This window comes from Streptomyces sp. NPDC002809 (genome assembly GCF_040295435.1).
In the GTDB taxonomy this organism is placed as follows: domain Bacteria; phylum Actinomycetota; class Actinomycetes; order Streptomycetales; family Streptomycetaceae; genus Streptomyces.
The window spans coordinates 57,672-115,342 of record NZ_JBEOVJ010000002.1; the positions used below are offsets into that span (position 1 = coordinate 57,672).

Sequence of the window (57,671 nt, forward strand, 5' to 3'; positions counted from 1 at the left end):
CCGTCCTCGTCAGGGTCGACCAGACGGGTGCCGCCTGCCACACGGGCGACCGCACCTGTTTCGACGCCGACGTCCTCCCGCTCGGACAGTAGGGTCTGCCGCCATGGATCTCGACACGTTCCGCAAGCTGGCCGTCGACCGGCGCGTCATCCCCGTCACCCGCCGGCTCCTCGCGGACGGGGACACCCCCGTCGGTCTCTACCGCAAGCTCGCGGGGGAGCGCACCGGCACCTTCCTCCTGGAATCCGCGGAGAACGGCCGCACCTGGTCGCGCTACTCCTTCATCGGTGTACGCAGCGCCGCCACGCTCACCACCCGCGACGGCGAGGCCCACTGGGTGGGCTCCCCGCCCGTAGGCGTCCCCGTCGACGGCGACCCGCTGCAGGCACTGCGCGCCACCATCGAGACCCTGCACACCCCGCACGACCAGGAATCCGGACTGCCGCCCTTCACCGGCGGCATGGTCGGCTACCTCGGCTACGACATCGTGCGCCGGCTGGAGAAGATCGGTGAGAGCGGCGGCGACGACCTGAAGCTCCCCGAGCTGACGATGCTGCTCACCTCCGACCTCGCCGTTCTCGACCACTGGGACGGCAGCGTCCTGCTGATCGCCAACGCGATCAACCACAACGACCTGGCCACCGGTGTCGACGAGGCGTACACCGACGCCGTCGCCCGGCTCGACGCCATGGAGCAGGACCTGCGCCGCCCCGTCGAGAACGCCCCGGCCGCCCTGCCGCCCTCCGAACTCCCGCCGTACACCGCACTGTGGGGAGGCAAGGCCTACCAGGACGCGGTCGAGGACGTGAAGGAGCGCATCCGGGCCGGCGAGGCCTTCCAGGTCGTGCCCTCCCAGCGCTTCGAAACCCCGTGCACGGCAAGCGCGTTGGACGTCTACCGGGTGCTGCGCGCCACCAACCCCTCGCCGTACATGTACCTCTTCCGCTTCGACGGCTTCGACGTCGCGGGCTCCAGCCCCGAGGCCCTCGTCAAGGTCGAGGACGGCCGCGCGATGGTCCACCCGATCGCCGGAACCCGGCACCGCGGCGCCACGCCGCAGGAGGACCAGGCGCTCGCCGACGAACTCCTCGCCGACCCGAAGGAACGCGCCGAGCACCTGATGCTCGTCGACCTCGGCCGCAACGACCTGGGACGGGTCTGCGAGCCCGGCAGCGTCGAGGTCGTCGACTTCATGTCGGTCGAGCGGTACTCCCACGTGATGCACATCGTGTCCACCGTCACCGGCCGCGTCGCCGAGGGCCGCACCGCCTTCGACGTCCTCACCGCGTGCTTCCCGGCGGGCACCCTCTCCGGCGCTCCCAAGCCGCGCGCCATGCAGATCATCGAGGAGCTCGAACCCACCCGCCGCGGACTGTACGGCGGCTGCGTCGGGTACCTCGACTTCGCCGGGGACTCCGACACCGCCATCGCGATCCGCACCGCGCTGCTGCGCGACGGCACGGCATACGTGCAGGCCGGTGCCGGTGTCGTCGCCGACTCCGACCCCGTCGCCGAGGACACCGAGTGCCGCAACAAGGCCGCGGCGGTGCTGCGCGCCGTGCACACCGCGAACCGGCTCGGCGGCAACTGACGGCCTCACCCGCGACCGGCAGCGGGAGAGGACGTGGGACGACCGGCACAAGGGGCCCTTACGGCCACCCCGGGGCCGTAGGGGATAGTGGAGTACGTGAGTGCTGTCCCCGTACCCCAGCCCCGTGCCGAAGCCGCCGCCGCGCCCGACAGCGCGGGAAGCCGCCGAAGCCTGGCAGCCGGCCTGCTCCTCGGGGCCGCCGGCGCCACCGTCGTCCTGCTCGCCTCCGGGCAGACCTGGGCCGGGGGCAAGGCCTCCGTCGGCGGCGGCACCCTGGCACTGAACGCCGACGGGCAGGACGTCACCGGCCTCCCCGCGGCCCTCGCCATAGTCGGCCTGGCCGCCCTCGTCGCCGTCTTCGCCGTCCGCGGCTCGGGCCGGCTGGCCGTGGCGGGACTGCTGGCCCTCAGCGGGCTCGGCGCCGCACTGAGCGCCTACCTCGGCGCGTCGGACAGCGCCGCACTCGACGAGAAGGCCGCGCAGTCCACCGGCGACAGCTCCGCCACCATCGAGGCCCTCAGCCACACCGCCTGGCCCTACGTCACCGCGGCCGGCGGCCTGCTGATCCTGCTCGCCGGGCTCCTCGCCCTGCGCTTCGGCCGCCGCTGGCCCACGATGTCCGGCCGGTACGAGCGCGACGGCACCCCGCGCCCCCGCAAGGCCCCTCGCACCACCCCGGACCCGGACCGGCCCGAGGACCTGTGGAAGGCCCTGGACCGCGGCGAGGACCCGACGCGCGAGGCGTGACCCCCAGCTCACGTCGCCCCCGCGCGTACGGGACAATGGCCGTGAGCTCGCAGCACAGCGGCACCCACAGCGGCACGGGTGCGGCGCCCCCGAGCGATACCAACAGCGCAACACCAACGAGGAGCAACTCATGGCGGGCAGCAGCCACGGACACACCCCGGCCGCCTGGACCGGTGTCATCATCGCCTTCATCGGCTTCTGCATCGCGGGCGTCTTCATGGTCGCGGCCAACCCCCTCGGCTTCTGGGCCGGAATCGTCGTCGTCTTCGTCGGCGGGATCGTCGGCCTCGCGATGAAGGCCGCCGGCCTCGGCATGCCGAAGGAGTCCGCAGAGCTGGCGGAGGCCAGGGCCCGCGCCGGACAGGCGCAGACCTCCTGACCCGTCCTGAGGACGTACGCGCACAAGGCGCAGCCCACGCCCGGGCTGCGCCTTTCCGCGTCAGCGGCGACAATCACCGAGTGGACGCATCGTCTTTCCCCGCCGCGCCTTCTCCGGCCGCCGCCCCGCCGACACCGGGCCCCCGGCCGGTGACGGGCCCGCCACCGACGCCCGGCGCCGGGCCGGCGCAGGGCTTCCCGCCCGCTCCCGCCCCCACCAGTGCTCCCGCCCCCACCCGTGCTCCCGTCCCCGCCTCACGGCTCCGGCGGATCGCCACCCCGGCCGCTGTTCTGGCCGGCGTCGTCGGGGCCTTCGCCTACGTCGGTACGGTCGACCCCAACGAACCGGGGCACTACCCGGTCTGCCCGCTGCTCCGGCTCACCGGCATCTACTGCCCCGGCTGCGGCGGACTGCGCAGCGCCCACGCCTTCGCGCACGGTGACATCGCGGCGGCGCTCGGTTCCAACGCCGTCGCCGTCGTCGGCTACGCGGCCTTCGCCGCGTTCTGGGCCCTCTGGATGGTCCGCGCGGTCACCGGGAGGCCGCTGCGGATCGACCTGAAGCCGGTCCACTGGTGGGGGATCGGAGCCGCACTGCTGATCTTCGGTGTGGTCCGGAACCTGCCGTTCGGATCGGCGCTGGCGCCGTGAATGCCCAGGTAGTGGGACATCAACCGGCCGGATGCGAGCCCATCGGCCTCCTGCGGATACCATCGGCAGGGCCAATCCTGTTCCCTTGTCAACGTCCCGGAAGGGGGCCTCTCGCGTGAGTGTGCTCGACGAGATCATCGACGGCGTTCGCGCCGACCTCGCGGAGCGGCAGGCGCGCGTCAGCCTCGACGAGCTCAAGGAACGCGCGGCACGCGCTCCCCAGGCCAAGGACGGAGTCGCCGCCCTGCGCGGCGAGGGCGTGACCGTCATCTGCGAGGTCAAGCGCTCCAGCCCCTCCAAGGGTGCCCTGGCCGCCATCGCCGACCCTGCCGCGCTCGCCGCGGACTACGAGGCCGGCGGCGCGTCCGTCATCTCGGTCCTCACCGAGGAGCGCCGCTTCGGCGGATCGCTGGCCGACCTGGAGGCCGTCCGCGCCAAGGTCGACATCCCGATCCTGCGCAAGGACTTCATCGTCACCTCGTACCAGCTGTGGGAGGCGCGTGCCTACGGCGCCGACCTCGCCCTGCTGATCGTCGCAGCCCTCGACCAGGAAGCCCTCGTCTCCCTGATCGAGCGCGCCGAGTCCATCGGCCTGACGCCGCTGGTCGAGGCGCACGACGAAGAGGAGGCGGAGCGCGCGGTGGACGCCGGCGCGAAGATCATCGGCGTCAACGCCCGCAACCTGAAGGACCTCAAGGTCGACCGCTCCACCTTCGAGCGCGTCGCACCCGAGATCCCGGACCACATCGTCAAGATCGCCGAGTCCGGCGTCCGCGGCCCGCACGACCTGATCGCGTACGCCAACGCCGGCGCGGACGGTGTGCTGGTCGGCGAGTCCCTGGTCACCGGCCGTGACCCGCGGTCGGCCGTCGCCGACCTGGTCGCCGCCGGCGCCCACCCGGCACTCAGGCACGGACGGAGCTGACCGCACCCGTGTCCGCCGACTGTTCCGCGTTCCGTCCCCGGCCGGGCCTGCGCCCCGCCGGGGCGCGGCCGCTGCGGGACCCGCACGCGCCGCTGGCGCGCGGCTGCCGCCCCCGCGGCTGCCGCGCCCCCGCACGCCGCGTGCACGGCCGGCGGGTGCGGTACGTGATCGGTGACGAGCCCGGTCAGGTCAACGGCATGCGATGGCGCACGGGGTCCGCGCAGTAGAGCGAGCCCCGGCCGTCGCCCCCGCCCCACCGGCGGATCCGCACGACCGCACCGCCCGGCCGCCCACGGCCGCGGCGGCGCTCCGCTCACGGCGCATACGGTGAACCCATTCACTGCCATGCCGAGGAGCACGTCGAGATGTCGTCCGACTTCTTCATTCCGGACCCGGAGGGTCTGATCCCCAGCGCCGAGGGGTACTTCGGTGCGTACGGCGGAAAGTTCATCCCGGAGGCGCTCGTCGCCGCTGTGGACGAGGTGGCCGTCGAGTACGACAAGGCGAAGGCCGACCCGGCCTTCGCCGCCGAGCTCAACGAGCTCATGGTGAACTACACCGGCCGCCCCAGCGCCCTCACCGAGGTCGCCCGCTTCGCCGAGCACGCCGGCGGCGCGCGGATCTTCCTCAAGCGCGAGGACCTCAACCACACCGGCTCGCACAAGATCAACAACGTGCTGGGCCAGGCGCTGCTCACCAGGCGCATGGGCAAGACCCGCGTCATCGCCGAGACCGGAGCCGGCCAGCACGGCGTCGCCACCGCGACCGCCTGCGCCCTCTTCGGCCTCGAATGCACCATCTACATGGGCGAGATCGACACCGAGCGCCAAGCGCTGAACGTGGCGCGCATGCGGATGCTCGGCGCCGAGGTCATCGCCGTGAAGTCCGGCTCCCGCACGCTCAAGGACGCGATCAACGAGGCGTTCCGCGACTGGGTCGCCAACGTGGACCGCACCCACTACCTCTTCGGCACGGTCGCGGGCCCGCACCCCTTCCCGGCGATGGTCCGCGACTTCCACCGTGTGATCGGCGTCGAGGCCAGGCGGCAGATCCTGGAAAGGGCCGGCCGGCTGCCGGACGCGGCGATCGCCTGCGTCGGCGGCGGCTCCAACGCCATCGGGCTCTTCCACGCCCTCATCCCGGACGCCGGCGTCCGCCTCATCGGCTGCGAGCCCGCAGGCCACGGTGTGGAGACCGGAGAGCACGCGGCGACCCTGACCGCGGGCGAGCCCGGCATCCTGCACGGCTCGCGCAGTTACGTCCTCCAGGACGACGAGGGCCAGATCACCGAGCCGTACTCCATCTCGGCCGGTCTGGACTACCCGGGCATCGGCCCGGAGCACGCCTACCTGAAGGACATCGGCCGCGGCGAGTACCGTGCCGTCACCGATGACGCGGCCATGCAGGCGCTGCGCCTGCTCTCCCGCACCGAGGGCATCATCCCGGCCATCGAGAGCGCGCACGCGCTGGCCGGCGCCCTGGAGGTCGGCAAGGAGCTCGGCAAGGACGGACTGATCCTGGTCAACCTGTCCGGCCGCGGCGACAAGGACATGGACACGGCCGCGCGCTACTTCGGGCTGTACGAGACGGACGCGGCCGTCGAGGCCGACGCGGACAGCATCGGCGCGGAGATCGAGGGGGACGCCAAGTGAGCGGCAACATCGAGCTGCTGAGCACCACGATCGCCGCCGCCAGGGCGGAGGACAGGGCCGCGCTGATCGCGTATCTGCCCGCAGGCTTCCCGACCGTGGACGGTGCCATCGAGGCCGTCAAGGCCGTGGTCGCGGGCGGCGCCGACGTCGTCGAGGTGGGGCTGCCCCACAGCGACCCGGTGCTCGACGGTCCGGTCATCCAGACCGCCGACGACATCGCGCTGCGCGGCGGCGTGCGGATCGCCGACGTGATGCGTACGGTCCGCGAGGCGTACGACGCGACGGGCATCCCGATCCTCGTCATGACGTACTGGAACCCGATCGACCGGTACGGCGTCGAGCGCTTCACCACCGAGCTCGCCGAGGCCGGCGGCGCCGGGTGCATCCTGCCCGACCTTCCGGTCCAGGAGTCCGCGCTGTGGCGCGAGCACGCCGGCAAGCACGGTCTCGCGACCGTGTTCGTCGTCGCGCCCAGCAGCAAGGACGAGCGCCTCGCCACCATCACGGAGGCCGGCTCCGGCTTCGTCTACGCGGCGTCGCTGATGGGTGTCACCGGCACCCGTGTCTCGGTCGGCGAGCAGGCCCAGGACCTGGTGAGGCGCACCCGCGCCACCACCGACCTCCCGGTCTGCGTCGGCCTCGGCGTGTCCGACGCCGACCAGGCCGCCGAGGTCGCCGGCTTCGCCGACGGCGTCATCGTCGGCTCGGCCTTCGTCAAGCGGATGCTGGACGCTCCCGACGAGGCGGCAGGGCTGGAGGCCGTCCGCTCACTGGCGGCCGATCTGGCCGAAGGTGTTCGAAAGCGCTGACAGCTGGCGTAACCCGAATGGGTGGACATGGGACCGGGGAGGCACGCGAGTGCCTCCCCGGTTCGTTGCTGCGGGTGTGAGCGAGAAGAACCAAGAGGGAAAAAGGGCCGCGCGAGACCGGCTGATCCAGCAGCGCGAGCAGGCGAGGGCGCAGGAGCGCCGCCGCCGCACGCTGATCGTCTCCGCGGCCGTGGTGGGGGTCCTGGGACTGGCCGCCGTCGTCGGCGTGATCGCGGCGAACACCGGCGGCAAGGGAGACAAGGACAAGGCTTCGGGCCCGGCGGTGGCGCCGTCCGGTGCCACCGGCAAGGACAGCCTGGCCATTCCGGTGGGAGCTGACGACGCCCCGTCCACGCTCACGGTCTGGGAGGACTTCCGCTGCCCGGTCTGCGCCCAGTTCGAGACCGCGTTCCGCGACACCATCCATCAGATGGAGCAGAGCGGGCAGATCAGGGTCGACTACCACTTCGCCACGCTGATCGACGGCAATCTCGGCGGCAGTGGCTCGCTCAAGGCGGCCAACGCGGCAGCATGCGCCCAGGACGCCGGCAAGTTCCCCGCGTACCACGACGTCCTGTACAGCAACCAGCCGCAGGAGTCCGACGACGCCTTCGGCGACAACAGCAAGCTGATCGAGCTGTCCAAGAAGGTCGAGGGCCTAGACACGCCGACGTTCCGCAGCTGTGTGGAGGACGGCACGCACGATGCCTGGGTGGAGAAGTCCAACACCGCGTTCGAGAAGGGCGGATTCCAGGGCACACCGACGGCGCTGCTCAACGGCGAGTCGATCTTCCCCAAGAAGGGTGACGAGCCCATCACCGTGGCCAACCTGAAGAAGTGGGTCGCCGAGGCCAACAAGGGCAAGAAGCCGGGCACCGTCACACCCGCTCCGTCGGGGTCCTGAAACGCTGTCGGACGGCCTCGGACCGGGCGGGACATCCACCGCCACCCGTGCTCCGAGCGGCGCGCAACCGGGGGAATCGATGACCGGCTCGTTACCCAGACGTTGTCGGGCGGGTTGCCGTACGTCCCGCCCGGCAGGGTAGCGTCGACGATGCCATGAATCTTGCCTACATCCCCAGCCCGTCGACCGGCGTGATCGATCTCGGACCGATCCCGCTTCGCGGCTACGCGTTCTGCATCATCATCGGTGTCTTCGTCGCCGTCTGGTTCGGCAACAAGCGCTGGGTCGCCCGAGGCGGCAGAGCCGGCACTGTTGCCGACATCGCCGTCTGGGCCGTGCCCTTCGGCCTTGTCGGAGGCAGGCTCTACCACGTCATCACCGACTACCAGCTGTACTTCAGCGACGGTGAGAACTGGGTCGACGCCTTCAAGATCTGGCAGGGCGGCCTAGGGATCTGGGGTGCGATCGCGCTCGGCGCGGTCGGTGCCTGGATCGGCTGCCGCCGCCGCGGGATCCCGCTGCCCGCCTGGGCCGACGCGCTCGCACCCGGTATCGCCCTGGCCCAGGCCTGCGGCCGCTGGGGCAACTGGTTCAACCAGGAGCTGTACGGCCGGGCCACCGACGTCCCGTGGGCGCTGAAGATCAGCGAGGGCCCCAACCGGGTCGCCGGCACCTACCACCCGACGTTCCTGTACGAGTCGCTGTGGTGCATCGGTGTGGCGCTCCTGGTGATCTGGGCGGACCGCCGCTTCAAGCTCGGCCACGGGCGGGCGTTCGCGCTTTATGTCGCCGCGTACTGCGCGGGCCGCGCCTGGATCGAGTACATGCGCGTCGACGAGGCCCACCACATCCTGGGCCTGCGTCTGAACGTGTGGACCGCGCTGATCGTGTTCGTGCTGGCGGTGGTGTACATCGTGGTCTCGGCGAAGGTACGGCCGGGACGCGAGGAGATCGTCGAGCCGGGGGCGCACGAGGCGCCCGAGGCCACGGAAGGGGCTGACGGCGAAGGCGCCGAGGACGCGGAGTCCGAGTCCGGTGAGGCGAAGCCTTCCGCCGACGCGACGTCGGCCGATGCCGCTGCCGATGCCGAGCCCGCTGTCGACGCCGGGCCCGAGGTGGGCGAGTCGAAGACGAACGGCGCGGCGGAGACGGCCAAGGGCTGACGCGCCGCAACAACGACCACGAGGGGCCCGCCGAACGATTGGGCGGGCCCCTCGTCGTTGTGCGCCACACCCACCGTCGGCAGGTGTCCTCGATCGCCGGACGGGCTTGATCTCGCGGCCCGCGCGGGATCTCCGCAGGCCGTGGTGGACGCGGTCGCCCGGCGGTTCGGCCGGGCCCGGTCCGCCGGGCAGGGCGGCAGACCGGGCCGAGCCCGTCCGGCGGCCGAGGACGACGCGGTCATCGGGGCCGGGCGCGCTCACCGTCGCCCCGCCACCGCACCCCGCTCACCGCCCCCGCCCGGCGAGGGCCAGCGTCCGGTGGGCCTGGGCCACTACCGCCGCGTCGACGAAGCGGCCGTCCGGCAGGGCCAGTGCACCCGCCTGCTCCCGGGCCGCCTCGACGATCTCCTGAGCCGCCTCGACCTCCTGCGGCGTCGGCCGGAACGCCCGCTCGATCACGGGCAGCTGCCGGGGATGGATCGCTGCCCGGCCGAGGAAACCGAGCGCCCGCCCATGGGCGCAGGACGCCCACAGCCCGTCCAGGTCGAGGACGTCGGGGAACACCGACTGGGTGGGCGGGGCCAGCCCGGCCGCCCGGGCGGCGACCACCACCCGGCTGCGCGACCAGTCGAGCCCCGCATCGTCCCGTACCCCCAGATCCGCCCGCAGGTCCGCCTCGCCCAGGCCGATGGAGCGCACCTGGGGATGGGCGGACGCCACCGTGTACGCGTGCTCGATGCCGAGCGCCGACTCCAGCAGCGGGCAGAGGGGCACCCCGGGGGCCAGGGCCGCGATGTGGTGGACGGACGCCGCGTGGGTGATCTTCGGCAGCCTCAGTTCGGCGAGGCCCGGCAGCCCGGCCAGGGCCAGGACGTCCGCTTCCGTGTGGACACGGACATGGACCGGCGCCGTGGTGGGGGAGGCCGGTTCGCAGAGCAGCTCGACGGCGGCCGACCGCGCGTACTCCTTGCGGTCGGGGGCGACCGCGTCCTCCAGGTCGACGATCACCACGTCCGCCCCGGAACCACGTGCCTTGCGCACCACGTCCGGCCGGTCGCCGGGGACGTACAGCCAGGTCAGCGGTGTCTCGGCGGTCACAGGACACGCTCCGCCCGCAGGGCCTCGATCTCCGCGACGCTCAGCCCGAGCCCGGTGAGGATCTCCTCGGTGTCCGCCCCGTGCGGCCGCCCCGCCCAGCGGATCCCTCCGGGCGTTCCGGAGAGCCGGAAGAGGACGTTCTGCATCCGCAGCGGGCCCAGCTCCGGGTCGTCGACCTCCGTGATGGAGTCCAGGGCCCGGTACTGCGGGTCCTCCATCACGTCCCGGATGTCGTGGATCGGCGCGATGGCGGCCTCCGCCTTCTCGAACGCGGAGATCGCGTCGTCCCGGGTGTGCCGCGCGACCCAGTTGCCGACCGCCTCGTCGAGCTCGTCACTGTGCTCGGCCCGGGTGGTCCCGGACGCGAACCACGGCTCGTCGATCAGCTCCGCCCGGCCCACCAGGCGCATCACGCGCTCCGCGATGGACTGCGCCGAGGTGGAGACGGCCACCCACTGCCCGTCGGAGGTGCGGTACGTGTTGCGCGGGGCGTTGTTGCGCGAACGGTTGCCGGTGCGCGGCTGGACGTAGCCGAGCTGGTCGTACCAGAGCGGCTGCGGGCCGAGCACCGTCAGGATCGGCTCGATGATCGCCATGTCGACGACCTGGCCCACGCCAGTGCGGTCCCGGCCGGCCAGCGCCGCCATCACGGCGAACGACGTGGCGAGCGCCGCGATCGAGTCGGCGAGACCGAACGGCGGCAGCGTCGGAGGGCCGTCCGGCTCCCCGGTGATCGCCGCGAACCCGCTCATCGCCTCCGCGAGCGTCCCGAAGCCCGGCCGGTGGGCGTAGGGGCCGGACTGGCCGAAGCCCGTTACCCGGACCAGCACCAGCCGCGGGTTGACGGCGTGCAACTCCGCGGGCCCGAGCCCCCACCGTTCCAGCGTGCCCGGCCGGAAGTTCTCGATGATCACGTCGGTGTCGGCGGCGAGCCGCAGCAACAGATCGCGGCCGCCCGGGCAGGACAGGTCGAGCGTGAGGTTGCGCTTGTTGCGGCCGAGCAGCTTCCACCACAGCCCGATGCCGTCCTTCGTGGGCCCGTGCCCCCGGGACGGATCGGGCTTGGCCGGATGCTCGACCTTGATCACGTCGGCGCCGAAATCACCCAGCACGGTGGCGCAGAGGGGGCCTGCGAACAGCGTGGCGAGATCGATGACGCGCAGCCCGGTCAGGGGCGGTGCTCCCGGCGCGCTCATGCGGCGTCGATTTCGCTGCGGTACGGCATGGAGACCGAGGCGCCGGGCTTCTGCACACAGAGCGCGGCGGCCGACGAGGCCCAGGCGAGGGCCTGCGGCACCGGCCGCCCCTCGCCGAGCGCCACGGCGAGCGTTCCGACGAAGGTGTCCCCGGCGCCGGTGGTGTCGACGGCGGTCACGTCGGGGGCGGGGAAGTGAACGGTCCGGCTGCCCCGTGCCGCGTACAGGCAGCCCTTCGAGCCGAGCGTGATGACGACCGCGGGCACCTGGCTGAGCAGGATCTCGGCCGCAGCGTGCGGTTCGGCGTGCCCCGACAGCTCGGCCGCCTCGTGCTCGTTGGCGATCAGCAGATCGACACTGTCGAGGAGCTCGGCGGGCAGATCCTGCACGGGGGACGGGGTGAGGACCGTCCGCACCCCCTGGGCATGACCGGCCCGGGCCCCCTCGATCACGGCGGACATCGGCAGTTCCAGCTGGAGCAGCAGCAGATCGGCACCGGCGATCGCGGCGATCTCGCCCGGGCCGAGCGAGGTGACGGTGCCGTTGGCACCGGGGATCACGACGATCGCGTTGGAGCCCTTGGCGTCGACCACGATGTGCGCGGTGCCGCTGGGGCCTTCAGCGGTGTGCAGGAGATCGGTGTCGACGCCCGACTGTTCCAGGTTCTCCCGCATCCGGAGGCCGTACTCGTCGTCGCCCACCGCGCCGATCATCATCACGTCACCGCCCGCGCGGGCGGCCGCGACGGCCTGGTTGGCGCCCTTGCCGCCGGGAATGGTGCGGAACTCCCGCCCGGTGACGGTCTCCCCGCGCTCCGGGGCCCGGTCGACGTAGGCCACAAGATCCATATTGGTGCTGCCGAGCACCGCGACTCTGGTCATGGGCGGAGTGCCTCCTCGTGGGTGAGCCGGTGGGTCAGGTCGGCGAGGGTGTCGAAGCCGACCGAGTCGAAACCGGGGACGGACGTGGCGAGCCGGTTCTTCAGCGGGGTGGTCCACCGGTCGGGCAGCGCGTCCGGCCGCCCGGCCAGCAGACCGGCGAGGGAACCGGCGGTCGCCCCGTTGGAGTCGGTGTCCCAGCCGCCCGACACCGCACGGCAGATCGAGCCGGTGAAGTCGCCGTCGGCGTGGGTGAGGGCGGCGGCGAGCAGAGCCGCGTTGGGCAGCACATGCACCCAGTGATACCTGCCGTACCTCGCGTGCAACCGGTCGACGACCGTATCGAAACGTTCCTCCTCGCGGGCCGACGCGATGCCGTCCCGTACGGCCCGCGCGAACCGCGAGCCCGGGGGCACCACCCGCAGACCGGCGCCGAGGCACCCGTGCACATCGGCCTCGCCCCCGGCCGCCTCGGCCAGCGCCGCCGCGGTGAACATCGCGCCGTACACCCCGTTCCCGGTGTGGGTGAGGACCGCGTCGCGGTGGGCCTGTTCCGCTGCCGCCGCGGGGTCGCCGGGATGGGTCCAGCCGTGCACATCGGCGCGGATCTGCGCCCCGATCCACTCCCGGAACGGATTGCGGTGTCCGGCGGTGTCAGGCGGTTCGATGCCGTCGAGCAGATTGCGGTACGCGACCCGCTCGGCGGTGAACGTCCGGCCGGCCGGAAGCTCCTCCAGCCAGAGCCCGGCCAGGTCGGCGGTGGTGAAGGAGTTGCCGTACCGCTGGAGCAACAACACGGTGAGCAGGGGGTAGTTGAGGTCGTCGTCCTCGGGCATGCCGTCGATGTTCTCGGCCAGGGACGTCGCCCTGGAACGGCGGTTCCAGGGATAGGTGGCGGCCAGGGCCGGGGGCAGGCCGCGGGCGGTGAACCAGGTGCTCAGCGGCCAGTTGCCGGTGGCGCGGGCCAGGGCGCGGATGCCCTCCAGCGGCAGCTTCTCGACCGGTTTGCCCAGCAGACACCCGGCGGCGCGGCCCAGCCACGCCGCGTGCAGCCGCTCGCGGTCCACGGCTGACGGCTCCGTGCGCGGGTGCGGCCACTGGGGGCAGGCGGCCCGGATCGCGTCGAGGCCGGTCGGCTCGTCGTCGGCCAGCGGCGACTCCAGCAGGGCGAGTTCGTCCAGCAGATGCCCGGCGACCGCGCGCAGTCCGGGAGACGCCGGGGGCTCCGAGGCACCCGCGCGGTCCGGGGCGGGCGAGCCGCCGGCCTCGTACCACCGGCGCTCGATGTCCCGGGCGTCCCGCCCGTCCTCTGCCGCCTGCCGCAGCTCGTGCCCGACGAGGTCCTCGGGCTGGACCCAGGTGGCCCGCACCGTCGCGGTCATGGCCGGCCCGCCAGTGTGGCGAAGGCGGCCTCGTGGGCGCGGCGGCGGGCCGTGTCGTGCGCGAACACCTCGCGGGCGACCTCGGCCAGGGTGCGGGCGGGGGCGTGCAGATCGAGCCGGCTGGCCTCACCGACCGTCCGCACCCAGTCCGCCGGGATCGCCCGTTCGCCGTACAGAGCTCCCGCGATCGCGCCGCTCATCGTGGCGATCGAGTCGCAGTCCCGCCCGTAGTTGACCGAACCGAGCACCGTCTGCCGGTAGTCCCCGTCCGCGACCAGCAGCATCCCGAGGGCGACCGGAAGTTCCTCGATGGCGTGCAGCCGGGACGGGCGGCGGGCGCCGAGCGACGGTGCACGGTAGTCGGGGCCGACCGTGTCGAACGGGGCGACGGCCTCCCGCAGCGGGGCGATCGCCGACTCGAAGTCCCGATGCCGGACGGCGGTCTCGCAGACCGCCTCGATCGCGGCCCCGGTCCCGTCCTTGGCCAGTGACAGACACGTCTCGACGACGCTCGCGGGCGTCGCCCCGGGCGTGCAGGCCGCGGCGACCGCGGCAGCGAACACGCCTGCGGCCTCCCTGCCGTAACTGGACTGATGGGCCCCCGCGACATCCAGCGCCTCGGCGTACGCGGCCTGCGGATGGGCCGCGTTCACCAGGCCCACCGGCGCCATGTACATCGCCGCCCCGCAGTTGACGATGTTTCCGGTGCCCGCCTCGCGCGGGTCGACGTGGCCGTAGTGCAGCCGGGCGACGATCCACTTCTCGGCGAGGAAGATCCGCTGGAGCGGCAGCGCCTCGGCCTCCAGCTCCGGGATCCAACGGGGATTCGAGATCAGTTCCGGTACGAGGTGCTCGGCGACGGCGTACGCGTCGAGACGGCCGCGGACCTTGTCGTACACCCGCACCAGCGCATGGGTCATCAAGGTGTCGTCGGTGACGTGCCCGTCGCCCTTGTGGTACGGCGCGATGGGGCGTGCGGTGCGCCAGTCGTCGCCGTCCCAGGGGCCGACGACGCCGGTGATCCGCCCGCCGTGGCGGGCCACGATCTGCTCGGGGGACCGGCCCTCGACCGGACCGCCGAGGGCGTCGCCGACGGCTGCGCCGACGAGCGCGCCCGCGATCCGTTCATCGAGGGTGGGCGCCGCGGGCGTCGTGGGGGGTGCGGACCTCGTGGGCGCCGTGGGCGCTGTGGATGTCATGCCCGAATTGTCCACCCGGGGGGACCGGTTCCGTGTCTGCCAGCAGCCCGGCGAGTTCGATCAGATCCGTGCCCGCGAAACGGGGCAGCGCGCACCCCGCCAGGGTGCGGCACGCCTCGCGCCAGCCGTCGGGCACGGAGGCGATCGAGCCCAGCGCCCCGGTGAGCGCCCCGGCCAGTGCGGGCGCCGAGTCGGCGACCCGGGACAGGCAGGCCGCCGACGGCACCGCCTGCGCGATGTCGCCGCGGGCCGCGGTGGCCAGGGCGAGGGCGACGGGGACGGTTTCGGCGGCGGCGATCCCGTAGCTGTAGACGTGGTCGACGATCTGATGCTCCAGCACCGGTACGAGGGCGAACGCCCCGGCCCGCTCACCGGCGAAGTCGCGGGCGATGCGGACCGCGTGGGCGGCGTTGCGGGCGATCTCGGTGCCCTCGGGGAGCTGGGCGAGCGCGGCGTTCACGGCGGTGTCCACGTCCGCGCCGCCGAGTGCCTCGGCGATCGCGGCGGCCATCGCCCGAGCCCCGTGCACCCCGTCACCGTCCTGGGTGTAGCGCGCGTCGAACTCCGCGAGGTCGGCCGCGGCCTCGGGGTCGCCGGGGTGCACGACGGCCAGCACGGCGGCCCGCACGCACGCCGCGTCGTCGAAGTAGTGCGGGTTGTCGTGCCCGGTGGCGGGCGGGCGGAGCCCGGCGGCGAGGTTGCCGAGCCCGGCCCGGACCGAGATCCGGGCCCGCAGGGGCAGGACCGCCGACTCGACCTCGGGCGCCCGCGCGGCCGCCGCGGCGACCTCGGCGGCGAGCGCGTTCCAGGCGGCGTCCACGGCGGCGCGCATCCGGCGTCCGGGGGAGAGGCCCTGCAGCGCGCCCGCCGCCGAGGTGAGCACGGTTCCGGCGGCGAAGGCCGCCCATTCGGCGTCGTCGGACGGGCCGAGCCGCAGGGGTTCGGGCGGCTGGTTGAGCGCGATGGGGACGGGCAGCGTGGTGGTCGCGTTCTGCTCGGCGAAGGTGTCGAGCTCGCGGGTCAGGCGCCGGGTCCACTCCGGCATCCGGGCCGCCCGGTGCCGCGCGGCCGGCCATCCGGCGGCGTCCCCGGAGGCCAGCCCGAGCAGCAGCCCCTCGATCCGGGCCCGGCGCGGTGCGGCCGGCCGGCCGACGGGGGAGAGGTCCGGGGCCGCGTGGCCGGCGCCCCGGCCGGTCTCGCCGCGCGCCACCTCCCGCAGCCGCTCGCCGCCGGAGTGTTCGCGCGCGTCGTCCGGATGCGTGGTGCCGCCGGGGTGCGCGGTACGGGAGGCATCCCTTGCCGTGGTCATCGCAGCACCGCCGTTCCGGGGGCGTGGGCGGGTGCGTCGCCCGTAGGGAACCCCGGTTCGGGCGGACCACTCCGTGCTTGCCGGTCGCGGGATTGCTCGTCGCGTGCCTGCTGGTCCCGTGCGTGGCGGTCCTGTGCCTGCTCGTCCCGGGCCTGCTCGTTCCCGCGCTGCTCGTCCCTGTCCTGTTCGTCGCCGCCGCGCTCGTCCGGCTCGTCCGGAGTGAGTAGTTCCGCGATGTCCAGGACGTGATAGCCGCGCATCGACGGGAGACAGCTGCCGCGGACCGGGCCGATCGCGTCCGCCCAGTTGCGCGGGATGGCCGACGCGCCCTGCAGCGCTCCGGCCAGGGCGCCCGCCACCGCGGCGGTCGTGTCGGCGTCGCGGCCCATGTTGACCGCGGTCAGCACTGCCGTACGGAAGTCCCCGCGCGCCGCCGCGAACGCGCCGAAGGCCAGGCCGACCGCCTCCGGCGCCAGGTCCGTCCACGGGTATCCGCCGATGACGACGGCCGAGCGCACCGCCCTCTCCCTCGTGAGGCGGTCGGGATACGGGTGCTGCGCGGCCGTCACCGCCCGGCGCAGCGAGCGTGCCGTCCACGAGTCCATCGGTACGACGGAGAGCGCGGCGGCGATCACGGAGGTGACCCCGGCCCCCGTCATCGCGGCCGCCACCCCGGCCGCCACCGCCTGGCCGCCGTAGATGCCCTCGCCGTCATGGCTGACCCGCCCGTCCACCGCCACCAGCCGCGCCGCCTCCGCGGGCCGGCCCGCCGCGAAGACGCCGAAGGGGGCCGCCCGCATCGCCAGGCCGTCGCTCCAGGCGTGCCGGTGCTGGGCGGAGATCGGAGCGGCCAGGCCCCGGCGCAGGTTCTCCAGCGTGCCCCGCTCGCTGAAACCGGCGCCGCGGAACGGCCCCTCGTCCAGATCGGCGATCCACAGGTGCCAGGCCCGCTCGACATGGGTGACGGTCAGCGCCGAACCGTGCCGGGCCAGCAGCAGCCCGGAGAAGATCGCGTACTCCGTGTCGTCCGTGCCCGCAGGGTCGTCGCTGACGAAGCCCTCGATCCGGCCCCAGCGGCGGCGGATCTCGGAGGGCCGCATGTTCTCCGCGGGCGCGCCCAGCGCGTCGCCGACCGCGAGCCCCAGCAGCGCACCTCTGGCCCGGTCGCCGAGGCTGCCCCGGGCCGGTCCGGCCGGGTCCGGAGCCCCGCGTACCGCCGCCGCCCGCGCACCGTTCGTCCGCGGCTCTGCCGGATTTCCTGCGGTCAGCTCCATCGCGTCGACCCTTCGCTCGTACCGAGCCAGTTCTCGTCCCTGTGGGATCTGTGCCACGCGGAGCCGCGACAGAGGCCGATTATCACCACAAAAGGGCCACTCGGATGACGGCCTTCGGACAGCAAGGCAAGGCGTACCTATGCGATTACGCAGGGTGGTAAGTACGGCCTGCCTTGCTGGCGGGAGCCATTTTTCGTGCGTACTTTCGATGGTGTCGAGCGGGGCGGAGCGCACGAATTCCGCTGCCGGAGAAGAGGAGAGCTGTGTCCATCATCGAGACCGACGCCGTACTGCACGAGGCGCACCGGGACAACCACACCCACCGTGATGTGAACGGCGGCTGGCTGCGTCCGGCGGTGTTCGGTGCAATGGACGGGCTCGTCTCGAACCTCGCCCTGATGACCGGCGTCGCGGGCGGCGCGGTCTCGCACCGCACGATCGTGATCACCGGCCTGGCCGGTCTGGCCGCGGGAGCGTTCTCGATGGCGGCCGGTGAGTACACCTCCGTGGCCTCGCAGCGCGAGCTCGTCGAGGCCGAGCTCGACGTCGAGCGGCGGGAGCTGCGCAAGCACCCCAAGGACGAGGAGCGGGAGCTGGCCGCGCTCTACGAGTCCCGCGGAGTCGAGACCGGGCTGGCCCGTGAGGTCGCCCGGCAGCTGTCGCGCGACCCCGAGCAGGCCCTGGAGATCCACGCCCGTGAGGAGCTCGGCATCGACCCGGGCGACCTGCCGTCGCCCCTCGTCGCCGCCGTGTCCTCGTTCGGCGCCTTCGCGCTGGGTGCGCTCCTGCCCGTACTGCCGTTCCTGCTCGGTGCGGACGCGATGTGGCCCGCCGTGCTGCTCGCCCTGGCCGGGCTCTTCGGCTGCGGCGCGGTCGTGGCCCGGGTCACCGCCCGCAGCTGGTGGTTCAGCGGGCTGCGGCAGCTGGTGCTCGGTGGCGCGGCGGCCGCGATCACCTACGGCCTGGGCGCCCTGTTCGGCGTCGCCGTCGGGGGCTGAGCCTCCGGACCGTGCGTTCCGGGGCCACGTGCACCAGCCGGTGTGCGTGGCCCCGCTGTCCCGCCCGCGGCCGTAACGTGTGCGTCATCTGTGTGACGTACGTCCTGATCGCCGCCACTGGGCGGATCGGCTGTACACGACGTAAAATGAGACTCTATGCAGGACTACACATAAGTAGTCGTTACCCGGCGGTTTCGTTTCCTTTGCCGCCGGGCATGAGCCGTAGACACCGCAGGCAACGACGCCTGCTCTCTGCGGTCTCCCGGGCGCCGATCCTCCGACTGCGACCCACTCCACCGTCACGGCGGTGTCCGTATGTTGGAACGAGCTATCCGCTTTTTGAGAAGCGTCCCATCATGTAATCTGCACGAAATTTCGCAGAGGGCCAACGTCGTCCCTCGGCACTCAAAATGCCACGACGACGACGGGAGAGCCGATGCGCACCGACGCCTGGTCGCCCATGGACGGTCGCCCCGCCCAGCAGGGGATGTACGACCCCCGCAACGAGCACGACGCCTGCGGTGTCGGGTTCGTAGCCACTCTGACCGGCGTGGCCGGCCACGAGCTGGTCGAGCAGGCGCTGACCGTACTGCGCAACCTCGAACACCGAGGCGCCACCGGATCCGAGCCCGACTCCGGTGACGGTGCCGGCATCCTGCTCCAGGTCCCCGACACCTTCCTCCGCGAAGAGGTCCCCTTCGACCTCCCCGAGGCCGGTGCCTACGCCGTCGGCATCGCTTTCCTGCCCGCGGACGACTCCACCGAGGCCGTCCGCAACCTCGAGAAGATCGCCGCCGAAGAAGGCCTCAAGGTCCTCGGCTGGCGCGAGGTCCCGGTCACCCCCGACATCCTCGGCAACGGCGCCCGCGCCACCATGCCCGAGTTCCGCCAGCTCTTCGTCGCGGACGGCGAGAGCACCGGCATCGTCCTGGACCGCAAGGCCTTCGTGCTGCGCAAGCGCGCCGAGCGTGAGACCGGGGTCTACTTCCCGTCGCTTTCCGCCCGGACGATCGTCTACAAGGGCATGCTCACCACCGGGCAGCTGGAGCCGTTCTTCCCGGACCTCTCCGACCGCCGTTTCGCCACCACGGTCGCGCTCGTCCACTCCCGCTTCTCCACCAACACCTTCCCGAGCTGGCCGCTCGCCCACCCGTACCGCTTCGTCGCGCACAACGGCGAGATCAACACGGTCAAGGGCAACCGCAACTGGATGAAGGCCCGCGAGTCCCAGCTCGCCTCCAGCCTCTTCGGCGAGGCGCAGCTCGACCGGATCTTCCCCGTCTGCACCCCGGACGCCTCCGACTCCGCCTCCTTCGACGAGGTCCTGGAGCTGCTCCACCTCGGCGGCCGCTCCTTGCCGCACTCGGTCCTGATGATGGTCCCCGAGGCGTGGGAGAACCACGACTCCATGGACCCGGCCCGGCGCGCCTTCTACCAGTACCACTCCACGATGATGGAGCCCTGGGACGGCCCGGCCTGCGTCACCTTCACCGACGGCGTCCAGGTCGGCGCGGTCCTCGACCGCAACGGTCTGCGCCCCGGCCGCTACTGGGTCACCGACGACGGCCTCGTCGTGCTCTCCTCCGAGGTCGGCGTCCTGGACATCGACCCCGCGAAGGTCGTCCGCAAGGGCCGCCTCCAGCCCGGCAAGATGTTCCTCGTCGACACCGCCGAGCACCGCATCATCGAGGACGACGAGATCAAGGCGTCCCTCGCCGCCGAGAAGCCGTACCAGGAATGGCTGGAGACCGGCGAGATCGAGCTGGAGGACCTCCCCGAGCGGGAGCACATCGTCCACACGCACGCCTCCGTCACCCGCCGCCAGCAGACCTTCGGCTACACCGAGGAGGAGCTCCGCGTCCTCCTCGCCCCGATGGCCCGCACCGCCGGCGAGCCGCTGGGCTCCATGGGGACGGACTCGCCGATCGCCGCGCTCTCCGCGCGCCCCCGGCTGCTCTTCGACTACTTCACCCAGCTGTTCGCCCAGGTCACCAACCCGCCGCTGGACGCCATCCGCGAGGAGCTCGTCACCTCGCTGCGCTCCGTGCTGGGCCCCGCGGGCAACCTCCTGGAGCCGACCGCCGCGGCGTGTCGCAGCGTCACGCTGCCCTTCCCGGTGATCGACAACGACGAGCTGGCCAAGCTCATACACATCAACGCCGACGGCGACATGCCGGGCATGAAGGCCGCCACGCTCTCCGGCCTCTACCGGGTGAGCGGCGGCGGTGACGCGCTGGCCGCGCGGATCGAGGAGATCTGCACCGAGGTCGACGCGGCCATCGAGGACGGCGCCCGCCTGATCGTCCTGTCCGACCGGCACTCCGACGCCGAGCACGCGCCGATCCCGTCGCTCCTGCTCACCTCGGCCGTCCACCACCACCTCATCCGCACCAAGCAGCGCACCCAGGTGGGCCTGCTGGTCGAGGCCGGTGACGTCCGCGAGGTCCACCACGTCGCCCTGCTGATCGGCTACGGCGCCGCCGCCGTCAACCCGTACCTGGCCATGGAGTCCGTCGAGGACCTCGTCCGCGCCGGCACCTTCATCGAGGGCATCGAGGCCGAACAGGCCATCCGCAACCTCATCTACGCCCTGGGCAAGGGCGTCCTGAAGGTCATGTCCAAGATGGGCATCTCCACCGTCGCCTCCTACCGGGGCGCCCAGGTCTTCGAGGCCGTCGGCCTCGACGAGGACTTCGTCGCGCAGTACTTCAACGGCACCGCCACCAAGATCGGCGGCGCCGGACTCGACGTCGTCGCCAAGGAGGTCGCCGCCCGGCACGCCAAGGGCTACCCCGCCTCCGGCATCTCCGCCTCGCACCGCGCGCTGGAGATCGGCGGCGAGTACCAGTGGCGCCGCGAGGGCGAGCCGCACCTGTTCGACCCGGAGACGGTCTTCCGCCTCCAGCACGCCACCCGCAACCGCCGGTACGACATCTTCAAGAAGTACACGGACCGGGTGAACGAGCAGTCCGAGCGCCTCATGACGCTCCGCGGCCTGTTCGGGTTCAACCCGGACCGCGAGTCGATCGACATCGACGAGGTCGAGTCCGTCTCCGACATCGTCAAGCGCTTCTCCACCGGCGCCATGTCGTACGGATCGATCTCCCGCGAGGCGCACGAGACCCTCGCCATCGCCATGAACCAGCTGGGCGGCAAGTCCAACACCGGCGAGGGCGGCGAGGACGCCGACCGGCTCTACGACCCGGCACGCCGCTCCTCCATCAAGCAGGTCGCCTCCGGCCGCTTCGGTGTGACCAGCGAGTACCTGGTCAACGCGGACGACATCCAGATCAAGATGGCGCAGGGCGCCAAGCCCGGCGAGGGCGGCCAGTTGCCCGGCCACAAGGTCTACCCGTGGGTCGCCAAGACCCGGCACTCCACCCCGGGTGTCGGTCTGATCTCCCCGCCGCCGCACCACGACATCTACTCCATCGAGGACCTGGCTCAGCTGATCCACGACCTCAAGAACGCCAACCCGGCGGCCCGCATCCACGTGAAGCTGGTCTCCGAGGTCGGTGTCGGCACGGTCGCCGCCGGTGTCTCCAAGGCACACGCGGACGTCGTCCTCATCTCCGGCCACGACGGCGGAACGGGCGCCTCCCCGCTCACCTCCCTGAAGCACGCGGGCGGCCCCTGGGAGCTCGGCCTCGCCGAGACCCAGCAGACCCTGCTGCTCAACGGCCTGCGCGACCGCATCGTCGTACAGACCGACGGCCAGCTCAAGACCGGCCGCGACGTCGTCATCGCCGCGCTGCTGGGCGCCGAGGAGTTCGGTTTCGCGACCGCGCCGCTCGTCGTCTCCGGCTGCGTCATGATGCGCGTCTGCCACCTCGACACCTGCCCGGTCGGCATCGCCACCCAGAACCCGGTCCTGCGCGACCGCTTCTCCGGCAAGGCCGAGTACATCGTCAACTTCTTCGAGTTCATCGCCCAGGAAGTCCGCGAGATCCTCGCCGAGCTCGGCTTCCGTACGATCGAAGAGGCCGTCGGCCACGCCGAGCTCCTGGACACCGACCGTGCGATCACGCACTGGAAGGCCCAGGGCCTCGACCTCGCCCCGCTGTTCTACGTCCCCGAACTGGCCGACGGCGCCGTCCGTCACCAGATCGCCGAGCAGGACCACGGTCTGGCCAAGGCCCTCGACAACGAGCTCATCAAGCTCGCCGCCGACGCCCTGAACGCCGACAGCGCCGAAGCCGCCCAGCCGGTCCGCGCGCAGATCGCGATCCGCAACATCAACCGCACCGTCGGCACGATGCTCGGTCACGAGGTCACGAAGAAGTTCGGCGGTGCGGGCCTGCCCCAGGACACTATCGACATCACCTTCACCGGCTCCGCGGGCCAGTCCTTCGGCGCCTTCCTTCCCAGCGGTGTGACGCTGCGCCTGGAGGGCGACGCCAACGACTACGTCGGCAAGGGCCTCTCCGGCGGCCGCGTCGTCGTCCGCCCGGACCGCGGCGCCGACCACCTCGCCGAGTACTCCACCATCGCGGGCAACACCATCGCCTACGGCGCCACCGGCGGCGAACTGTTCCTGCGCGGCCGCACCGGTGAACGGTTCTGCGTCCGCAACTCCGGCGCCACGGTCGTCTCGGAAGGCGTGGGCGACCACGGCTGCGAGTACATGACCGGCGGACACGCCGTCGTCCTCGGCGAGACCGGACGCAACTTCGCGGCCGGCATGTCGGGCGGCGTCGCCTACGTCATCGACCTGAACCGCGACAACGTCAACGTCGGCAACCTCGGCGCGGTCGAGGAACTCTCCGACACCGACAAGCAGTGGCTGCACGACGTGGTGCGCCGCCACCAGGAGGAGACCGGATCCACGGTCGCCGAGAAGCTGCTGGCCGACTGGGACACCGCGGTGGCCCGGTTCAGCAAGATCATCCCGTCCACCTACAAGGCAGTGCTCGCCGCCAAGGACGCCGCTGAGCTCGCCGGTCTCTCCGAGCAGGAGACCACCGAGAAGATGATGGAGGCGGCGACCAATGGCTGACCCCAAGGGCTTCCTGACCACCGGCCGCGAGGTCGCCAAGACCCGCCCCGCCGGCGAGCGCGTCAAGGACTGGAACGAGGTCTACGTTCCGGGCTCGCTGCTCCCGATCATCAGCAAGCAGGCCGGCCGCTGCATGGACTGCGGCATCCCGTTCTGCCACAACGGCTGTCCGCTCGGAAACCTCATCCCCGAGTGGAACGACTACGCCTACCGCGAGGACTGGACCGCCGCGTCCGAGCGCCTGCACGCCACGAACAACTTCCCGGAGTTCACCGGGCGGCTCTGCCCGGCCCCGTGCGAGTCGGCGTGTGTGCTCGGCATCAACCAGCCGGCCGTCACCATCAAGAACGTCGAAGTCTCCATCATCGACCAGGCATGGGACCGCGGCGACGTCACCCCGCAGCCGCCCGAGCGCCTCTCCGGCAAGACCGTCGCCGTCATCGGCTCCGGCCCGGCCGGACTCGCCGCCGCCCAGCAGCTGACCCGGGCCGGCCACACGGTCGCCGTCTACGAGCGCGCGGACCGCATCGGGGGACTCCTCCGGTACGGCATCCCCGAGTTCAAGATGGAGAAGTCGCACATCAACCGCCGCATCGAGCAGATGCGCGCGGAGGGCACCAAGTTCCGCACCGAGGTCGAGGTCGGCAAGGACGTCGACGCCGCGAAGCTGCGGCGCCGGTACGACGCCGTCGTCATCGCCGCAGGCGCCACCGTCTCCCGCGACCTGCCCGTCCCGGGCCGCGAGCTGAACGGCGTGCACTTCGCGATGGAGTACCTGCCGCTCGCCAACAAGGTGCAGGAGGGCGACCTGACGGTCTCCCCGATCACCGCCGAGGGCAAGCACGTCGTCGTCATCGGCGGCGGCGACACCGGCGCCGACTGCGTCGGCACCGCCCACCGGCAGGGCGCGGCCTCCGTCACCCAGCTGGAGATCATGCCGCAGCCGGGCGAGGAGCGGAACGCCAACCAGCCCTGGCCGACCTTCCCCATGCTCTACAAGGTCACCTCCGCGCACGAGGAGGGCGGCGAGCGGGTCTACTCCGTCTCCACCACCCACTTCGAGGGCGACGAGGACGGCAACGTGGCTGCCCTCCACCTCGTCGAGGTGGAGTTCAAGGACGGTAAGCTGGAGCAGAAGCCCGGCACCGAGCGGAAGATCCCCGCACAGCTGGTCACCCTCGCAATGGGCTTCACCGGCACCGACCAGGCCAACGGTCTGGTCCAGCAGTTCGGCCTGGAGCTCGACGCGCGGGGCAACGTCGCCCGTGACGACGACTACGCCACCAACGTCGGCGGCGTGTTCGTCGCCGGTGACGCGGGCCGCGGCCAGTCCCTCATCGTGTGGGCCATCGCCGAGGGCCGCTCCGCGGCACGCGGCGTGGACCGCTTCCTGACCGGAGCCAGCGCACTGCCGGCCCCGATCCGCCCGACGGACCGTTCCCTGACGGTCTGATCACGGCACACCAGACGTCCCGTACAACGGCGTACGGAACTGAACGCGGCGCCTGCCCGTCCCCGACCGGACGATTCGGCAGGCGCCGTGGCGCATCCCGGGACGGTTCCGGGCCCTCCTGCGCAGTGCCTCCCGCAGTTCCTCCGCGGCACCTCAGGTGACCAGGGCGAGCGCGCACGTGGCTGCGGACACCGCCGTCACCGACAGCACCAGACCGGTCAGCACGAAACGCCGCACGGAGATCCGTGTCCCCTGCCAGCGGCACCTCTCGAACCACAGCAGGGTCGCCAGCGAACCCCACGGGGTGACGACGGACCCCACGTTGACCCCGATCAGCAGGGCGAGCAGCTGGTTGTGGTTGTCGGCGGGAATGACCGCCTCGCCCGCCACGTACGCCGGCAGGTTGTTCAGCACGTTGGACAGCCCCGCACCCACCCCGGCCGACCGCAGCATGCCCACGAAGCCGTTGTCCGAGCCGAGCGCCCGCACCAGCAACTCGTGCAGACCGTGCGCGCCGACCGTCTCCACGACCAGGAACATCCCGGGGACCAGCACCAGCAGCCGCCACGGGACCAGCGACACCCGCAGCTCCTCCCGGCTCCGCACCGCATACGCCGCCACCACGATCACCATCGCCACCAGCGAGGCCGACCACAGCGGTACGTCCGCCACCAGGATCGCGAGCAGGAAACCGCCGCACGCCACCGAACAGATCCGCAACAGCACCGGATCACCGGGCACCGGCACGGCGGGCGGGACGTACCGGTCCGCCCCGCGCCGGCCGCGGCGCCAGTAGAACACCCACAGGCACAGGGCCGTCACCCCGATCGCGGCCAGCTGCGGCAGCCACATCACCGCGGCCAGACCGGCCGGGGACAGCGCCACCCGGTCCGCCGCCAGCAGATTCGTCAGGTTCGACACCGGCAGCAGCAGACTCGCCGTGTTGGCCAGCCACACCGTCGTCATCGCCAACGGCAGGGCCGCGATGCCCACCCGGGTACCGAGCGCCAGCATCACCGGTGTGAGCAGCACCGCGGTGGTGTCCAGATTCAGCGTGATCGTGGTGAGCGAGGCGAACACCACGCAGAGCCCGAAGAGCAGGGGATAGCGGCCCCGGCCCGCGCGCGCCACCCACGCCGCCACCACGTCGAAGACCTGCGCCCGGCCCGCCAGCTCCGCCAGCACGATCACCGTGGCCAGGAACACCAGAAGGGGCCCGATGCGCCGCATCTGATCCGCCGCCGGATCAGCCGGCAACAGCCCGGTCACCACCGCCGTCACGCCCAGAACGAGCAGCCCGCCCGCCAGCCAGTCCAGTGGATGCAGCCGCCGCACCAGGGAGACCGCACCGGAACGAGCGGCTCCCGGCGCAGAGTGATCATTCCGCATGCGGTCATCGTGTCAGACCGGGCACCGGGTGCCGCTCAGCCCGTCAGCGCCGAGCTCTTGAGGACCACCAGCAGCACCAGCACAGCGAGCAGCACCACACACCCGGCCGCCTGTACGGGCGCACGCCGCTGCGCCGGGGCGTACGCGTACACGACGGTGACGACCGCACCGGTCAGCAGCCCGCCCAGGTGCCCCTGCCACGACGTGAAGCCCGCCGAGATCACCATCCAGATCAGGAACCCGGCCAGGAACCGGTTCACCGCGTGCATGTCCCGGCCCAGACGCCGGTTGATGACGTAGAACGACGCCGCGAGACCGAAGACCGCTCCCGAGGCGCCCACCGCGGAGTCGAGCGGCGCGATCAGGTAGACCAGAACGGAACCGCCCAGCGCGGACAGCAGATACAGCGCGAGATACCGGACCCGCCCCAACTGCTCCTCGACGACCCGGCCCAGATTCCACAGCGCGTACATGTTGAAGGCGATGTGCAGGACGCCGAACGGCAGCGAGCCGAAGGAGGATTCGCCCGGTGGCAGGTGCAGGAAGGCCCCGGTCAGCAGCCGGTACCACTCGCCGTCCACCACGCCGATCACGTCGAGGCCGGGGAAACCCCCGGTCACGTAGACGTACTGGCTGCCGTCCGGGCCGGTCAGCCCGGCACCCGTCATCGCGAACCGGTCGACGATCCCCGGACGGACCAGCTCACCCAGGTACACCAGGATGTTGAGGCCCATCAGCACATACGTGACGAGCGGCACGGCACTGCGGGGCACCGCACCGCCGAACACCGTCCGCGCCTGCCGGATCGAACGCTGCCCTTCCCTCACGCACTCCACGCACTGATGGCCGACGGCCGCCTCGCGCATGCAGTCCGGGCAGATGAAGCGCTCGCAACGGGTGCAGCTCACGTACGTCTCGTACGAGGGATGGCGATAGCACGTGGTGACGGCGGCCTCCATGGCCGGCTCCTTCGTCGGTGAATGGACCAGAAGCCGGTGGGGGCGGCGGCGATCAAGATAGCGAACCCGCAGGAGCGTGCCGCACCCGGGTTTAGGCTCGGGGTTCCTCACCCCCGACGATCGGAGCCCCCTGATGACCGCCGAGGCGTTCCGGATCCTTCGTGCCGCCGGCCGCACACCGGTGGCATGGAGGAACGGCGGGGGCACCACCCGGGAGATCGTCGCGTCCCCCGGCGCCACGGCGGACGGATTCGACTGGCGGGTCAGCCTGGCGGACGTGGCGGCTGACGGACCGTTCTCCGTGTTCCCGGGCGTCGACCGCACCCTGACCGTGGTGGAGGGGGCCGGGATGGACCTGATGGTGGGCGGTGAGCACCACATCGTCGACGAGCCGTACTGGCCGCACGACTTCCCGGGCGACCTGGAGACCGACGGGCGGCTGCTGGCGGGTCCGGTCGTGAACCTCAACGTGATGTACCGCAGGGACCGCGCACGGGCCGAGACCGCGGTGGTACGCGGCACCCTCCGGCTGATGGCTCCGGAGGGCGGGGCGGTGCTGGCCGTGGTGCTTGAGGACGGTGCGGCCATCGACGGTACGGACAGCCGGCTCGGCTGCTACGACGCGGTGTTGGTGCGCGGCGGGGCGCCGGTCGTCCTGCGGACGCAGGGATACGCGGCGCTGGTCACCCTGTCGGGCTACGAGCCCGGAATCCAGTAGCGGTGCACCTGCGAGACCTTCGGGCGCTCGCCCGAGGCGGGCAGCCCCTGCTTCTCGGCGACGGGCATCATCACCGCGCCGAACTTGTCCATGGCCTCCTCGGACTCCCAGAGGTCGTACACCTCGATGCCCGAACCGGTCGGGACGCAGACGTGCGACAGGCAACCCGCGAAGGTGTCGCCGGGCAGTGCCTGGAGTTCCGCGTTGAGCGCGTCGTACTGGTCCGTCGTCATGCCGGGCAGCGACGCCTTCATGAAGATCGCCATCTGAACTCACCTCGGAGGCGGGAGCGGCCCTCCCCGCCGCCGGGACGGCGGCCTCTACCTCTTCCAGCACACCACGCCGGGGCCCGCGCGGCATCCGTCCGGGTGGTACGCGACAGTCCTTGGGTAATCCGGACAGAGGATGTCGGGTTTCCCGGGTTCGATGGAGTCATGACCTCATCCTCCTGGGCAGACTTCCGGTCGGCGGAACCCGTCTTCGCCGACACCGTCCGACAGCGCTTCGAGCAGTACAAGCACCACGTCCTGGCGACCCTCCGCAAGGACGGCTCGCCACGGGTGACCGGCATCGAAGTGGAATTCCGGCTCGGCGAGCCGTTCCTCGGCATGATGCCGAACTCGCGCAAGGCACTCGACCTGTTCCGCGACCCCCGCTTCGCGGTGCAGGCCAACCCCGGTCCCGACGCCGAGATGGCCGACGGCGACGTACGGATCTCCGGACGCGCCGTGGAGGTGACCGACCCCGAGGTACTGGCCCGCTTCATCGGCGAGGTGAAGCCGCCGGAACCCTTCCACCTCTTCCGGGTGGAGCTGACCGAGGTGGTGCGCATCGGCCTGGAAGGCGGCGACACCCTGCTCATCCAGTCCTGGTGGCCCGGCCACCCCCTGCGCACGATCCGCAGGGGCAACGACGACGGACAGGCGGTCACGGAGCCCTGACGGCCCGCCGGGCCGGGGGAGCGGCCCCCGGGCCGGGGGAGCGGGCGGCGGGGCCGTCCGCGGCCGTTGCCGCGGGGCGGAGAATGGGCGGGTGCCTACCAAGAAGAAGCCCCAGGTGACCCCCTCGCCCGAGCGCCGTGGCGAACTGCTCGCCACCGCCGCCGAGGTGTTCGCCGCCCAGGGATACAACGCCACGACCGTGCGCAGGATCGCGGACGCGGCCGGCATGCTCGCGGGCAGCCTCTACTACCACTTCGATTCCAAGGAATCGATGCTGGACGAGATCCTCTCCACCTTCCTGGGCGAGCTCTGGGAGGGGTACGACGCAGTCCTCGACGCCGGGCTCGGCCCCAGGGAGACCATCGAGGCGCTCGTCACCGAATCCTTCCGTGAGATCGACCGGCACCGCGCCGCCGTCGCCATCTACCAGAAGGAGGCCCGGCACCTGGCCGCCCAGCCCCGGTTCCAGTACCTCGTCGACTCCCAGGAGAAGTTCGAGAAGGCCTGGCTCGGCACCCTGGAGCGCGGTGTCGCCGACCGGACCTTCCGCGCCGATCTCGACATCCGCCTCACCTACCGGTTCGTCCGCGACACCGTCTGGGTCGCCGCGTCCTGGTACCGGCCGGGCGGGCAGCACAGCCCGGAGGAGATCGCCCGCCAGTACCTCTCGATGGTCCTGGACGGCATCGCCCTGCGTCCTTGAACCGGCCGGCGGGAACGGGTTCGAACAGTTTCGGTACGGCTCGGAACGGCTCCAGGCCGGACGCCCCAAGGGTTCGCGCAAAAATCCGTCGGCCGGCGGCGCGGCGTGTCCCACCGCTGGTCGGCAGATCGTGCTACGGTGATCCGGTTGCAGTTTTGGTACCCATGAACTTTATGTGCGCCTGACGGGAATGCTTCCTCAGGCGCTTTAATGTTTTCCGGCTTTCTCCGGGTGGGGCTCAATGCGGCGACTTGGAATTCGTAAAGTGCGGATTTCCGGCACTGCACCTGTTTTAGGAGAATGACATGGCTACTGGAACCGTGAAGTGGTTCAACTCGGAAAAGGGCTTCGGCTTCATCGAGCAGGACGGCGGCGGCGCTGACGTCTTCGCCCACTACTCCAACATTGCCACCCAGGGCTTCCGTGAGCTCCAGGAGGGCCAGAAGGTCTCCTTCGACGTCACGCAGGGCCAGAAGGGCCCGCAGGCGGAGAACATCGTCCCGGCCTAATTGCCGGACGCGTACCTCGCAGCCGGGGCCCGCACCGTGAAGGTGCGGGTCCCGGCTTGTGCTGTCCCTGGGAAGTAACGCAAAGACCGGGCGCCGTCCAGCGCCCAGCACCGGGTGCGACGAAGCACCCCGAGTGTCCCGAGAGCTCCGCGCGCCGCGTACAGCGGTCCGTCCGCATGTCCACGCAAACCCCCGGAGCTCTCCCGCAGTCCCAGTCAGTCCCAAAAGTCCCACGTAGTTCCCCAGGAATCCCCAGGAGGGCAATTCCGTATGACCCGCTCCGAACGTCAGGACCGTCCCGCCCGCAATCGCCCGTCGAGGGGGCGTGGCACGGCCCAGGCACAGGCAACCGCACAGGGTTCCGGCAAGGGATCCGGCAAGGCGTCGCCCCGTCGCAGGGCCACGCCGCCGCAGGGTGAGTTCGCCCTGCCCGAAACCATGACCCCCGCGCTGCCCGCCGTCGAGGCGTTCGCCGAGCTGGACATGCCCGCCGCCCTGCTGAAAACCCTTGCCGCGCAGGGCGTCACCGACCCGTTCCCGATCCAGGGCGCCACCCTGCCGAACTCGCTCGCAGGCCGGGACATCCTCGGCCGCGGCCGTACCGGCTCGGGCAAGACCCTCGCCTTCGGCCTCGCGCTGCTGGCCCGTACCGCCGGACGCCGCTCCGAGCCGAAGGCGCCGCTGGCACTCGTTCTCGTCCCGACCCGCGAGCTCGCCCAGCAGGTCACCGACGCGCTGACGCCGTACGCCACCGCCGTCAACCTGCGGATGGCCACCGTCGTCGGCGGTATGTCGATCAGCAAGCAGTCCGGCACGCTGCGCCGAGGCGCCGAGGTGCTCGTCGCCACGCCGGGCCGTCTCAAGGACCTCATCGAGCGCGGCGACTGCCGCCTGGACGACGTCGCCATCACGGTCCTCGACGAGGCCGACCAGATGGCCGACATGGGGTTCATGCCGCAGGTCGTCGCCCTGCTCAAGCAGGTCGAGGACGACGGCCAGCGGATGCTGTTCTCCGCGACCCTGGACAAGAACATCGACCGGCTGGTCAAGATGTTCCTGACCGACCCCGTCGTGCACTCGGTCGACCCGTCCGCCGGTGCCGTCACCACCATGGAGCACCACGTGCTCCATGTGCTCGACGAGACCGACAAGAAGGCCGTCGCCACGAAGATCGCCGCCCGCGAGGGCCGGGTGATCATGTTCGTCGACACCAAGCGCGCCGCCGACCGCTTCGCCAAGCGGCTGCTCGCCAGCGGTGTACGGGCCTCCGCGCTGCACGGCGGGCGTTCCCAGCCGCAGCGCAACCGGACCCTGGACCAGTTCAAGACCGGTGAGGTCACCGTGCTCGTCGCGACGAACGTGGCGGCCCGCGGCATCCACGTCGACGACCTCGACCTGGTCGTCAACGTGGACCCGCCCACCGACCACAAGGACTACCTCCACCGCGGCGGACGCACGGCGCGCGCCGGGGAGTCCGGCAGCGTCGTCACGCTGGTGCTGCCCGAGGAGAAGCGGGAGATGACCCGCCTCATGCAGGACGCGGGCATCGCGCCCCGCACCACCCGGATCAAGTCCAGCGACGAGGAGCTCACCCGGATCACCGGAGCGCGCGAACCGTCCGGCATCGCGATCGTGGTCGAGGTCCCGCAGCCGACTCCGCCGAAGCCGCGCACGCGGTCCGGCGGGGGCACGGGCACCGGTGCCGCGGGCGGCTTCCGTTCCGGCAGCCGGGGCCGGGGCAGGCGCGGCGGCGCCGGTGGCGCCGGCGCTGCCGGCGGCAGCGGCGCGCAGGGTGCGGGCGGCGCGTCCCGTGGTTCGGCCGCCGGTGGCGCTTCGCGCGGTAACGGTGGCGGTGGCGCTTCGCGCGGTACCGGCACGGGTGGCGCTTCGCGCGGTACCGGTGGCGGCGGCGCGGGTCGCTCCGGCGGTTCCGGCCGCGGCGGCGCCCCGGCGCGCGGCCGCCGCGCGGCGTAGCTGGCCGATGTCCGGCCCGCCCGGATGCCGGGCGGGCCGGTGTGCCTTTCCCGCCCGTCCGGCGTTCTCCGGGCGGGCGGGTCTGTTCGTTAAGCCCGCCCGGCGTTTTCCGGATGGGCGGTGTGTCTGTTGAGCCCGTCCGGCGTTTTCGGGGCGGGCAGTGTGTCTGTTGAGCTTGTTCGGCGTTTTCGGGGCGGGCCGGTGTGCTTCTCAAGCCCGTCCGGCGTTGTGAGGGCGGAGCGTCAGCCGGGTCGCCCCGGGCGCCGCTTCCGTCCTCGGACGCCGGACGGGCTTGATGCGTCAGCCCCCGACCGCATCAGCCCCCGACCGGATCAGCCCCCGACCGGATCAGCCCCCAACCGCGCCAGCACCTCCGCGCCGAACGCCCGCCGCAAGGGATCAGCCGCCGCGCACCACGCGGCCGCCACCTGGCGGGTCTCCTCCCCGCCACGCTGGCTCAGCGCTTCGGCCGACGTCCGCCAGTTCTCCAGCTCCGGGCCCCCGGACCGCAGAGCCCGCCGTGCCAGTTCCTCGAAGGGGGCGGAAAGGCCCAGCTCCGTCTCCAGCACCGTGGCGATCGCGCCGTGCCCCGTCTGCTGGTCCCGGCCCGCAGTAGGCCGCCCGTCGCGGACCAGCTCGACGGTCAGCGTCTCGCCGCCGTCGACGACGCTCCGGTCCACCACGACCTCGTACGACTCCGTGTCCCCGTACAACTCCCGCAGGCCCACCCGCATCTCCTGCTCCAGGTCGGTGTCCAGCAGACGCCGCGCCTCGCCGAGCGCCTCCTCGGCCGCGCCCTCCACCGCCCCCGCACCGTGCCGCAACAGCGCGCGCACCGTCGGCAGGGAGCCCCGGCGGGCGGCGCGCAGCAGAGGCGATTCGCCCTCCGGACCCGGCAGGCACGGGTCGGCGCCGTACGCCAGCAGAACTTCGGCGGTACGCGCGTGACCGAGCCCCACCGCCCACCGCAGCGCCGTGAACCCGAACTGCTCGCGCAGATCCGGCCGCGCCCCGGCTGCCAGCAACGCCTCGACCACCTCCGTGTGCCCGCCGCACGCCGCCCCGCACAGCGGCAGATCACCCGACTCGGGGCCGCATGCCAGGTCGGGGTCGGCGCCCGCGGCGAGGAGCAGCCGCACCACCCCCGGACGGTCCGACACCGCCGCGAGATAGAGCGCGCTCGCACCGTCCTCGTCCACCGACTCGGCGGGCACACCGGCGCGGAGCAGCCGTACGACGGCGTCCTCACCCTCGTACAGCGCATCGAACAGGCTTGGCCCGCCCCCTGCCGGCGCCATCGGATCTTCTGTCATATTTCGACTGTAATACGCCGCACGCCAGGGCCTCTTGCCCGTGGCGGGCCCTCTCAGGTGGTGCAGTCCAGCACCGTCCGGCACAGTGCGCACCGCGCCCGCACCCGGCCGCGGACCGGAACCCGGTTGCGCTGATGGCAGGTCGGACACGGGAACGCGACCCGCAGCCCGTCGCCGCCGGCCTCGAAGGCGTACGGAACATCCGGACCCGGGACCGGAACCGAACCGGGATGGTCCTGTGCGTACCGCCGGTCCCTGGCGTACCGGCGCCGGCCCGACCAGCCCGCCGCCGTCAGCGGCGGCTGCACGCTCTCGCGCAGGGCCTGAGCCCGGCCCTTGGTGTACGCGGTGTACGCCTGCGGGCTGGTGAACCACGGCGAGGGATCCTCGTCGAAGGCCAGCGCCCGCTTGGCCAGCACGTACCCGAACTCCTCCGGGGTGAGGTAGCCGAGCTTCTGGCTGGACGTGGCGTCCTGACGGAACGCGTCCAGCAGCAGCCAGCCCGCCCCCAGATAGGCCGCCGCGGTGTCGGTGAGGATCTCGTTGTCACGCGTCCCCGGGAACTCCAGGCCGAGCCGGTGCAGCAGCACATGCATGACCTCGTGCGACAACGCGGCACCGATGTCCCTGCGATGGGTCCGGAAGCGGTCGTTCAGTTCGATGAAGTACTCCGGCCCCGCCGCGAGTTCGACACTTCCCGCATGCTCCATCGCACGGAACGCCACGATCATCCGGGCGTCCGGCAGCCGCAGATGCTGCACCATCGCCCGGGCCACCCGCTGCGCACCGAGATGCAGGTCGTCCGCGTCGGCGAACGCCGCGTCGGCGGGGGCGAGGCTCGGGGCGAAGCGGTGGACGCCGTCGTACGACAGGCGGCGGTAGAGCGCGGTGATCGCCGAGCGGATGGTGGCCAGATGCGGGAAGCCGTGCACCACCGGGCCGCCGTGGGGGCTGTCCGTCACGTCCCCACCCCCACTTCGCGACGCTCAACTCCTCACCACTGTAGACCGGGGCAGAAGGGTGCGCCCCGGGCAGACGGGTGCGGCCCGGGGCAGTCGGGGTCCGTCAGGCGTCCGTGTCGGCCGGGCCGTCCGTGTCGGCCGGGCCGTCCGTCCGTACGGGCACCCCCGGCCCCAGCTCCGCACACGGTGACCCCGCGCTCTCCACCTCCAGCACCCACACCTCGTTCACGCCGTCCCGCAGCACCGGACCCGGCACGTACAGCGTCCGCTGCGGGCCCACCGACCAGTAGCGCCCGAGGCAGAAGCCGTTCACCCAGACGAACCCACGCGTCCAGCCGGGCAGTTCGAGCCCCGCGTGCCCCGTTCCGGACACGTCGGCGACCTCGAACGTGCCCCGGTACAGACCGGCGCCCCCCGACCCGTCGACCGGCACGAACGGGACGCCCGCCACCGCGGCCGGCTCGTCGAACGCGTCGAGCCGCAGCGCCCGGGCCCGTACCCCGTGCAGGAACTGACGCTCGTGCAGCACGCCCCCGGTGATCCCCTTCGGCTCGCCCAGCCGGGGCCCGTAGTTGACCCGGCCCAGCGACTCCACCCACAGCTCCACCTCGGCGGGCCCGCCCACCGGCTCCGCCAGAGTTCCGTCCTCCTCGCTCAGGACGCCCCTGCGGACCCCGTCCACATAGACCACCGCCCGGTCCCGCAGGCCCGAAACGCCCAGGGTGTACGGGCCGCGCGGACCCGGCACCGCGACCCGGTAGCGCACCAGGCCGCGGTCGACCCCCAGCTCCTCGAACGTGGGCGGCACCCCGGACTCCGCCGCCTCCTCCTCGCCCAGCGCCTCCATGACATCCGGCAGCGGCGCCCACTCCGTCAGTCCGGCCCGCACCGGAGCCAGGCCGACGGGCTCCGGCGGCAGCGGGGGCAGCGGCCCGTCCGCGTACGGCGCGAGGAGCTCCCGGAAGAGCCGGAACTTCTCCGTGGGCCGCCCGTACTCGTCGATCGGGGCGTCGTAGTCGTACGACGTCACCGTCGGCAGCAGGTCCTGGTCCTGGAGCGGCCCGGAGCGGTTGGCGCCCGCCCAGCCGGCGAAGTTCGTCCCCCCGTGCGCCATGTAGATGTTCACCGAAGCCCCGCACTCCAGGATCTCCCGCAGCGCGTCGGCGGCCTGCGCCGGATCCCGTACGACGGGCGGCGCGCCCCAGTGCTCGAACCAGCCGCACCAGAACTCCATGCACATCAACGGACCGGCGCTCTGATGACGACGCAGCACCCGGAAGGCATCGCGCGCCCCCGAACCGAAGTTCGCCGTGGCGAGCAGGCCGGGCACCGAACCGCCGGTGAGCATGTGATCCTCCGGCCCGTCGGAGGTGAACAGCGGAACGCTCACGCCGAACGCGACGAGCATCTCGGCCACTCGGCGCAGATACACCGCATCGGTGCCGTAGCTGCCGTACTCGTTCTCCGCCTGCACCATGATCACCGGACCGCCGCGGTCGGCCTGGCGCTCCACCACCTGCGGCAGCAGCTCGGCGAACCACCGCTCCACCGCGTCCAGATAGCCCGCGTCCCGGGTCCGCACCCGCCGGCCGAACCGCCCGGTCACCCACGCCGGCAGCCCGCCGTTCTCCCACTCCGCGCAGATGTACGGGCCCGGGCGGACGATCGCCCACAGACCGGCCCGGTGTGCCGCGTCCAGGAATCGGCCGAGCGCCGCGACGTCCCGGTACGCGCCGGGCCGCGGCTCGTGGAGGTTCCACGGCACATACGTCTCGACACAGTTCAGGCCCATCGCCCGCAGCATCGACAGCCGGTGCTCCCACTGCGCCTCGTGCACCCGGAAGTAGTGCAGGGCCCCCGACAGCAGCCGTACGGGCTTCCCGTCGATCCGGAAGTGGTCGTCCCCCACGGTGAAGTCAGCCATCGTGCTCGTTCTCTCCTGTGCGCGCGGTCCCGTGAACGCCGCGCTGCGCGGGCCGGAGTCAGCGGAACGCGGTACGTGTGACGGAGCGGGCGAACCCGGGAGGAATGTCACGGCCCAGCCTCGCCCCCTGGCGTGCGGCCGGTCCATGGACAAAGATCACTGCTGATTGGACGCAGCACACGACGGCGCACGTCACCTCGCCGCGGACGGAGGAGCGAAGGCCGATGTACCACACCTGGATGCGTTTTTTCACCCCGAGCCCGCTCCACCACCGCCTCGGCCTGGTCTGTCTGGGCGTCGGCCTGCAGCACGGCACGCTGCCGACCGTCGGCCCCCGCACTCTCGACCACCATGTTGCCGTCGTCATCAACGCGGGCAGCGGGTGGTTCATCGGCCCGGACGGGCGCCGGGTACCCGTCACCGCGCCCAGCCTCATCTGGCTGACCCCCGGCACCCCGCACCACTACGGTGCCGACCCGGTGACCGGCTGGGACGAGAGCTTCGTCGACTTCACCGGGCCCGCCACCGCCACGTACACCGAGCTCGGCTACATCGAGCCGGACCGCCCCCTGGTCCCGCTCTCCGACACCGCGGCACCGCGCGCCGCCGTCGGCCGGATGGTCCGGGCGGCCCGGCGCGGCAATCCGCTGCTGGAGGTGGAGACCGGCGCGGCCGTCCACGAACTCCTCGTCGCGCTGCGCCGGGCCCGTGCCGACGTCAACCCCGACGGTGACCCGGTGCTGCACGCCCTGGCCCGGGACGCGTTCCAGCCGCTGTCCGTCGCCGAGCACGCCGCCCGGCACGGCATGACGCCCGCCGAACTGCGCACCGCGGTGCGGCGGGGGGCCGGCTGCAGCCCGAAGGACTACCTCCTGGGCATCCGGCTCGGCCGTGCCAAGGAGCTCCTCGCCACCGGCGACCTGCCCGTCGCCGCGGTCGCCCGCAGGGTCGGGTACGACGACCCGGCCTACTTCTCGCGCCTGTTCGCCCGCCGCGTCGGCATGGCCCCGGTGCGCTTCCGCGAGCAGCAGGGCCGCAGTGTGCCGGGCGGCTGGAGCGACCGGGTCCCGGACCCGGAACACCCTCCGACGATCATCCCGTAGCCCGGCCCGTCTAAGCTCGCTGACCATGACCACGAGCGACATCGACGATTCCGTAGGCGCCGAACTGAACCGGCTGCGCGAGAGCATCGACAACATTGACGCGGCTGTCGTCCACATGCTGGCCGAGCGCTTCAAGTGCACCCAGCAGGTCGGCCACCTCAAGGCGGCCCATCAGCTTCCCCCGGCCGACCCGGCCCGCGAGTCCCGTCAGATCGCACGGCTGAGGCATCTGGCGGAGAGCGCCCATCTGGACCCCGCGTTCGCCGAGAAGCTGCTGAACTTCATCGTGGCCGAGGTCATCCGCCACCATGAGCGCATCGCGGACGAGTCGGCGAACGGGACGGGCGGCGCAACGGCCTAGCGGCCGGAGCCCCGGGCCGATGTTCGGCGTTCGGGGCTCCGGGGCGGGCGTCGGGCGTTCGGGGCCAGGGCTCAGGGCTCAGGAATCGGAGTTCGGGAGCCGGAGTTCAGGGCTCGGAGTTCCGGGCTGAGCTCGCAGTTCAGGGCTTGTAGTTCCGGGCTGAGCTCGCAGTTCAGGACTCGGAGTTCAGGGTTCAGGGTTCCGGGCTCAGGGCGAGATCTCCTCCAGCGGCCGGTTCGCCGTCTCCTCCGCCAGCGTCCCCGCCACCACCGCGCCCACCACGGCCACCGCGCCCAGCATCACGAACACCGCCGCGACGCTGTCGCCCGCCGCGTACACCACTCCCACCAGGATCGGGCCGAGGATCACGCCCAGCCGGTTGACCGCGCCGCCGACGCTGCAGCCCAGGGCTCGCATCCGGGTCGGGTAGAGCTCGGGCGTGTACAGGTACAGGCAGATGTTGGAGCCGAAGAAGCCGACCGCGGAGAGGGAGGTCCAGATCAGGACCTGTGCGGGGGTGTCGGCCCCGAGTGCGGCCAGGGTGAGCAGGAGCGCGGCCGAGGCGCCGAGGCCGAGGGCGAAGATCCGGCGTCGGCCCAGGACGTCCACCGTGAGGGCGACGATCAGACAGCCGAGCAGGCCGGCGACCGAGGTCACCGTGGAGTGGAGCAGGGCGTCGGAGAGCGTGAGGCCGTACTCGTCCTTGTAGATGCTGGGCAGCCAGGACGTCACGCCGTAGTTGACGAAGTAGCCGGTGAACCAGATCACGCCGACGACCAGCGTGCGGCGCCGGTAGCGGCCGGTGAACAGGCCGCGCACGCCGGTCGCGGCGCGTTCCGCCGGGGTGGCGGCCGCTGCCGTGGGCTCCGGAGCGGTGGAGGCGGGGCCGGCCGGGCGGGGGAGTGGTTCACCCGTCGCCGCCGATACCTCGGCCTCGATCTCGGCCATGACCGCCTCGGCCTCCTCCAGCCGTCCCCGCTCCGCCAGCCAGCGCGGCGACTCCGGGACCCTGCGCTGGACGAGGAAGGCCAGCAGGCCGGGCACGGCGGCGACCGCGAACATCACGCGCCAGCCCGCAGCCGGGACCACCCAGGCCGCGACCAGGGCGCCGATGGTGAGACCGGCCGGGAAGACGAGTTCGTACAGCAGGACGAAGCGGCCCCGCTTGAAGCTCCGGGTGATCTCGCTGATGAAGGCCGCGGCCACGGGCACCTCGCCCCCGATCGCGAGCCCCTGGAGGAAGCGGAGGGCCAGGAACGGGGTGAGTGAGGTGCAGGCGGTCAGCGCCAGGCTCGCGATGCCGGACGCGGCCACGCAGTACGCGATCACCTTCACCCGGCCGTAGCGGTCGGCGAGCCGCCCCGAGAGCAGGGCGCCGATCAGCATGCCTGCCGAGCCGACCGTGAGGACGGCGGTGGCGTCGCCCGTGGACAGCTGCCACTCGTCACGGAGCTCCGGCAGTGCGTAGGCGATCAGCAACTGGTCGAAGGCCTCGAAGAAGGTGACGACACCCACGATCAGACGGACGGTGACATGCCAGCGGGAGAGCGGCAGGCGCTCGAAGCGGGCGGCGATGGTGGCGCGGGTGGTGCCGTCCGGCGATGAGCCCGGCGCGGCGTCCTTCGAGATGTCGGTGCTCATCCAGGGTTCCTCCTGCTCCGCGTGGGGCCGGAGCGGTTGGGGAGCCAGGTGTACGAGGTCGCAGAGGAGGCGTGAGTCAGCTGAGCGTACGGGTGGGGACGGTCGTACAGCGCTCGTGAGCTTGTGAAATCTCCCACTGTCCTCTGGGAACTTCTATAAGTGCCTAGCTTCTTAGCGCTTAAGTTTTACCTGCCCGGGGGTGGCCGCCGTCAAGGCCTTCGAGGCAAAAGGAGATTTTGCCGAGGGGGCTTGCGGACAAATACTTAAGCCCTTAGATTTTTAGGCCTGAGGTAACCGATCCGATCGCAGGAGGCCAACTGATGCTTGCCGACGAGGTGTTGGTCGCGGGGCAGTGGCGGCAGGGCCGTGGCGCCCTCATCGAGACGGTCGACCCGGCCACCGGCCAGGTCATCGCCACCGTGCACGCCGCATCCCTCGACGACGTCGAGGAGGCCGCCGCCGCAGCCGCCCGCGCCGCCCACGACCCCGCCTGGCGCGAGCTCCCCGCCCACCTCCGCGCCCGGCTGCTCCACCGCATCGCCGACCTCGTCGAGCAGAGCGCCGACCGGCTCTCCGCCCTGCAGACCTCCGACACCGGCAAATGCCGCACCGAGACCCGCGCCCTCGTCCTCAGCGCCGCCGGCACCTTCCGCTACACCGCCGCCGCCCTGGAGACCGCCGAGGACACCCTCACCCCCTCCCGCGGCCCGTACGTCACGATGAGCGTCCACGAGCCCATCGGCGTCGTCGGCGCGATCACGCCCTGGAACTCACCGATCGCCAGCGACGCCCAGAAGCTCGCTCCCGCACTCGCGGCAGGCAACGCCGTTCTCCTCAAGCCCGCCGAGTGGACCCCTCTCGTCGCTCTCGCCCTGGGCCGCCTCGTCCACCAGGCACTCACCGAGGCCGGGATGCCCCCCGCCCTGCTCTCCGTCCTGCCCGGCCGCGGCAGCGTCATCGGCGACGCGATCGTCCGCCACCCGGCCGTGGAGAAGATCACCTTCACCGGCGGCACCGCGACCGGCCGCACCCTCGCCCATGCCGCCGCCGACAAGCTCATCCCCGTCTCGCTGGAGCTGGGCGGCAAGTCCCCGACGGTCGTGCTGGAGGACGCCGACCTGGAGCGGGCACTCGCCGGCGTCATGTACGGCGTCTTCTCCTCCAGCGGACAGAGCTGTATCGCCGGCTCCCGGCTGTTCGTCGCCCGCTCCCGGTACGAGGAGTTCCTCGGCGAACTCGTCTCCCGTACCGAGAAGCTGCGCGTCGGACCCGGCACCGACCCCGGCACCCAGGTCGCCCCGCTCGTCCACCACCGTCACCGCGACAGCGTCGCCGCCTATGTCGACCTGGCCCGCGAGGAGGGCGCCACCGTCCGCTGCGGGGGAGCGGCCCCCGAAGACGAGCGCTACCGCGACGGCGCCTACTACCTACCCACCGTCCTGGACGGCCTGCCCAACACCGCCCGTGTCTGCCAGGAGGAGATCTTCGGCCCGGTCCTGATCGCCCTGCCCTTCGACGACGAGGACGACCTCGTCGCCCAGGCCAACGACAGCGTGTACGGACTGGCCTGCGGCATCTGGACCCGCGACCACGCCAGGGCCTGGCACCTCGCCCGCCGTATCGACGCGGGCACCGTCTGGATCAACACGTACAAGCAGTTCAGCATCTCCACCCCGTTCGGCGGGCTGAAGGACAGCGGCATCGGCACCGAGAAGGGCCGTGACCTCATCCGCGGCTACCAGCGGCAGAAGTCCCTCTACTGGGCCACCGACACCACCCCGCTGCCCTGGGCCACCTAAGGGCCATGCCGGGCTCGCGGGCTCCGGCACCGCACCCCGCCGCGTTGTCGTCGGTCGCCATGACGTCCTCCGCCGCCTTCCGATGCACGGCACCGGACCCGGCTCCCTGGTCCAGCCCGATCCCGACGAAACACCCCGTGACCGCCTGCGAAGCCGAGCGAGAAGAAGCCGGAGCCCCCATGCCGTACGAGAACCCCCACACCCGCCGCCCGTCCCTCGAACCCGTCGCCCGGCTCCGCGCCCTGCGCTCCGTCGAGCTCCGCACCCCCGCCTTCACCGAGTCCGCCGACTTCTACCGCGAGGTCTGGGGCCTGGAACCCGTCGAACAGGAAGCGGACGCCACCTGGCTGCGCGGCACCGGAGAGGAACACCACGTCCTCCACCTCAGCCGTGGCGAAGGCAACGGCCTCGGCCGCATCACCTTCGCCGTCGCCACTCCCGCCGAGATCGACGAGGCCGCCCGCCGGCTCCTCGCCCGTGGCATCGTCCCCGTCGCAGGGCCCGGCCCCCTCGACCAGGTCGGCGGCGGCTACGGACTCCGCTTCACCGACCCCGAGGGCCGGCTGATCGAACTCAGCGCCCAGACCCACGCCGTCACCCCCCGCGGCCGCGACGCCGCCGTCCCCGTCGGCGTCACCCACACCGTCCTCAACACCACGGACATCGACGCCGCCGTCGCCTTCTACACCTCGGTCCTCGGCCTGCGCGTCTCCGACTGGTCCGAACACCGGATGGCGTTCCTGCGCTGCAACGCCGACCACCACTGCATCGCGTTCAACCAGGCCGAGTGGACGTCTCTCAACCACGTCGCCTACGAGATGACGTCCGTCGACCACTTCATGCGAGGCCTCGGCCGCCTCCGCCACCACGGCATCAACCCCCAGTGGGGGCCCGGCCGGCACGGCCCCGGCAACAACACCTTCTCGTACTTCACCGACCCCGCAGGACTCGTCTGCGAATACACCTCCGAGGTCGCCCAGATCGTCGAGGACACCTGGATCGCCAAGGTCTGGCGCCGCACCCCCGACCTCTCCGACCTCTGGGGAACCGCCGGCCCGCCCTCGGCCGCCATCCGCTGCCACATGGCAGGCACTCCCGACCCCGGCCCCCTCGCCACCCCCACCGACGCTCCAGAAGAGGTGACCGCATGACCTCCACCCTCACCCCCCGGCCGGACACCCCCACCCGCCCCGCCCGCCGCATCGGCCTCGTCGGCTGGGGAGCCATCGGACGCGTCGTCGGCACCGCACTCGCCGAAGGCCACATCCCCGGCGCCGAACTCACCTGCATCATCGACAACCGCCCCCTCGTCGACGCCCCCGCACCCCAGCTCTCCTTCGAGGACGCCCTCACCGTCTGCGACCTCATCGTCGAAGCAGCGGGCCAGGCAGTCGTACGGGAATGGGCCGAGCGCGTCCTCGACAGCGGCGCAGACCTGCTGATCGCCTCCACCGGCGCCCTCGTCGACCCCGACCTCACCGACCGGCTGCGCGCCGCCGGACCCGGACGCGTCTACTTCACCGGCGGAGCCGTCGGCGGACTCGACCTCCTCCAGGCCGTCCGCGGACTCGGCCCCCTCACCTCCGTCACCCTCACCACCACCAAACTCCCGAGCACCCTCCACCAGCCGTGGATGGACGCCGAACTCACCGAACGGCTGCGGACCACCACCGAACCCGTCGAGGTGATGCGCGGCACCGCGATCGACGTCCCGGTGAGATTCCCCAAGTCGACCAACGTCGCCGCATCCGTCGCCCTCGCCACCGGCGACCCCGCCCTCGTCGAGGTCGTCGTCGTCGCCGACCCGGCCGCCACCCTCACCCGCCACGTCATCGATGCGGCCGGCCCGCACGGCACGTACCGCTTCGAGGTCGCCCACCGGCCCGACGAGGCCAACCCCGCCACCAGCCAGGTCGTCCCGCACGCCGTGCTCCGCAGCCTCGGCGCCGTCGTCGGCCGGGCAGGACAGATCCTGTGACCGCGACGGGCGGGGCAGATCCTGTGACCGCGACGGGCGGGACGGATTCTGTGACCGCGACGGGCGGGGCAGATCCTGTGACCTCCACGACCCGCCCGGAGGCCGCACCGGCCGCCGTCGGCCCCGCCGCCCCCGCCGCGGGGGCCGTCCACACCCGGGAAGCCGGCGACCCCGACGCCCCGCTCCTGCTCTGCCTCCACGGCATCGGCTCCTCCTCCGCCGCCTTCACCCCCCAACTCGACGGACTCGCCGACCAGGTGCGCATCGTGGCCTGGGACGCCCCCGGCTACGCCGACTCCGCCGACCCCGCCCACGCCCCCGGCCTCGACGGCTACGCCGACACCGCCGCCGCCCTCATCCGTCAACACGGCGCCCCCGCCCACGTCCTCGGCGTCTCCTGGGGCGGAGTCATCGCACTGCGCCTCGCCACCCGCCACCCGGACCTCGTCGCCTCCCTGATCGTCGCCGACTCCAGCCGCGGCTCCGGAACGCACCCGGACAAGGCCCGCGCCATGCGCGAGCGCGCCGGACAACTCGCCGACCAGGGACCCGGAACCTTCGCCGCCGCCCGCGGACCACGCCTCGTCTCCGCCGCCGCACCCCCCGGCCTCGTCGAACGCGTCGTCGCCACCATGGCCGCCTCCGTCCGCACCCCCGGCTACGGATACGCCGCCGCATCCATGGCCGAAGCCGACCTCACCGACGACCTGCCCGCCATCACCGCACCGGCCCTCGTCCTGTGCGGCGAACAGGACACCGTCACCGGCACCGACGAGTCACAGGCCATCGCCGGCGGACTCACCGGATCCGTGTACGTCACCCTCTCCGGCGCCGGACACCTCTCCAACCAGGAACGCCCCGAGGCCTTCAACGCCTGGGTCCGCGCCCACCTCCACGTCGTCGCCCGCCTACCCGCGTAACGACGCAGCCACCACCCACACCCACCACCGAACCAAGGAGCATCCCGTGCCCATCGACAACACCCCGTACGAGACCGACGGCGACCTCGCGAAGTTCACCGACTCCCTCATCGCCACGAAGGACTCCCGCGAGCCCGACTGGAACACCCTCTCCTTCCAGGAGAAGGCCGGCGCCCAGTACCGCCGCGCCCAGATCCGCTACGTCGGCTCCGGCGCCACCGGCAACCACGAGAACGACAACCGCATCCTGCCCTCCGGCGGCTTCACCCTCTCCAACATGCTGCTCCCGCCGGGCGCCGAAGGCCCCGAGCACACCCACCACGACGTCGAGGAGGCCTTCTTCGTCCTGGAAGGCCAGGTCAAGGTCGGCATCCACCGCGGCGCCGACGAGGCCGAATACCGCACCCTCGGCTACCGCGACATGATCGTCGTCCCCGCCGGAGTCGCCCGCTCCCTGAAGAACGAGGGCGACACCGACGCCCTGTTCTGCGTCATCATCGGTACCCGGAAACCGCAGGTCCCCACCTACCCCGAGCACTCCCCGATGCACGGCATCACCCGCGACTGATGGCCACCGACGACACCCCCCGCACGGTCGTCGTCACCGGCGCCGGCCGCGGCCTGGGACTGGCCGCGGCCCGCCGGATCGGCAACGACGGCCACCGCGTCGTCATCGCCGAACTCGACGAGACCACCGGCCGACAGGCCGCCCACGACCTGCGCGCCGAGGGCATCACCGCCGACTTCCACCCGCTCGACGTCGCCGACCCGGAATCCGTCACCGCACTCGCCGCCACCCTCACCGGAGACGGCACCCGGCTGTACGGACTGGTCAACAACGCCGGACTCGCCAACGCGGTGGGCGGCAAACCCTTCCACGAGATCGACGTCGAAGCCTGGGACCGCATCATGACGGTCAACGCCCGCGGCCCCTGGCTCGTCGCCCGCGCCCTCCTCCCTCTCATGCGGGAACACGGCAGCGGACGCATCGTCAACCTCGCCTCGGACGCCGCCCTGTACGGCTCACCCCGGCTCGCCCACTACATCGCCTCCAAGGGCGCCGTCATCTCCCTGACCCGGGCCATGGCACGCGAGACCGGCGACTACGGCATCACCGTCAACGCCGTCGCCCCCGGCCTCACCGAAGGGGAGTCCGCCGTCGGCATCCCCGCCGAACGCCACGAGCTGTACCGCCTGAACCGGGCGATCTCCCGGCCCCAGCAACCGGCCGACCTCGTCGGCCTCATCGCCTTCCTCATCGGCGACGAGTCCGGCTACATGACCGGCCAGACCTTCGCGGTCAACGGCGGCTTCACGATGCACTGAGCCGAACCGGTCCAAGCCCGTCCGGCGATTGAGGACACCCCCGCACCGGGGGCCCCGGTACCCCCGCGGAGCGCCCCGCGCACCCAGACCGAAAGGAGCACCCGCCCCATGGACCTCCGCCTGAAAGGCCGCCGCATCCTCGTCACCGGCGGCAGCTCCGGAGTCGGCCTCGCCACAGTCCGCATGCTGCTCGCCGAAGGCGCCCGCGTCGCCACCTGCGGCCGCCGCGCCGACGCCCTCACCACCGCCCTCGACGGACTCGCCGGCCCCGAATCGCTCTACCACGCCCCCTGCGACGTACGCGACGAAGCCGCCGTACAGGCCTTCACCGAGAACGCGGCGACCCGCCTCGGCGGCCTCGACGGACTCGTCAACAACGCCGGCGCCTCCCGGATGAAACCCTTCGCCGAGACCACCGCCGACGACTGGCGCGACGAACTCGAACTCAAGTTCTTCGGCGTCCTCAACCCCCTCAACGCCGCCCTGCCCCACCTGCGCGCCTCCGGCAACGCCTCCGTCGTCAACATCAACGCCGTCCTCGCCAAACAGCCCGAGACCGCACTGATGACGACCAGCGCCGCCCGCGCCGGCATCCTCAACCTCTCCACCTCCCTGTCCAGGGAACTCGCCCCCGACGGCATCCGCGTCAACTCCGTCTGCCTCGGCCTCGTCGACACCGGACAGTGGGAACGCCGCCACGCCGCCTCCGACAGCCCCCTCGACTACCCCGCCTGGCAGGCCGGACTCGCAGCCGACCGCGGCATCGCGCTCGGCCGCCTCGGCAACGCCGACGAAGTCGCGTACGCCGTCACCGCCCTCCTCTCACCCAGGGCCTCGTACATCACCGGCACCACCGTCGACGTCTGCGGCGGCCTCAACCGCGCCATCGCGTAACACCCCACCCCACCCACTTCAGGAGCACCCGACATGAACCGACCCAACGGCGGCGACCTGCTCGTCGAGACGCTGCGCGGACTCGGCGTCGACACGGTGTTCGGCATCGTCAGCGTGCACAACCTGCCGCTCGTCGAAGCCGTCGACCGCGACCTGCGCTTCGTCCCCGTCCGCCACGAAGCCGCCGCAGTCAACGCCGCCGACGGCTACGCCCGCGCCACCGGCAACCTCGGCTGCGCCCTCACCAGCACCGGCACGGGAGCGGGCAACGCCGCAGGATCCCTCATCGAATCCCTGAGCTCCGGCACCCCCGTCCTCCACATCACCGGACAGATCGACAGCGAACACCTCGGCTCCGGACGCGGCTTCATCCACGAGACCAAGGACCAGCTCGGCATGCTCCGCGCGGTCTCCACCCACGCCGTCACCGTCACCGACGCCGCCGACGCCGGCGACATCCTCCGCGACGCAGCGGCCCGCGCCCTCACCGCACCGCACGGACCGGTCAGCGTCGAATGGCCCATCGACCTGCAGTTCGCCCCCCAACAGCTCACCGGCACCCCCGTCCCGAAGGCGGCCACCCCCGCCCTGCCCGACCCGGCACTCCTCGACCGGGCCGCCGCCCTGCTGTCCGCCGCCCACCGCCCCCTCGTCTGGGCCGGCGGCGGAGCCAACAGCGCCCGCCCCGAACTCGCCGCACTCCTGGACGCGCTGAACGCCGGACTCGTCACCTCCAACTCCGGCCGCGGCTCCGTCCCCGAGACCGACGACCGCGTCCTCGGCAACTACGCCACCGCACCCGCCGGCCGCGCCCTGCTCGCCGAAGCCGACGTCCTGCTCTCCATCGGCACCCACTTCCGCTCCAACGAAACCGCCGACTACAGCCTCGAACTCCCCGCAGTCCACATCCAGATCGACCTCGACCCGGCCGCCCCCGGCCGCGTCCACCCCGCCACCTGCGCCCTCCACGGCGACGCCGCCACCGTCCTCGCCGCACTCCTGGGACGAGTCACCAGCGGAGGTACGGAGACGAGCTGGCCCGACCGCGTACGCAAGGCCCGCACCGACGCACGCACCGCACAACGCCACGCCATCGGCCCCCAGGCCGCGATCAACGACGCCGTCCGCGACGCCTGCCCGCCCGGATCCGTCATCGCCCGCGACGTCACCATCCCCTCCTCCACCTGGGGAAACCGCCTCCTGGAGATCACCGACCCGGCCACCAACGTCTTCCCCCGCGGCGGCGGCATCGGCCAGGGCCTCGCCATGGGCATCGGAGCCGCACTCGGCCGCCCCGGCACCCCCACCGTCGTCATCGCAGGCGACGGCGGACTCGCCGTCCACCTCGGCGAACTCCTCACCCTCGCCCAGGAGAAGCCCGACCTCACCCTTCTCGTCTTCAACGACGGCGGCTACGGCGTCCTGCGCAACATGCAGGACAACCACTTCCCCCGCCGCTCCGGAGTCGACCTCACCACCCCCGACTTCGCCCTCCTCGCCGCCGCCGTGGGCCTCCCGTACGCACGGATCGCCGCCGAAGCCGACGCCGGACCCGTCATCAAGGAGGCCATCGCCTCCCCGGGCCCCACCCTCGTCGAGATCGACCTCACCGCACTCGGCCCGATGAACACCCCGTTCACCCCGCCCGTCAAGCTCCCCGCCACCGCCACCGATACCTCTGGAGAAGGAGGCAACCCGTCATGACGCCCGCCGAGGAACCCCGGCTCGACCTGCTCGTCCACCGCATGACCTGGGAGGCCGACGGCGTACTGAGCATCGAACTCACCCACCCGGACCACGCCCCGCTCCCCGCCTGGCAGCCCGGCGCCCACATCGACGTACACACCGGCGGACACATCCGCCAGTACTCCCTGTGCTCCGACCCCGCCGACACCACCCACTGGCGCATCGGCATCCTCCGCGAACCAGCCTCCCGCGGCGGCTCCGCCCACGTTCACACCCAGCTCCGCCCCGGCCAGACCCTCCACGTCCAGGGCCCCCGCAACCACTTCGAGCTCGACACCACGGGCGACGCCACCGGCTACCTCTTCATCGCAGGCGGCATCGGCATCACCCCGATCCTCGCCATGGCCCGCGAGGCCACCCGCAACGGCACACCCTGGCGCCTCGTCCACGGCGGCCGCACCCGCACCTCCATGGCCTTCGGCGCAGAACTCGCCGCACTCGCCGAACTGCCCGGCGGATCCGTCGAACTCGTCCCCCAGGACGAACACGGCCACATCGACCTCGACACCCTCATCGGCGACCTGCCGCCGGGCACCCAGGTCTACTGCTGCGGCCCCGAACCCCTCCTCGCCGCCGTCGAGGAACGCTGCCCCGACGCCCGCACCGAACGCTTCGCCGCACCCGTCACCGCACCCCGCGACGGCGAGGACAGCAGCTTCGACATCGTCTGCTCGCGCACCGGACGCACCGTCGAAGTCGGCCCCGGCACCACCGCCCTCGACGCACTGGAGAACGCCGGCATCCCCGTCACCTCCTCCTGCCGCGACGGCATCTGCGGAACCTGCGAGACCAAGGTCCTCGAAGGCACCCCCGACCACCGCGACTTCCTGCTCACCGAAACCGAACGCGAAGCCGGCGCCTCGATGATGCTCTGCGTCTCCCGCGCCCGCACCCCCCGCCTCGTACTCGACCTCTGAACCACCCCCCGAAGGGAGCCGACATGACCAGCCAGACCACCCCGCAGTACCTCAACCCGAACCAGGCACGCACCGCCGAGCCCACCCCGTACGAGAAGAAGCTCGCCGCGGTGATCGAGGAAGTCTTCGGCAGCGGAGCCCACGACCTGCCCGGCCTCGTCGCCGGACTCAACGCCCGCGACCTGCCCGCCCCCGACGGCAGTCCGTGGACCGAGGAAACCTTCCGTAACGAGATGCGACGCCTGGGAGCGTGAGACGACCATGACCACCGACACCCCCACCGCGGACCCGGGCACCCCCACCCGCCCCTCCGAAGTCGCCCGCCCCGGCAACCGCACCGCCGACCGGCTCTTCGCCACCGGCATCCGCAACCAGTGGTACGCCGTCTGCCCCTCCGGCCTCGTCCCCGCCGGAGGCATGAAGCGCCTCACCCTCCTCGGCGAGGAATGGCTCCTCTTCCGCCGCGCCGACGGCACCCTCCACATGCTGGAGGACCGCTGCCCCCACCGCGGCGCCCGCCTCTCCCTCGGCAAACACCTCGGCGACCGCATCGCCTGCTGGTACCACGGCGTCCAGGTCGACGGCACCGGAACAGTCGCCGCCGTACCCGGCCTGCCCGGCTGCAACCTCGAAGGCAAGCAGCTCGTCGCCGCACCCCACGTCATCGAGACCGCCGGCGGCATCCTCGCCTACTTCGGCGACAACGAGCACCCCGAACCGGCACCACTCGTGCTGCCCGAACACCTCACCGACCCCGGCACCTCCGCATTCCTCTGCTACGCCGAGTGGAACGTCAACTGGCGCTACGCGGTGGAGAACCTGCTCGACCCCATGCACGGTTCGTTCCTCCACCGCGACTCGCACAGCATGGCCGAGGGGCAGACCACCGCACGCTTCCGCATCCGCGAGACCGAGCGCGGGTTCTTCTTCGAGAAGACCGACCAGAGCGGCGTCAACTTCGACTGGGTCGAGCTCTGCCGCACCGGCGTCGACTGGGTCGACCTCACCATCCCCTACCCGCCGACCGCCGGCCCCGGAGGCCCCTTCGGCATCGTCGGCATGGCCACCCCCATCGACGAGAACCGCTGCGCCGTCTTCTTCTGGCGCTACCGCAAGGTGACGGACTGGCAGCGTGACACCTGGCGCTTCCTCTACAGGACGCTCCTGGAGGACCGCCACTGGGACGTCCTCGAACAGGACCGCATCATGCTGGAGGACCTGCGCACCGACGCCGACCAGGCGGAGAACCTCTACCAGCACGACCTCGGCGTGGTCCGGGTCCGCCGCATGTACCGCACAGAAGCGGAAACCCAGGCGGCGACGGCCTGACCCATGTCCTCAATCGCCGGCACGACCAATCCGGACACCGGCAGAGTCGGCCCGTCCGGCGATTGAGGGCATACGGTGCTTCGGGCTCCGACACGGTCGACGCAAGCCTGTCACCGGCACAATCAAGCCCGTCCGGCGATTGAGGACACCTTCGCACGGGGTGACGGTGCCCGAACTCAAGCCCGTCCGGCGATTGAGGACACGCCCCGCCCCGAGGTACCGGTGCCCCGCGGAGCGACCCCCGCGGAGCGAACTACTCGCCCGACTCCGCCGCCAGCACAGACCGCTCCAGCTTCTCCAGCAGCCCCGCCAACTGCGCGCACTCCGCCGCCGTCAGCCCCCCCAGCATCCGCCGCTCATTGTCCAGATGCTCCGAGAACAGCTCGTCGATCACCGACAGGCCCTCGTCCGTCAGCCGCGAATGCACCACCCGGCGGTCCTGCGGATCCCGCTCCCGCCGGATCAGCCCGTCCTTCTCCAGCCGGTCGATCCGCAGCGTCACCCCCGCCGAACTGATCAGCCCGGAATCGGCCAGCTCACCCGCCGTACGCCGGAACGGCGCCCCCGCCCTGCGCAGCGCCGTCAGCACATCGAAGCCGGCCATCGACAGCCCCTTGCGCTCCACCGGCCGCGAGATCGCCGCGCTGTACCGCAGGAACGCCCGATGCAGACGGCCGAACACCTCCAGCGGAGCCGTATCCAGCTCAGGCCGCTCCCGCCGCCAGTCCGCCACGATCGACGCCACCGCATCCTGCCGCGGCGCGGACCCCGCGGACCCCACGGACCCCGCGTTATCCCCGGCAGCGCCGGAACTCGCGGAAGCCTGCTTCTTCGCCATCCCGGGCACTCCTCCGTGCAGGTACAACGTCGTCAAGAATCTTAGCCCTCAAAGGACCGGGCCGGACCCGTCAGCCCAGCGAGAACCCGCCTGCACTCCGCCCACCGCATACGGCAGCATGGCTCCCATGTCCGTACTGATGCGCGATGAAGCGCAGGCCCGAGCCCAGTTCCTCGACGTACAGCGGTACGCGGTCGACCTCGATCTGACCGCGGGGGAGGAGACCTTCGACTCCCGAACCGTCATCCAGTTCACCGCCCTCGCCGACGGTGACACCTTCGTCGAGATCAAGCCCGCCACCTTGCGCTCCATCAGCCTCGACGGGCACGCACTGGACCCCGCGGACCTCGACGGGAACCGCTTCCCCCTCACCGGCCTCACCGCCGGCTCCCACGAACTGCGCATCGACGCCGCCATGCGCTACTCCCGCACCGGCGAAGGCATGCACCGCTTCACCGACCCCACCGACAACGAGACCTACGTCTACACCCAGCTCTTCATGGAGGACGTCCAGCGCGTCTTCGCCGCGTTCGACCAGCCCGACCTCAAATCCGTCTTCGCGCTCACCGTCACAGCCCCCGAAGGCTGGACCGTCCTCGGCAACGGCATCGCCGAGCACACCGGCGACGGCCGCTGGACCCTCGCCCCCACACCGCCCGTCTCCACCTACCTCGTCGCCGTCGCCGCAGGCCCCTGGCACTCCGTGACCACCGAACACGCCGGACTGCCCTTCGGCATCCACTGCCGCCGCTCCCTCGCGCCCCACCTCGACGCCGACGCCGACGAGATCCTCGACATCACCCGCGCCTGCTTCGACCGGTTCCACGAGAAGTTCGACGAGCCCTACCCCTTCGACTCCTACGACCAGGCCTTCGTCCCCGAATTCAACGCGGGCGCCATGGAGAACCCCGGCCTCGTCACCTTCCGCGACGAATTCATCTACCGCTCCGCCGTCACCGACACCGAACGCCAGACCCGCGGCATGGTCATCGCCCACGAAATGGCCCACATGTGGTTCGGCGACCTCGTCACGCTCACCTGGTGGGACGACATCTGGCTCAACGAGTCCTTCGCCGAGTACATGGGCTACCAGACCCTCGCCGAAGCCACGCGCTTCACCGACACCTGGGTCGACTTCGGCGTCGCCCGCAAGGGCTGGGGATACGACGCCGACCAGCGCCCCTCCACCCACCCCGTCGCCCCCGACCCCGCCGCCGTCCCCGACACCGCGTCCGCGATGCTCAACTTCGACGGCATCTCCTACGCCAAGGGCGCCTCCGCCCTGCGCCAACTCGTCGCCTGGCTCGGCGAGAAGGACTTCCTGGCCGGCATCAACACCCACTTCGCCCGCCACAGGTTCGGCAACGCCACCCTCGCCGACTTCATCGACAACCTCGCCTCAGCCACCGACCGCGACGTCCACGCCTGGGCCGACCAGTGGCTGCGCACCACCGGGGTCGACACCCTCACCCCACACCTCACCGAGACCGACACCACCTGGTCCCTCACCGTCGACCACCAGGGCACCCGCCCCCACCGCATCACCGTCGGCACCTACGACCACGCCATCGACACCCAGTCCGGCCCCGACCGCCTCGTCCTGCGCGACCGCTTCGACATCGGCATCCCCCAGGAGAGCAACCCCCGGCCGAGCACAACCCAGGACGGCGACAGCACCACCCAGGACGGCGACACCACCACCCGCCCCGGACGCCGCCCCGCACTCGTCGTCCTCAACGACCTCGACCTCACCTACGCCAAGATCCGCCTCGACCCCGGCTCCTGGAACACCCTCCTGCACAGCCTCTCCGGCATCCCCGACGCCCTCACCCGCGCCGTCGTCTGGAACGCCGCCCGCGACATGGTCCGAGACGGCGAACTTGCCCCCGCCACCTACCTCGAAGCCGCCCGCACCCACCTCCCGCACGAAACCGACCTGGCCCTCCTCCAAGGCGTCCTCGCCTTCGCCGACACCCAGATCGCCGCACGCTACGTCACCCCCGAGGACCGCCCCACCGCCCTCGCCACCCTCACCGCCCTCACCCGCGACCTCATCCGCCGCACCGAGGACGGCACCCAACCCGGCCTCCGCCTCACCGCCGTACGCCACTTCATCGACGCCGCCACCCAGCCCGACACCATCCACGGCTGGCTCACCGACGGCACCGTCCCCGGCGGCCCCGAACTCGACCCCGAACTGCGCTGGCGCATCCTCACCCGCCTCGCCGTCCTCGGCGCCACCGACGAAACCGCGATCGCCGCCGAACTCGAAGCCGACCCCAGCGCCACCGGCCAGGAAGGCGCCGCCCGCTGCCGCGCCGCACTGCCCACCGCCGAGGCCAAGGCCGCCGCCTGGCACGCCATGTTCACCGACGACAGCCTCTCCAACTACCTGTTCACCGCCACCGCCCAAGGCTTCTGGCAGCCCGAACAGACCGACCTCGTCACCACCTACGTACCCCGCTACTACCCCGAAGCCACCGCCCTCGCCGTACGCCGCGGCCCCGCCATCGCCGAAGCCGCCGGACGCTACGCCTTCCCCGCCTACGCCATCGACGCCGACAGCCTCCACCTCGGCGAACAAGCCCTCACCGACCAGGCCCTCATCCCCGCCCTGCGCCGCAAACTCGCCGACCAGATCGACGACCTGAGCCGCGCCCTCACCGTCCGCAACGCCCACTGACCCAAACCCCGCACCACCCCGAACACCCCCCCCCGCACCACCCCACATCACCCCGCACCACCCGTGCCCGGCCCGCCCTCACCCCGAGGGCGCGCCGGGCACACCCATGTACGGACCCACCACCGCACACCTCGACCACCCGACCCACTACCACCCGGACCCCCCACCAACACCCCCCAAGCGCCCACCCATCCCCCTTTCGAGTTCAGATCACCAGGCTCCCCGGCAACGCCCACCGAAACCCGGACAAGCTGGCATGTCGTCCACCCGTGCGCACCCGAAGGGCCCCCCACCCATGCCCACCCCACCCCTCGCCGGATCCACCACCGGCCCCACCGCCCTGCGCCCCCTCATCGACACCGTCCTCACCGCACTCCAGGAAGGCGCCCGCCGCCGAAACGGCCCCCTCCCCGCCGGCGGACCCGACACCGTCACCGCACACACACGCGCCGCCCTCGACCCCGTCATCCCCGAACACGGAACCGGCCCCCACCACGCCCTCGCCACCCTCATCGGCGCCCTCACCGAAGGCGCCGCAGACCCCGCAGACCCCCTCTGCGCAGCCCACCTCCACACCCCACCCCTCGCCCTCGCCGCCGCCGCCGACCTCGCCGCCTCCGCCCTCAACCCCTCCATGGACTCCTGGGACCAGGCCCCCGCCGCCTCCACCCTCGAAGCCGACACCACCGCAGCACTCGCCGCCGAGATCTACCCCCACCACACCCACCCCGACGCCCTCATCACCACCGGCGGCACCGAAGCCAACCAAATCGCCCTGCTCCTCGCCCGCGAACGCCACGGCCCCGTCCAGACCATCTGCGGCACCAACGCCCACCACAGCATCACCCGCGCCGCCTGGCTCCTCGGCCTCCCCACCCCCCTCACCGTCCCCGCCCCCCACGGCACCCTCGACCTCACCGCCCTGGCCGACACCCTCACCCGCCACCACGGACGAACACCCCTCCTCGTCACCGCCACCGCAGGAACCACCGACACCGGCCAGATCGACCCCCTCACCGACATCGCCGACCTCTGCGACACACACGGCGCCGAACTCCACATCGACGCCGCCTACGGCGGCCCCCTCCTCCTCAGCCCCACCCACCGCCACAAGGTCAACGGCCTCGACCGCGCCCGCAGCGTCACCCTCGACCTCCACAAACTCGGCTGGCAACCCGCATCAGCCGGCATCCTCGCCGTCCCCGACCACCACCACCTCGACGCCCTCCACCACCACGCCCCCTACCTCAACGCCGACGACGACACCCAGGCCGGACTCCCCGACCTCCTCGGCCGCTCCCTCCGCACCACCCGCCGCCCCGACGCACTCAAAATCGCCGTCACCCTCCAAGCACTCGGCCGCACCGGGCTCGCCGACCTCATCGACCGCACCTGCGCCGCCGCCCACCACTTCGCCGACCTCATCACCAAAACCCCCACCCTCGACCTCTACGACCGACCCACCATCACCACCGTCCTCTTCCGCCCCACCAACACCGACGACCACACCGTCGCCACCATCCGCCGCACCCTCCTCACCCGAGGCCACGCCGTACTCGGCCGCACCCGCACCCACGGCCGCCTCTGGCTCAAAGCCACCCTCCTCAACCCCCACACCACCCCCGACGACCTGCAAGAACTCATCGACCTCGTCACCCACCTCACCACCGAACTCACAGAAGGCAGCACGCACCGATGACAGCCCGGCCCGACCGGCCCACCCCCGAAACCGACCAGACACACGACCTCATCGGCATCGGAATCGGCCCCTTCAACCTCTCCCTCGCCGCCCTCGCCCACGGCATCCCCACCCCCATCACCACAGCCTTCTACGAACAACGCCCCGCCTTCCACTGGCACCCCGGCCTCCTCATCGACGGCGCCAGCCTCCAAGTCCCCTTCCTCGCCGACCTCGTCACCCTCGCCGACCCCACCAGCCCCTGGACCCTCCTCAACTACCTACGCACCCGCGACCGGCTCTTCCCCTTCTACTTCGCCGAGCGCTTCCACATCCAACGCACCGAATACGACGCCTACTGCCGCTGGGTCAGCCAACAACTCCCCGGCCTCCACTTCAGCCACCAAGTCGACGCCATCCGCTGGAACCCCGAACACGCCCACTTCGAAGTCGACTTCACCCAACTCGACCCCGACGGCGAAGCCGAAGCCCTGGGCCGCGCCCACACCCGCCACATCGCCCTCGGCATCGGAACCGAACCCCACATCCCCGAACCCCTCAAACCCCTCACCGATGCCGGAACCGTCCCCGTCATCCACTCAGCCGACTACCTCCACCACCGACAACAACTCCTCGAAGCCGAACACATCACCGTCATCGGCTCAGGACAGTCCGGCGCCGAAATCTTCCTCGACCTCCTCCGCGCCCGCCCCGCCGGCCACGAAAAACTCCACTGGCTCGCCCGCACCCCCGCCTTCGCCCCCATGGAGTACTCCAAACTCGGCCTCGAACACTTCACCCCCGACTACACCCGCTACTTCCACGCACTCCCCGAACACGTACGCGACCAACTCGTCCCCCACCAATGGCAACTCCACAAAGGCATCGACCACGACACCATCACCGCCATCCACGACGAGCTCTACCGCCGCACCCTCCACGGAGGCTGGCCCGACGCCACCCTCACCCCCGGCGTCCACGTACGCACCGCAGGCCGCGTAGCCACCACCCGCGTCGAACTCCACCTCGAACACACCCAACAAGGCACCCGCTCCCGCCTCACCACCGACGCAGTCGTCCTCGCCACCGGCTACCACGAACGCCCCCTCGACCACATCCTCGGCAACCTCGGCACCCAACTGCGCCGAGACACCTCCGGACGCCCCCGCATCGACGACCAATACCGCCTCGACCTCGACCCCGCCATCACCGGCAACATCTACGTACAGAACGCCGAACGCCACACCCACGGAGTCGGCGCCCCCGACCTCGGCCTCGCCGCCTGGCGCAGCGCCACCATCCTCAACAACCTCACCGGCACCACCCCCTACCCCCTCCCACAACGCACCGCCTTCACCACCTTCGGCCTCACCCCCCACCACGACATCCCCGCACAGGGCCCCAGCCTCACCCCCCTCGTACAAACCAACTGACCCACCCCACACACAGAGAAGCGGCCGCCCGCCTCCAGCGACCCATCGCCGTCCAGGGAGACACCCACCCTGACGCCGCACTCAAGGAAAAGACCGAGAAGGCGGAAACCGCCGCCCCGGCCACCCGGACACAACCCGGCCCGCCAACCACCCCACCACGCCCCCCCACCACGCCCCCCCCACCACGCCCCCCCCACCACGCCCCCCCACCACGCCCCACCCCGGCCCGACACGCCCGCGGCGTGGCACCCAGACACCTCCTGGACACCACGCCGCCGGCAGAAACCCACAAACCACCGCTACCGATCTAGAACACCGGCACACCATCCCGCGTCAGACGCCAGTCCACCGAAGCGAACTCCGCACCATCCACCGAACCCTTCGCCTGCACCCACGCAATGATCGTGTTCCGGATCTCCTCCGAATTCGCCCACAACTGCTTCGCACCCGGCACATGCGGGAAGTTACCCCCACCACTCGCCCGGTAATTGTTCACCGCCAGCACGAACTGCGCCGCCGGATCAATCGCCTTGCCCTCGAACGACAGACCCACGATCCGCGAACCATTCGGCTTCGCGATGTCGATGTCATACGTCAGACCGGACACCGCGTCGTAGTTGTAGTCGGGGGTGTTGTCCGCATTCGTCAGCTTCGCCGTATCCACCGGAACACCCGCCGCCGTCTGCACGTAATACCGCGCCGAGAACTCCAGATACTCCTTGATCTGCGCACCTGTCAACAACCGCGCCTCAAGCGTGTTCTCGAACGGATACAGACCCGCCGCATCCTTGATCGTCACATTCCCCGCAGGAATCTGCGCCGTACGCGAGAAACACGACGCCTGCGACAACACCGGCAGCGCCGCGTACTCGCCACCCGCCAGCGCCGCCTTCACCGTCTCCGCCTGGACGACATTGATCAGATCGATGATCGGCTCGTCCTTCCACGCCGCCTCGGCCGTCGTCATCGCCGCAGTCGACGTACCGATCACCTGGTTGACGTACGCGACCACCTTCGTGTGCTCGTCCGC

At 71.7% G+C, this 57,671-nt stretch carries 51 protein-coding genes (2 of these 51 cut by a window edge); 35 read left to right on the plus strand and 16 right to left on the minus strand.

Features of this window, described 5'->3' with window-relative positions:
- The 11 genes from hisI to lgt all read left to right on the plus strand — a co-directional run.
- Positions 1 to 92: the final stretch of a phosphoribosyl-AMP cyclohydrolase gene (hisI, locus tag ABT025_RS01565; RefSeq protein ID WP_311312946.1), read on the plus strand. It extends 292 nt beyond the left edge of the window; 92 of the gene's 384 nt are visible here — the last part of the coding sequence; the start codon falls outside the window, past its left edge; its stop codon occupies positions 90 to 92.
- An 11-nt stretch (positions 93 to 103) separates the two neighbouring features.
- Positions 104 to 1,591: an anthranilate synthase component I gene (locus tag ABT025_RS01570; RefSeq protein ID WP_350988587.1), complete on the plus strand. Its 1,488-nt coding sequence runs from the start codon at positions 104 to 106 to the stop codon at positions 1,589 to 1,591.
- Between the two features lie 87 nt (positions 1,592 to 1,678).
- The gene (locus tag ABT025_RS01575; protein ID WP_350988589.1) at positions 1,679 to 2,338 is read left to right on the plus strand and encodes a TIGR02234 family membrane protein; all 660 of its coding nucleotides are present in this window, start codon (positions 1,679 to 1,681) and stop codon (positions 2,336 to 2,338) included.
- A gap of 130 nt (positions 2,339 to 2,468) precedes the next feature.
- The gene (locus tag ABT025_RS01580; protein WP_326663320.1) at positions 2,469 to 2,717 is read left to right on the plus strand and encodes an HGxxPAAW family protein; all 249 of its coding nucleotides are present in this window, start codon (positions 2,469 to 2,471) and stop codon (positions 2,715 to 2,717) included.
- An 80-nt stretch (positions 2,718 to 2,797) separates the two neighbouring features.
- A complete protein-coding gene (locus ABT025_RS01585) occupies positions 2,798 to 3,367 on the plus strand; it encodes a DUF2752 domain-containing protein (protein ID WP_350988591.1) in 570 nt (189 codons plus the stop codon).
- A gap of 115 nt (positions 3,368 to 3,482) precedes the next feature.
- Positions 3,483 to 4,292 carry an indole-3-glycerol phosphate synthase TrpC gene (gene trpC, locus ABT025_RS01590; RefSeq protein WP_350988593.1) on the plus strand — a complete coding sequence of 270 codons (810 nt, stop codon included), beginning with the start codon at positions 3,483 to 3,485 and terminating at the stop codon, positions 4,290 to 4,292.
- 8 nt (positions 4,293 to 4,300) lie between these two features.
- A complete protein-coding gene (trpM, locus tag ABT025_RS01595) occupies positions 4,301 to 4,519 on the plus strand; it encodes a tryptophan biosynthesis modulator TrpM (RefSeq protein WP_502971873.1) in 219 nt (72 codons plus the stop codon).
- Between the two features lie 138 nt (positions 4,520 to 4,657).
- Positions 4,658 to 5,944, plus strand: coding sequence for a tryptophan synthase subunit beta (gene trpB / locus ABT025_RS01600; protein WP_350988595.1), 1,287 nt, complete (start codon positions 4,658 to 4,660; stop codon positions 5,942 to 5,944).
- Complete coding sequence (gene trpA / locus ABT025_RS01605; protein WP_350988597.1) at positions 5,941 to 6,753, plus strand: tryptophan synthase subunit alpha; 813 nt, start codon at positions 5,941 to 5,943, stop codon at positions 6,751 to 6,753. The genes trpB and trpA overlap by 4 nt, the downstream gene beginning before the upstream one ends.
- A 76-nt stretch (positions 6,754 to 6,829) precedes the next feature.
- Positions 6,830 to 7,657, plus strand: a complete 828-nt coding sequence (locus ABT025_RS01610; RefSeq protein ID WP_350988599.1) for a DsbA family protein — start codon at positions 6,830 to 6,832, stop codon at positions 7,655 to 7,657.
- A 155-nt stretch (positions 7,658 to 7,812) separates the two neighbouring features.
- Positions 7,813 to 8,820: a prolipoprotein diacylglyceryl transferase gene (lgt, locus tag ABT025_RS01615; protein WP_350988601.1), complete on the plus strand. Its 1,008-nt coding sequence runs from the start codon at positions 7,813 to 7,815 to the stop codon at positions 8,818 to 8,820.
- A gap of 285 nt (positions 8,821 to 9,105) precedes the next feature.
- Here the strand turns inward: lgt and ABT025_RS01620 are convergent, their stop codons facing one another.
- From ABT025_RS01620 to ABT025_RS01650, 7 genes are read right to left on the minus strand one after another with little or no spacing between them, the layout of a single operon-like run.
- Positions 9,106 to 9,918, minus strand: a complete 813-nt coding sequence (locus ABT025_RS01620) for an HpcH/HpaI aldolase/citrate lyase family protein (protein WP_350988603.1) — start codon at positions 9,916 to 9,918, stop codon at positions 9,106 to 9,108.
- A complete protein-coding gene (locus ABT025_RS01625) occupies positions 9,915 to 11,114 on the minus strand; it encodes a CaiB/BaiF CoA transferase family protein (protein ID WP_350988605.1) in 1,200 nt (399 codons plus the stop codon). Before ABT025_RS01625 ends, ABT025_RS01620 begins: the two co-directional genes overlap by 4 nt.
- Positions 11,111 to 11,995 (minus strand): ribokinase, encoded by an 885-nt coding sequence (rbsK, locus tag ABT025_RS01630; RefSeq protein ID WP_350988607.1) that lies wholly within the window; start codon positions 11,993 to 11,995, stop codon positions 11,111 to 11,113. Before rbsK ends, ABT025_RS01625 begins: the two co-directional genes overlap by 4 nt.
- Entirely contained in the window at positions 11,992 to 13,374 is a 1,383-nt protein-coding gene (locus ABT025_RS01635) for an ADP-ribosylglycohydrolase family protein (RefSeq protein ID WP_350988609.1), read from the minus strand. Before ABT025_RS01635 ends, rbsK begins: the two co-directional genes overlap by 4 nt.
- Positions 13,371 to 14,573 carry an ADP-ribosylglycohydrolase family protein gene (locus ABT025_RS01640; RefSeq protein ID WP_350988617.1) on the minus strand — a complete coding sequence of 401 codons (1,203 nt, stop codon included), beginning with the start codon at positions 14,571 to 14,573 and terminating at the stop codon, positions 13,371 to 13,373. Before ABT025_RS01640 ends, ABT025_RS01635 begins: the two co-directional genes overlap by 4 nt.
- A complete protein-coding gene (locus tag ABT025_RS01645; protein WP_350988619.1) occupies positions 14,500 to 15,882 on the minus strand; it encodes an ADP-ribosylglycohydrolase family protein in 1,383 nt (460 codons plus the stop codon). Before ABT025_RS01645 ends, ABT025_RS01640 begins: the two co-directional genes overlap by 74 nt.
- Positions 15,879 to 17,156 (minus strand): ADP-ribosylglycohydrolase family protein, encoded by a 1,278-nt coding sequence (locus tag ABT025_RS01650; protein WP_350988621.1) that lies wholly within the window; start codon positions 17,154 to 17,156, stop codon positions 15,879 to 15,881. Before ABT025_RS01650 ends, ABT025_RS01645 begins: the two co-directional genes overlap by 4 nt.
- A 263-nt stretch (positions 17,157 to 17,419) precedes the next feature.
- On the opposite strand from ABT025_RS01650, the gene ABT025_RS01655 reads away from it, so the two are divergent.
- The 3 genes from ABT025_RS01655 (at position 17,420) to ABT025_RS01665 (ending at position 24,603) form a co-directional block, all read left to right on the plus strand.
- A complete protein-coding gene (locus tag ABT025_RS01655) occupies positions 17,420 to 18,154 on the plus strand; it encodes a VIT1/CCC1 transporter family protein (protein WP_350988623.1) in 735 nt (244 codons plus the stop codon).
- Positions 18,155 to 18,590: 436 nt separating this feature from the next.
- A complete protein-coding gene (gene gltB / locus ABT025_RS01660) occupies positions 18,591 to 23,150 on the plus strand; it encodes a glutamate synthase large subunit (protein ID WP_350988625.1) in 4,560 nt (1,519 codons plus the stop codon).
- Positions 23,143 to 24,603, plus strand: coding sequence for a glutamate synthase subunit beta (locus ABT025_RS01665; RefSeq protein ID WP_350988627.1), 1,461 nt, complete (start codon positions 23,143 to 23,145; stop codon positions 24,601 to 24,603). Before gltB ends, ABT025_RS01665 begins: the two co-directional genes overlap by 8 nt.
- Positions 24,604 to 24,756: 153 nt before the next feature.
- Here ABT025_RS01665 and ABT025_RS01670 read toward each other — a convergent pair whose 3' ends face one another.
- Together ABT025_RS01670 and ABT025_RS01675 are read right to left on the minus strand one after the other, a co-directional pair.
- The gene (locus ABT025_RS01670) at positions 24,757 to 25,992 is read right to left on the minus strand and encodes an ArsB/NhaD family transporter (RefSeq protein ID WP_350988629.1); all 1,236 of its coding nucleotides are present in this window, start codon (positions 25,990 to 25,992) and stop codon (positions 24,757 to 24,759) included.
- Positions 25,993 to 26,027: 35 nt separating this feature from the next.
- Complete coding sequence (locus tag ABT025_RS01675) at positions 26,028 to 26,951, minus strand: rhomboid family intramembrane serine protease (protein WP_350988631.1); 924 nt, start codon at positions 26,949 to 26,951, stop codon at positions 26,028 to 26,030.
- Between the two features lie 133 nt (positions 26,952 to 27,084).
- Here ABT025_RS01675 and ABT025_RS01680 point away from each other — a divergent pair, with 133 nt between their 5' ends.
- Positions 27,085 to 27,669 carry a HutD/Ves family protein gene (locus tag ABT025_RS01680; protein ID WP_350988633.1) on the plus strand — a complete coding sequence of 195 codons (585 nt, stop codon included), beginning with the start codon at positions 27,085 to 27,087 and terminating at the stop codon, positions 27,667 to 27,669.
- Here the strand turns inward: ABT025_RS01680 and ABT025_RS01685 are convergent.
- Positions 27,648 to 27,935: a hypothetical protein gene (locus ABT025_RS01685; protein WP_350988635.1), complete on the minus strand. Its 288-nt coding sequence runs from the start codon at positions 27,933 to 27,935 to the stop codon at positions 27,648 to 27,650. The genes ABT025_RS01680 and ABT025_RS01685 overlap by 22 nt on opposite strands.
- 168 nt (positions 27,936 to 28,103) lie before the next feature.
- Here ABT025_RS01685 and ABT025_RS01690 point away from each other — a divergent pair, with 168 nt between their 5' ends.
- The 4 genes from ABT025_RS01690 (at position 28,104) to ABT025_RS01705 (ending at position 31,796) form a co-directional block, all read left to right on the plus strand.
- Positions 28,104 to 28,610, plus strand: a complete 507-nt coding sequence (locus ABT025_RS01690) for a pyridoxamine 5'-phosphate oxidase family protein (protein WP_350988637.1) — start codon at positions 28,104 to 28,106, stop codon at positions 28,608 to 28,610.
- Positions 28,611 to 28,701: 91 nt separating this feature from the next.
- Positions 28,702 to 29,313 (plus strand): TetR/AcrR family transcriptional regulator, encoded by a 612-nt coding sequence (locus tag ABT025_RS01695; RefSeq protein ID WP_350988639.1) that lies wholly within the window; start codon positions 28,702 to 28,704, stop codon positions 29,311 to 29,313.
- A 305-nt stretch (positions 29,314 to 29,618) separates the two neighbouring features.
- Positions 29,619 to 29,822 (plus strand): cold-shock protein, encoded by a 204-nt coding sequence (locus ABT025_RS01700; RefSeq protein ID WP_015607926.1) that lies wholly within the window; start codon positions 29,619 to 29,621, stop codon positions 29,820 to 29,822.
- A 270-nt stretch (positions 29,823 to 30,092) separates the two neighbouring features.
- On the plus strand, positions 30,093 to 31,796 hold the full coding sequence (locus tag ABT025_RS01705) for a DEAD/DEAH box helicase (RefSeq protein WP_350988643.1): 1,704 nt from the start codon (positions 30,093 to 30,095) through the stop codon (positions 31,794 to 31,796).
- Between the two features lie 332 nt (positions 31,797 to 32,128).
- Here ABT025_RS01705 and ABT025_RS01710 read toward each other — a convergent pair whose 3' ends face one another.
- The 3 genes from ABT025_RS01710 to ABT025_RS01720 form a co-directional block, all read right to left on the minus strand.
- Positions 32,129 to 33,109, minus strand: a complete 981-nt coding sequence (locus ABT025_RS01710; protein ID WP_350988645.1) for an ankyrin repeat domain-containing protein — start codon at positions 33,107 to 33,109, stop codon at positions 32,129 to 32,131.
- A 53-nt stretch (positions 33,110 to 33,162) separates the two neighbouring features.
- Positions 33,163 to 34,071 carry a hypothetical protein gene (locus tag ABT025_RS01715; protein ID WP_350988647.1) on the minus strand — a complete coding sequence of 303 codons (909 nt, stop codon included), beginning with the start codon at positions 34,069 to 34,071 and terminating at the stop codon, positions 33,163 to 33,165.
- 103 nt (positions 34,072 to 34,174) lie between these two features.
- Positions 34,175 to 35,995, minus strand: coding sequence for a glycoside hydrolase family 35 protein (locus tag ABT025_RS01720; RefSeq protein ID WP_350988649.1), 1,821 nt, complete (start codon positions 35,993 to 35,995; stop codon positions 34,175 to 34,177).
- A gap of 224 nt (positions 35,996 to 36,219) precedes the next feature.
- Between ABT025_RS01720 and ABT025_RS01725 the strand changes: the two genes are divergently transcribed.
- Together ABT025_RS01725 and ABT025_RS01730 are read left to right on the plus strand one after the other, a co-directional pair.
- The gene (locus ABT025_RS01725; RefSeq protein WP_350988651.1) at positions 36,220 to 37,098 is read left to right on the plus strand and encodes a helix-turn-helix domain-containing protein; all 879 of its coding nucleotides are present in this window, start codon (positions 36,220 to 36,222) and stop codon (positions 37,096 to 37,098) included.
- A 25-nt stretch (positions 37,099 to 37,123) separates the two neighbouring features.
- The gene (locus ABT025_RS01730; RefSeq protein WP_350988653.1) at positions 37,124 to 37,459 is read left to right on the plus strand and encodes a chorismate mutase; all 336 of its coding nucleotides are present in this window, start codon (positions 37,124 to 37,126) and stop codon (positions 37,457 to 37,459) included.
- 207 nt (positions 37,460 to 37,666) lie between these two features.
- Here ABT025_RS01730 and ABT025_RS01735 read toward each other — a convergent pair whose 3' ends face one another.
- Positions 37,667 to 39,100 carry an MFS transporter gene (locus tag ABT025_RS01735; RefSeq protein ID WP_350988655.1) on the minus strand — a complete coding sequence of 478 codons (1,434 nt, stop codon included), beginning with the start codon at positions 39,098 to 39,100 and terminating at the stop codon, positions 37,667 to 37,669.
- Between the two features lie 320 nt (positions 39,101 to 39,420).
- On the opposite strand from ABT025_RS01735, the gene ABT025_RS01740 reads away from it, so the two are divergent.
- The 11 genes from ABT025_RS01740 to ABT025_RS01790 all read left to right on the plus strand — a co-directional run bounded on the left by ABT025_RS01740 (position 39,421) and on the right by ABT025_RS01790 (position 50,009).
- On the plus strand, positions 39,421 to 40,899 hold the full coding sequence (locus ABT025_RS01740) for an aldehyde dehydrogenase (protein ID WP_350988657.1): 1,479 nt from the start codon (positions 39,421 to 39,423) through the stop codon (positions 40,897 to 40,899).
- A 179-nt stretch (positions 40,900 to 41,078) separates the two neighbouring features.
- The gene (locus ABT025_RS01745; RefSeq protein ID WP_350988659.1) at positions 41,079 to 42,050 is read left to right on the plus strand and encodes a VOC family protein; all 972 of its coding nucleotides are present in this window, start codon (positions 41,079 to 41,081) and stop codon (positions 42,048 to 42,050) included.
- The gene (locus ABT025_RS01750; protein WP_350988661.1) at positions 42,047 to 42,877 is read left to right on the plus strand and encodes an aspartate dehydrogenase domain-containing protein; all 831 of its coding nucleotides are present in this window, start codon (positions 42,047 to 42,049) and stop codon (positions 42,875 to 42,877) included. The genes ABT025_RS01745 and ABT025_RS01750 overlap by 4 nt, the downstream gene beginning before the upstream one ends.
- Positions 42,878 to 42,954: 77 nt before the next feature.
- Complete coding sequence (locus ABT025_RS01755) at positions 42,955 to 43,797, plus strand: alpha/beta fold hydrolase (protein WP_502971874.1); 843 nt, start codon at positions 42,955 to 42,957, stop codon at positions 43,795 to 43,797.
- A 46-nt stretch (positions 43,798 to 43,843) separates the two neighbouring features.
- Entirely contained in the window at positions 43,844 to 44,365 is a 522-nt protein-coding gene (locus ABT025_RS01760; protein ID WP_502971875.1) for a cupin domain-containing protein, read from the plus strand.
- A complete protein-coding gene (locus ABT025_RS01765; RefSeq protein WP_350988663.1) occupies positions 44,365 to 45,123 on the plus strand; it encodes an SDR family oxidoreductase in 759 nt (252 codons plus the stop codon). Before ABT025_RS01760 ends, ABT025_RS01765 begins: the two co-directional genes overlap by 1 nt.
- A gap of 108 nt (positions 45,124 to 45,231) precedes the next feature.
- Positions 45,232 to 46,017: an SDR family oxidoreductase gene (locus tag ABT025_RS01770; protein ID WP_350988665.1), complete on the plus strand. Its 786-nt coding sequence runs from the start codon at positions 45,232 to 45,234 to the stop codon at positions 46,015 to 46,017.
- A 33-nt stretch (positions 46,018 to 46,050) separates the two neighbouring features.
- Positions 46,051 to 47,721, plus strand: a complete 1,671-nt coding sequence (locus ABT025_RS01775) for a thiamine pyrophosphate-binding protein (protein WP_350988667.1) — start codon at positions 46,051 to 46,053, stop codon at positions 47,719 to 47,721.
- Positions 47,718 to 48,680 (plus strand): PDR/VanB family oxidoreductase, encoded by a 963-nt coding sequence (locus ABT025_RS01780; RefSeq protein WP_350988669.1) that lies wholly within the window; start codon positions 47,718 to 47,720, stop codon positions 48,678 to 48,680. The genes ABT025_RS01775 and ABT025_RS01780 overlap by 4 nt, the downstream gene beginning before the upstream one ends.
- Before the next feature lie 23 nt (positions 48,681 to 48,703).
- Positions 48,704 to 48,934: a recombinase-like helix-turn-helix domain-containing protein gene (locus ABT025_RS01785; RefSeq protein ID WP_350988671.1), complete on the plus strand. Its 231-nt coding sequence runs from the start codon at positions 48,704 to 48,706 to the stop codon at positions 48,932 to 48,934.
- Between the two features lie 7 nt (positions 48,935 to 48,941).
- Positions 48,942 to 50,009, plus strand: a complete 1,068-nt coding sequence (locus ABT025_RS01790) for a Rieske 2Fe-2S domain-containing protein (RefSeq protein WP_350988673.1) — start codon at positions 48,942 to 48,944, stop codon at positions 50,007 to 50,009.
- Between the two features lie 253 nt (positions 50,010 to 50,262).
- Here ABT025_RS01790 and ABT025_RS01795 read toward each other — a convergent pair whose 3' ends face one another.
- Positions 50,263 to 50,847 (minus strand): MarR family winged helix-turn-helix transcriptional regulator, encoded by a 585-nt coding sequence (locus tag ABT025_RS01795; RefSeq protein ID WP_350988675.1) that lies wholly within the window; start codon positions 50,845 to 50,847, stop codon positions 50,263 to 50,265.
- Between the two features lie 127 nt (positions 50,848 to 50,974).
- Here ABT025_RS01795 and pepN point away from each other — a divergent pair, with 127 nt between their 5' ends.
- The 3 genes from pepN to ABT025_RS01810 all read left to right on the plus strand — a co-directional run bounded on the left by pepN (position 50,975) and on the right by ABT025_RS01810 (position 56,641).
- Positions 50,975 to 53,530, plus strand: a complete 2,556-nt coding sequence (pepN, locus tag ABT025_RS01800) for an aminopeptidase N (RefSeq protein ID WP_350988677.1) — start codon at positions 50,975 to 50,977, stop codon at positions 53,528 to 53,530.
- 295 nt (positions 53,531 to 53,825) lie between these two features.
- Entirely contained in the window at positions 53,826 to 55,229 is a 1,404-nt protein-coding gene (locus ABT025_RS01805; protein ID WP_350988679.1) for a pyridoxal phosphate-dependent decarboxylase family protein, read from the plus strand.
- Complete coding sequence (locus ABT025_RS01810; RefSeq protein WP_350988681.1) at positions 55,226 to 56,641, plus strand: lysine N(6)-hydroxylase/L-ornithine N(5)-oxygenase family protein; 1,416 nt, start codon at positions 55,226 to 55,228, stop codon at positions 56,639 to 56,641. The genes ABT025_RS01805 and ABT025_RS01810 overlap by 4 nt, the downstream gene beginning before the upstream one ends.
- 307 nt (positions 56,642 to 56,948) lie before the next feature.
- Here the strand turns inward: ABT025_RS01810 and ABT025_RS01815 are convergent, their stop codons facing one another.
- A protein-coding gene (locus tag ABT025_RS01815) for a bifunctional metallophosphatase/5'-nucleotidase (protein WP_350988934.1) crosses the window boundary here: on the minus strand, positions 56,949 to 57,671 show its 3' end. It continues 1,077 nt past the right edge of the window; the window shows 723 of its 1,800 coding nt (coding positions 1,078-1,800); its start codon lies off the right edge, out of view — the gene reads right to left on this strand; its stop codon occupies positions 56,949 to 56,951.

Coding starts and splice junctions, on each gene's coding strand:
- ABT025_RS01705 (WP_350988643.1), top strand. CDS start 30,093: ATGACCCGCTCCGAACGTCAGGACCGTCCCGCCCGCAATCGCCCGTCG.
- ABT025_RS01745 (WP_350988659.1), top strand. CDS start 41,079: ATGCCGTACGAGAACCCCCACACCCGCCGCCCGTCCCTCGAACCCGTC.
- ABT025_RS01700 (WP_015607926.1), top strand. CDS start 29,619: ATGGCTACTGGAACCGTGAAGTGGTTCAACTCGGAAAAGGGCTTCGGC.
- gltB (WP_350988625.1), top strand. CDS start 18,591: ATGCGCACCGACGCCTGGTCGCCCATGGACGGTCGCCCCGCCCAGCAG.
- pepN (WP_350988677.1), top strand. CDS start 50,975: ATGTCCGTACTGATGCGCGATGAAGCGCAGGCCCGAGCCCAGTTCCTC.
- ABT025_RS01740 (WP_350988657.1), top strand. CDS start 39,421: ATGCTTGCCGACGAGGTGTTGGTCGCGGGGCAGTGGCGGCAGGGCCGT.
- ABT025_RS01770 (WP_350988665.1), top strand. CDS start 45,232: ATGGACCTCCGCCTGAAAGGCCGCCGCATCCTCGTCACCGGCGGCAGC.
- ABT025_RS01685 (WP_350988635.1), bottom strand. CDS start 27,935: ATGGCGATCTTCATGAAGGCGTCGCTGCCCGGCATGACGACGGACCAG.
- ABT025_RS01625 (WP_350988605.1), bottom strand. CDS start 11,114: ATGAGCGCGCCGGGAGCACCGCCCCTGACCGGGCTGCGCGTCATCGAT.
- ABT025_RS01690 (WP_350988637.1), top strand. CDS start 28,104: ATGACCTCATCCTCCTGGGCAGACTTCCGGTCGGCGGAACCCGTCTTC.
- ABT025_RS01795 (WP_350988675.1), bottom strand. CDS start 50,847: ATGGCGAAGAAGCAGGCTTCCGCGAGTTCCGGCGCTGCCGGGGATAAC.
- rbsK (WP_350988607.1), bottom strand. CDS start 11,995: ATGACCAGAGTCGCGGTGCTCGGCAGCACCAATATGGATCTTGTGGCC.
- ABT025_RS01580 (WP_326663320.1), top strand. CDS start 2,469: ATGGCGGGCAGCAGCCACGGACACACCCCGGCCGCCTGGACCGGTGTC.
- trpB (WP_350988595.1), top strand. CDS start 4,658: ATGTCGTCCGACTTCTTCATTCCGGACCCGGAGGGTCTGATCCCCAGC.
- ABT025_RS01635 (WP_350988609.1), bottom strand. CDS start 13,374: ATGACCGCGACGGTGCGGGCCACCTGGGTCCAGCCCGAGGACCTCGTC.
- ABT025_RS01775 (WP_350988667.1), top strand. CDS start 46,051: ATGAACCGACCCAACGGCGGCGACCTGCTCGTCGAGACGCTGCGCGGA.
- ABT025_RS01640 (WP_350988617.1), bottom strand. CDS start 14,573: ATGACATCCACAGCGCCCACGGCGCCCACGAGGTCCGCACCCCCCACG.
- ABT025_RS01710 (WP_350988645.1), bottom strand. CDS start 33,109: ATGACAGAAGATCCGATGGCGCCGGCAGGGGGCGGGCCAAGCCTGTTC.
- ABT025_RS01670 (WP_350988629.1), bottom strand. CDS start 25,992: ATGCGGAATGATCACTCTGCGCCGGGAGCCGCTCGTTCCGGTGCGGTC.
- ABT025_RS01790 (WP_350988673.1), top strand. CDS start 48,942: ATGACCACCGACACCCCCACCGCGGACCCGGGCACCCCCACCCGCCCC.
- ABT025_RS01765 (WP_350988663.1), top strand. CDS start 44,365: ATGGCCACCGACGACACCCCCCGCACGGTCGTCGTCACCGGCGCCGGC.
- ABT025_RS01810 (WP_350988681.1), top strand. CDS start 55,226: ATGACAGCCCGGCCCGACCGGCCCACCCCCGAAACCGACCAGACACAC.
- ABT025_RS01720 (WP_350988649.1), bottom strand. CDS start 35,995: ATGGCTGACTTCACCGTGGGGGACGACCACTTCCGGATCGACGGGAAG.
- ABT025_RS01735 (WP_350988655.1), bottom strand. CDS start 39,100: ATGAGCACCGACATCTCGAAGGACGCCGCGCCGGGCTCATCGCCGGAC.
- lgt (WP_350988601.1), top strand. CDS start 7,813: ATGAATCTTGCCTACATCCCCAGCCCGTCGACCGGCGTGATCGATCTC.
- ABT025_RS01680 (WP_350988633.1), top strand. CDS start 27,085: ATGACCGCCGAGGCGTTCCGGATCCTTCGTGCCGCCGGCCGCACACCG.
- ABT025_RS01750 (WP_350988661.1), top strand. CDS start 42,047: ATGACCTCCACCCTCACCCCCCGGCCGGACACCCCCACCCGCCCCGCC.
- ABT025_RS01675 (WP_350988631.1), bottom strand. CDS start 26,951: ATGGAGGCCGCCGTCACCACGTGCTATCGCCATCCCTCGTACGAGACG.
- ABT025_RS01725 (WP_350988651.1), top strand. CDS start 36,220: ATGTACCACACCTGGATGCGTTTTTTCACCCCGAGCCCGCTCCACCAC.
- ABT025_RS01650 (WP_350988621.1), bottom strand. CDS start 17,156: ATGGAGCTGACCGCAGGAAATCCGGCAGAGCCGCGGACGAACGGTGCG.
- ABT025_RS01785 (WP_350988671.1), top strand. CDS start 48,704: ATGACCAGCCAGACCACCCCGCAGTACCTCAACCCGAACCAGGCACGC.
- ABT025_RS01645 (WP_350988619.1), bottom strand. CDS start 15,882: ATGACCACGGCAAGGGATGCCTCCCGTACCGCGCACCCCGGCGGCACC.
- ABT025_RS01570 (WP_350988587.1), top strand. CDS start 104: ATGGATCTCGACACGTTCCGCAAGCTGGCCGTCGACCGGCGCGTCATC.
- ABT025_RS01730 (WP_350988653.1), top strand. CDS start 37,124: ATGACCACGAGCGACATCGACGATTCCGTAGGCGCCGAACTGAACCGG.
- ABT025_RS01805 (WP_350988679.1), top strand. CDS start 53,826: ATGCCCACCCCACCCCTCGCCGGATCCACCACCGGCCCCACCGCCCTG.
- ABT025_RS01780 (WP_350988669.1), top strand. CDS start 47,718: ATGACGCCCGCCGAGGAACCCCGGCTCGACCTGCTCGTCCACCGCATG.
- ABT025_RS01665 (WP_350988627.1), top strand. CDS start 23,143: ATGGCTGACCCCAAGGGCTTCCTGACCACCGGCCGCGAGGTCGCCAAG.